This window comes from Mycobacterium sp. NGS51, from assembly GCF_059812525.1.
This window is the reverse complement of record NZ_JCALCV010000001.1, coordinates 1-55,859: the sequence shown is the minus strand read 5'-3', so window position 1 is coordinate 55,859 and position 55,859 is coordinate 1. Positions and strand designations below refer to the sequence as shown.

Annotated in this window: 56 protein-coding genes (1 of these 56 running past the window's edge); 24 read left to right on the top strand and 32 right to left on the bottom strand. The window is 66.4% G+C overall.

The genetic code is table 11. The features are described from left to right. A protein-coding gene (gene ipdF / locus AC5Y5W_RS00280; protein WP_500008568.1) for a (5R,7aS)-5-hydroxy-7a-methyl-1-oxo-2,3,5,6,7,7a-hexahydro-1H-indene-carboxyl-CoA reductase crosses the window boundary here: on the bottom strand, positions 1-662 show its 5' portion. It extends 127 nt beyond the left edge of the window; the window shows 662 of its 789 coding nt (coding positions 1-662); its start codon is at positions 660-662; its stop codon lies beyond the left edge, outside the window. Further along, complete coding sequence (ipdE1, locus tag AC5Y5W_RS00275) at positions 659-1,819, bottom strand: acyl-CoA dehydrogenase IpdE1 (protein ID WP_500008567.1); 1,161 nt, start codon at positions 1,817-1,819, stop codon at positions 659-661. The genes ipdF and ipdE1 overlap by 4 nt, the downstream gene beginning before the upstream one ends. 84 nt (positions 1,820-1,903) lie before the next feature. On the opposite strand from ipdE1, the gene fadD3 reads away from it, so the two are divergent. Genes fadD3 through AC5Y5W_RS00240 form a run of 7 tightly spaced genes read left to right on the top strand, consistent with a single transcriptional unit; the run spans position 1,904 to position 9,335 of the window. Continuing rightward, a complete protein-coding gene (fadD3, locus tag AC5Y5W_RS00270; RefSeq protein WP_500008566.1) occupies positions 1,904-3,424 on the top strand; it encodes a 3-((3aS,4S,7aS)-7a-methyl-1,5-dioxo-octahydro-1H-inden-4-yl)propanoate--CoA ligase FadD3 in 1,521 nt (506 codons plus the stop codon). After that, a complete protein-coding gene (locus AC5Y5W_RS00265) occupies positions 3,425-4,558 on the top strand; it encodes an acyl-CoA dehydrogenase family protein (RefSeq protein WP_500008565.1) in 1,134 nt (377 codons plus the stop codon). Next, a complete protein-coding gene (locus AC5Y5W_RS00260; RefSeq protein ID WP_500008564.1) occupies positions 4,555-5,508 on the top strand; it encodes an acyl-CoA dehydrogenase family protein in 954 nt (317 codons plus the stop codon). Before AC5Y5W_RS00265 ends, AC5Y5W_RS00260 begins: the two co-directional genes overlap by 4 nt. Next, positions 5,505-6,452: an acyl-CoA dehydrogenase IpdE2 gene (gene ipdE2 / locus AC5Y5W_RS00255; RefSeq protein WP_500008563.1), complete on the top strand. Its 948-nt coding sequence runs from the start codon at positions 5,505-5,507 to the stop codon at positions 6,450-6,452. The genes AC5Y5W_RS00260 and ipdE2 overlap by 4 nt, the downstream gene beginning before the upstream one ends. Before the next feature lie 9 nt (positions 6,453-6,461). Further along, complete coding sequence (locus AC5Y5W_RS00250) at positions 6,462-7,625, top strand: pyridoxal phosphate-dependent aminotransferase (protein ID WP_500008562.1); 1,164 nt, start codon at positions 6,462-6,464, stop codon at positions 7,623-7,625. Beyond that, positions 7,622-8,872, top strand: a complete 1,251-nt coding sequence (locus AC5Y5W_RS00245) for a hypothetical protein (protein ID WP_500008841.1) — start codon at positions 7,622-7,624, stop codon at positions 8,870-8,872. Before AC5Y5W_RS00250 ends, AC5Y5W_RS00245 begins: the two co-directional genes overlap by 4 nt. A 19-nt stretch (positions 8,873-8,891) precedes the next feature. Beyond that, positions 8,892-9,335, top strand: coding sequence for a YybH family protein (locus AC5Y5W_RS00240; protein ID WP_500021959.1), 444 nt, complete (start codon positions 8,892-8,894; stop codon positions 9,333-9,335). A 50-nt stretch (positions 9,336-9,385) separates the two neighbouring features. Here the strand turns inward: AC5Y5W_RS00240 and hsaB are convergent, their stop codons facing one another. The 4 genes from hsaB to hsaA are packed head-to-tail and all read right to left on the bottom strand — an operon-like array spanning position 9,386 to position 12,910. Then, complete coding sequence (hsaB, locus tag AC5Y5W_RS00235; protein WP_500021958.1) at positions 9,386-9,952, bottom strand: 3-hydroxy-9,10-secoandrosta-1,3,5(10)-triene-9,17-dione monooxygenase reductase subunit; 567 nt, start codon at positions 9,950-9,952, stop codon at positions 9,386-9,388. After that, positions 9,952-10,857 (bottom strand): iron-dependent extradiol dioxygenase HsaC, encoded by a 906-nt coding sequence (gene hsaC, locus AC5Y5W_RS00230; protein ID WP_500021957.1) that lies wholly within the window; start codon positions 10,855-10,857, stop codon positions 9,952-9,954. The genes hsaB and hsaC overlap by 1 nt, the downstream gene beginning before the upstream one ends. Next, positions 10,857-11,729 carry a 4,5:9,10-diseco-3-hydroxy-5,9,17-trioxoandrosta-1(10),2-diene-4-oate hydrolase gene (gene hsaD / locus AC5Y5W_RS00225; RefSeq protein WP_500021956.1) on the bottom strand — a complete coding sequence of 291 codons (873 nt, stop codon included), beginning with the start codon at positions 11,727-11,729 and terminating at the stop codon, positions 10,857-10,859. The genes hsaC and hsaD overlap by 1 nt, the downstream gene beginning before the upstream one ends. Next, on the bottom strand, positions 11,726-12,910 hold the full coding sequence (gene hsaA / locus AC5Y5W_RS00220) for a 3-hydroxy-9,10-secoandrosta-1,3,5(10)-triene-9,17-dione monooxygenase oxygenase subunit (RefSeq protein ID WP_500021955.1): 1,185 nt from the start codon (positions 12,908-12,910) through the stop codon (positions 11,726-11,728). Before hsaA ends, hsaD begins: the two co-directional genes overlap by 4 nt. 143 nt (positions 12,911-13,053) lie before the next feature. Here hsaA and AC5Y5W_RS00215 point away from each other — a divergent pair, with 143 nt between their 5' ends. Both AC5Y5W_RS00215 and AC5Y5W_RS00210 read left to right on the top strand, forming a co-directional pair. Then, complete coding sequence (locus AC5Y5W_RS00215; RefSeq protein WP_500021954.1) at positions 13,054-14,130, top strand: 2Fe-2S iron-sulfur cluster-binding protein; 1,077 nt, start codon at positions 13,054-13,056, stop codon at positions 14,128-14,130. Positions 14,131-14,152: 22 nt separating this feature from the next. Continuing rightward, positions 14,153-14,683: a hypothetical protein gene (locus tag AC5Y5W_RS00210; RefSeq protein WP_500021953.1), complete on the top strand. Its 531-nt coding sequence runs from the start codon at positions 14,153-14,155 to the stop codon at positions 14,681-14,683. A 75-nt stretch (positions 14,684-14,758) separates the two neighbouring features. On the opposite strand, the gene AC5Y5W_RS00205 is transcribed toward AC5Y5W_RS00210, so the two are convergent. Then, positions 14,759-16,879, bottom strand: coding sequence for an acyl-CoA dehydrogenase family protein (locus AC5Y5W_RS00205; RefSeq protein WP_500021952.1), 2,121 nt, complete (start codon positions 16,877-16,879; stop codon positions 14,759-14,761). A 263-nt stretch (positions 16,880-17,142) separates the two neighbouring features. Here AC5Y5W_RS00205 and kstR point away from each other — a divergent pair, with 263 nt between their 5' ends. Beyond that, a complete protein-coding gene (gene kstR, locus AC5Y5W_RS00200) occupies positions 17,143-17,748 on the top strand; it encodes a cholesterol catabolism transcriptional regulator KstR (protein WP_500022043.1) in 606 nt (201 codons plus the stop codon). On the opposite strand, the gene AC5Y5W_RS00195 is transcribed toward kstR, so the two are convergent. Next, positions 17,745-18,824 (bottom strand): Rv3575c family transcriptional regulator, encoded by a 1,080-nt coding sequence (locus AC5Y5W_RS00195; protein ID WP_500021951.1) that lies wholly within the window; start codon positions 18,822-18,824, stop codon positions 17,745-17,747. The genes kstR and AC5Y5W_RS00195 overlap by 4 nt on opposite strands. A gap of 42 nt (positions 18,825-18,866) precedes the next feature. Here AC5Y5W_RS00195 and AC5Y5W_RS00190 point away from each other — a divergent pair, with 42 nt between their 5' ends. The 3 genes from AC5Y5W_RS00190 to AC5Y5W_RS00180 are packed head-to-tail and all read left to right on the top strand — an operon-like array spanning position 18,867 to position 21,793. Continuing rightward, a complete protein-coding gene (locus AC5Y5W_RS00190) occupies positions 18,867-19,625 on the top strand; it encodes a LamB/YcsF family protein (RefSeq protein WP_500021950.1) in 759 nt (252 codons plus the stop codon). Continuing rightward, positions 19,625-20,545 (top strand): MBL fold metallo-hydrolase, encoded by a 921-nt coding sequence (locus tag AC5Y5W_RS00185; RefSeq protein WP_500021949.1) that lies wholly within the window; start codon positions 19,625-19,627, stop codon positions 20,543-20,545. The genes AC5Y5W_RS00190 and AC5Y5W_RS00185 overlap by 1 nt, the downstream gene beginning before the upstream one ends. 6 nt (positions 20,546-20,551) lie before the next feature. After that, the gene (locus AC5Y5W_RS00180; RefSeq protein WP_500021948.1) at positions 20,552-21,793 is read left to right on the top strand and encodes an SLC13 family permease; all 1,242 of its coding nucleotides are present in this window, start codon (positions 20,552-20,554) and stop codon (positions 21,791-21,793) included. Here the strand turns inward: AC5Y5W_RS00180 and AC5Y5W_RS00175 are convergent. The 6 genes from AC5Y5W_RS00175 to carD all read right to left on the bottom strand — a co-directional run bounded on the left by AC5Y5W_RS00175 (position 21,768) and on the right by carD (position 26,745). Next, positions 21,768-22,673: a glycerophosphodiester phosphodiesterase family protein gene (locus tag AC5Y5W_RS00175; RefSeq protein ID WP_500021947.1), complete on the bottom strand. Its 906-nt coding sequence runs from the start codon at positions 22,671-22,673 to the stop codon at positions 21,768-21,770. The two genes, AC5Y5W_RS00180 and AC5Y5W_RS00175, sit on opposite strands and share 26 nt — an antisense overlap. 6 nt (positions 22,674-22,679) lie before the next feature. Next, on the bottom strand, positions 22,680-23,612 hold the full coding sequence (gene rlmB, locus AC5Y5W_RS00170) for a 23S rRNA (guanosine(2251)-2'-O)-methyltransferase RlmB (RefSeq protein ID WP_500021946.1): 933 nt from the start codon (positions 23,610-23,612) through the stop codon (positions 22,680-22,682). Beyond that, positions 23,613-25,025 (bottom strand): cysteine--tRNA ligase, encoded by a 1,413-nt coding sequence (gene cysS, locus AC5Y5W_RS00165; protein ID WP_500021945.1) that lies wholly within the window; start codon positions 25,023-25,025, stop codon positions 23,613-23,615. A gap of 99 nt (positions 25,026-25,124) precedes the next feature. After that, the gene (ispF, locus tag AC5Y5W_RS00160) at positions 25,125-25,595 is read right to left on the bottom strand and encodes a 2-C-methyl-D-erythritol 2,4-cyclodiphosphate synthase (RefSeq protein ID WP_500021944.1); all 471 of its coding nucleotides are present in this window, start codon (positions 25,593-25,595) and stop codon (positions 25,125-25,127) included. Continuing rightward, entirely contained in the window at positions 25,592-26,254 is a 663-nt protein-coding gene (gene ispD / locus AC5Y5W_RS00155; RefSeq protein ID WP_500021943.1) for a 2-C-methyl-D-erythritol 4-phosphate cytidylyltransferase, read from the bottom strand. Before ispD ends, ispF begins: the two co-directional genes overlap by 4 nt. Before the next feature lie 2 nt (positions 26,255-26,256). Next, the gene (gene carD / locus AC5Y5W_RS00150) at positions 26,257-26,745 is read right to left on the bottom strand and encodes an RNA polymerase-binding transcription factor CarD (protein WP_065015102.1); all 489 of its coding nucleotides are present in this window, start codon (positions 26,743-26,745) and stop codon (positions 26,257-26,259) included. A gap of 319 nt (positions 26,746-27,064) precedes the next feature. Here carD and AC5Y5W_RS00145 point away from each other — a divergent pair, with 319 nt between their 5' ends. From AC5Y5W_RS00145 to disA, 3 genes are read left to right on the top strand one after another with little or no spacing between them, the layout of a single operon-like run. Next, complete coding sequence (locus AC5Y5W_RS00145; protein WP_500021942.1) at positions 27,065-27,634, top strand: copper chaperone PCu(A)C domain-containing protein; 570 nt, start codon at positions 27,065-27,067, stop codon at positions 27,632-27,634. A gap of 36 nt (positions 27,635-27,670) precedes the next feature. Next, positions 27,671-29,110 (top strand): DNA repair protein RadA, encoded by a 1,440-nt coding sequence (radA, locus tag AC5Y5W_RS00140; protein WP_500021941.1) that lies wholly within the window; start codon positions 27,671-27,673, stop codon positions 29,108-29,110. Beyond that, positions 29,110-30,222 carry a DNA integrity scanning diadenylate cyclase DisA gene (disA, locus tag AC5Y5W_RS00135; RefSeq protein ID WP_500021940.1) on the top strand — a complete coding sequence of 371 codons (1,113 nt, stop codon included), beginning with the start codon at positions 29,110-29,112 and terminating at the stop codon, positions 30,220-30,222. Before radA ends, disA begins: the two co-directional genes overlap by 1 nt. 18 nt (positions 30,223-30,240) lie before the next feature. Here disA and AC5Y5W_RS00130 read toward each other — a convergent pair whose 3' ends face one another. Beyond that, positions 30,241-31,047 (bottom strand): hypothetical protein, encoded by an 807-nt coding sequence (locus tag AC5Y5W_RS00130; RefSeq protein WP_500021939.1) that lies wholly within the window; start codon positions 31,045-31,047, stop codon positions 30,241-30,243. A 95-nt stretch (positions 31,048-31,142) separates the two neighbouring features. Then, positions 31,143-31,766, bottom strand: coding sequence for a carbonic anhydrase (locus AC5Y5W_RS00125; RefSeq protein WP_500021938.1), 624 nt, complete (start codon positions 31,764-31,766; stop codon positions 31,143-31,145). Here AC5Y5W_RS00125 and AC5Y5W_RS00120 point away from each other — a divergent pair. Then, positions 31,765-32,667 carry an iron-sulfur binding domain-containing protein gene (locus AC5Y5W_RS00120; protein WP_500021937.1) on the top strand — a complete coding sequence of 301 codons (903 nt, stop codon included), beginning with the start codon at positions 31,765-31,767 and terminating at the stop codon, positions 32,665-32,667. The genes AC5Y5W_RS00125 and AC5Y5W_RS00120 overlap by 2 nt on opposite strands. On the opposite strand, the gene AC5Y5W_RS00115 is transcribed toward AC5Y5W_RS00120, so the two are convergent. After that, positions 32,664-33,422 carry an alpha/beta fold hydrolase gene (locus tag AC5Y5W_RS00115; protein ID WP_500021936.1) on the bottom strand — a complete coding sequence of 253 codons (759 nt, stop codon included), beginning with the start codon at positions 33,420-33,422 and terminating at the stop codon, positions 32,664-32,666. The genes AC5Y5W_RS00120 and AC5Y5W_RS00115 overlap by 4 nt on opposite strands. Before the next feature lie 23 nt (positions 33,423-33,445). On the opposite strand from AC5Y5W_RS00115, the gene mhuD reads away from it, so the two are divergent. After that, positions 33,446-33,763 carry a mycobilin-forming heme oxygenase MhuD gene (gene mhuD, locus AC5Y5W_RS00110; RefSeq protein ID WP_065015132.1) on the top strand — a complete coding sequence of 106 codons (318 nt, stop codon included), beginning with the start codon at positions 33,446-33,448 and terminating at the stop codon, positions 33,761-33,763. Further along, positions 33,738-35,102 carry a serine hydrolase gene (locus AC5Y5W_RS00105; protein WP_500021935.1) on the top strand — a complete coding sequence of 455 codons (1,365 nt, stop codon included), beginning with the start codon at positions 33,738-33,740 and terminating at the stop codon, positions 35,100-35,102. Before mhuD ends, AC5Y5W_RS00105 begins: the two co-directional genes overlap by 26 nt. Here the strand turns inward: AC5Y5W_RS00105 and AC5Y5W_RS00100 are convergent. Beyond that, a complete protein-coding gene (locus AC5Y5W_RS00100; protein WP_500022042.1) occupies positions 35,099-35,677 on the bottom strand; it encodes a histidine phosphatase family protein in 579 nt (192 codons plus the stop codon). The two genes, AC5Y5W_RS00105 and AC5Y5W_RS00100, sit on opposite strands and share 4 nt — an antisense overlap. Positions 35,678-35,939: 262 nt before the next feature. Between AC5Y5W_RS00100 and nicT the strand changes: the two genes are divergently transcribed. Beyond that, entirely contained in the window at positions 35,940-37,061 is a 1,122-nt protein-coding gene (gene nicT, locus AC5Y5W_RS00095) for a Nickel transporter NicT (RefSeq protein ID WP_500021934.1), read from the top strand. Between the two features lie 22 nt (positions 37,062-37,083). Here the strand turns inward: nicT and clpC1 are convergent, their stop codons facing one another. From clpC1 to ftsH, 14 genes are all read right to left on the bottom strand, one after another. After that, positions 37,084-39,633 carry an ATP-dependent protease ATP-binding subunit ClpC gene (clpC1, locus tag AC5Y5W_RS00090; RefSeq protein ID WP_500021933.1) on the bottom strand — a complete coding sequence of 850 codons (2,550 nt, stop codon included), beginning with the start codon at positions 39,631-39,633 and terminating at the stop codon, positions 37,084-37,086. Between the two features lie 199 nt (positions 39,634-39,832). Beyond that, on the bottom strand, positions 39,833-40,171 hold the full coding sequence (gene lsr2 / locus AC5Y5W_RS00085; protein WP_499888951.1) for a histone-like nucleoid-structuring protein Lsr2: 339 nt from the start codon (positions 40,169-40,171) through the stop codon (positions 39,833-39,835). Positions 40,172-40,289: 118 nt separating this feature from the next. Further along, positions 40,290-41,792 (bottom strand): lysine--tRNA ligase, encoded by a 1,503-nt coding sequence (gene lysS / locus AC5Y5W_RS00080; protein WP_500008839.1) that lies wholly within the window; start codon positions 41,790-41,792, stop codon positions 40,290-40,292. 55 nt (positions 41,793-41,847) lie between these two features. Beyond that, a complete protein-coding gene (locus AC5Y5W_RS00075; RefSeq protein ID WP_500008545.1) occupies positions 41,848-42,663 on the bottom strand; it encodes a type III pantothenate kinase in 816 nt (271 codons plus the stop codon). Positions 42,664-42,665: 2 nt separating this feature from the next. Beyond that, the gene (gene panD / locus AC5Y5W_RS00070; RefSeq protein ID WP_499888948.1) at positions 42,666-43,073 is read right to left on the bottom strand and encodes an aspartate 1-decarboxylase; all 408 of its coding nucleotides are present in this window, start codon (positions 43,071-43,073) and stop codon (positions 42,666-42,668) included. Next, the gene (gene panC, locus AC5Y5W_RS00065; RefSeq protein WP_500008544.1) at positions 43,073-44,008 is read right to left on the bottom strand and encodes a pantoate--beta-alanine ligase; all 936 of its coding nucleotides are present in this window, start codon (positions 44,006-44,008) and stop codon (positions 43,073-43,075) included. Before panC ends, panD begins: the two co-directional genes overlap by 1 nt. Beyond that, entirely contained in the window at positions 44,005-44,916 is a 912-nt protein-coding gene (locus tag AC5Y5W_RS00060; protein ID WP_500008543.1) for a Rossmann-like and DUF2520 domain-containing protein, read from the bottom strand. The genes panC and AC5Y5W_RS00060 overlap by 4 nt, the downstream gene beginning before the upstream one ends. A gap of 116 nt (positions 44,917-45,032) precedes the next feature. Then, on the bottom strand, positions 45,033-46,502 hold the full coding sequence (locus AC5Y5W_RS00055) for a DUF6779 domain-containing protein (protein ID WP_500008542.1): 1,470 nt from the start codon (positions 46,500-46,502) through the stop codon (positions 45,033-45,035). 121 nt (positions 46,503-46,623) lie between these two features. Next, positions 46,624-47,100 carry a DUF3180 domain-containing protein gene (locus AC5Y5W_RS00050; protein ID WP_500008541.1) on the bottom strand — a complete coding sequence of 159 codons (477 nt, stop codon included), beginning with the start codon at positions 47,098-47,100 and terminating at the stop codon, positions 46,624-46,626. After that, positions 47,100-47,624 (bottom strand): 2-amino-4-hydroxy-6-hydroxymethyldihydropteridine diphosphokinase, encoded by a 525-nt coding sequence (gene folK / locus AC5Y5W_RS00045; protein WP_500008540.1) that lies wholly within the window; start codon positions 47,622-47,624, stop codon positions 47,100-47,102. The genes AC5Y5W_RS00050 and folK overlap by 1 nt, the downstream gene beginning before the upstream one ends. Next, complete coding sequence (gene folB / locus AC5Y5W_RS00040) at positions 47,621-48,025, bottom strand: dihydroneopterin aldolase (RefSeq protein ID WP_500008539.1); 405 nt, start codon at positions 48,023-48,025, stop codon at positions 47,621-47,623. Before folB ends, folK begins: the two co-directional genes overlap by 4 nt. After that, complete coding sequence (gene folP, locus AC5Y5W_RS00035; RefSeq protein WP_500008538.1) at positions 48,018-48,839, bottom strand: dihydropteroate synthase; 822 nt, start codon at positions 48,837-48,839, stop codon at positions 48,018-48,020. The genes folB and folP overlap by 8 nt, the downstream gene beginning before the upstream one ends. After that, positions 48,836-49,453, bottom strand: a complete 618-nt coding sequence (folE, locus tag AC5Y5W_RS00030) for a GTP cyclohydrolase I FolE (RefSeq protein WP_500008537.1) — start codon at positions 49,451-49,453, stop codon at positions 48,836-48,838. The genes folP and folE overlap by 4 nt, the downstream gene beginning before the upstream one ends. A gap of 13 nt (positions 49,454-49,466) precedes the next feature. Continuing rightward, positions 49,467-51,794, bottom strand: a complete 2,328-nt coding sequence (gene ftsH, locus AC5Y5W_RS00025) for an ATP-dependent zinc metalloprotease FtsH (protein WP_500008536.1) — start codon at positions 51,792-51,794, stop codon at positions 49,467-49,469. 222 nt (positions 51,795-52,016) lie between these two features. On the opposite strand from ftsH, the gene AC5Y5W_RS00020 reads away from it, so the two are divergent. The 4 genes from AC5Y5W_RS00020 to AC5Y5W_RS00005 all read left to right on the top strand — a co-directional run. Next, positions 52,017-52,994 (top strand): alpha/beta fold hydrolase, encoded by a 978-nt coding sequence (locus tag AC5Y5W_RS00020; protein WP_500008535.1) that lies wholly within the window; start codon positions 52,017-52,019, stop codon positions 52,992-52,994. Next, positions 52,991-54,184: an LLM class flavin-dependent oxidoreductase gene (locus AC5Y5W_RS00015; protein ID WP_499888924.1), complete on the top strand. Its 1,194-nt coding sequence runs from the start codon at positions 52,991-52,993 to the stop codon at positions 54,182-54,184. Before AC5Y5W_RS00020 ends, AC5Y5W_RS00015 begins: the two co-directional genes overlap by 4 nt. Beyond that, the gene (locus tag AC5Y5W_RS00010; protein WP_500008533.1) at positions 54,184-55,197 is read left to right on the top strand and encodes a zinc-binding dehydrogenase; all 1,014 of its coding nucleotides are present in this window, start codon (positions 54,184-54,186) and stop codon (positions 55,195-55,197) included. The genes AC5Y5W_RS00015 and AC5Y5W_RS00010 overlap by 1 nt, the downstream gene beginning before the upstream one ends. After that, positions 55,160-55,859, top strand: a 700-nt coding sequence (locus AC5Y5W_RS00005; protein WP_500008838.1) for a class I SAM-dependent methyltransferase, incomplete at its 3' end; no start/stop codon positions are given. The genes AC5Y5W_RS00010 and AC5Y5W_RS00005, both read left to right, overlap by 38 nt.

The window sequence follows — 55,859 nt, the reverse complement described above, 5'->3', positions numbered from 1 at the left end:
GATAGCTGGTCGAGTAGTTCGGCCGAGGTGGTCTTGTCGAGGAATTTGTGCCGGGCGATGCTGGGCGACACCGCGTTGATCCGCACACCGTATTCGACGGCCTCGACGGCGGCGCAGCGTGTCAGCGCCATCACTCCGGCTTTCGCTGCGGCATAGTGCGATTGGGAGTGCTGCGCGCGCCAGCCCAGGACGCTGGCGTTGTTGACGATCGCACCGCCGTGGCCGGCATCGCGGAAGTAACGCAGCGCGGCACGGGTGGCGCGGAATACCGATGTCAGCGTGACGTCGAGCACGCGGTCCCATTCCTCGTCGGTCATGTCGGCCACCGGGGTTTGCCCCCCCAAACCGGCGTTGTTGACCAGGACGTCGACGCGGCCCAACCGTGCGGTGGCAGAAGCGATCAGCGCGTCGATTTGTGCGGTGGAGGTGACATCGCAGAGCACGTGCTCGACGCGGCCCAGTCCCAGTGCGGACAGTTCGCCGGCGGTCTCGCCCAGTCGTCGTTCATGGTGGTCGGAGACGACGACGTCGGCCCCCTCCAGCAGCGCACGCCGCGCGGTCGCCGATCCGATGCCGGTACCCGCGGCGGCGGTGACGACCACGACCTTGCCGGTCAAAAGACCGTGTCCGTCAATCTCTTTCGGTGCGCTGGCAAGCGTCATCCCTTGATCTCCCGGGGCAGGCCGAGCACCCGCTCGGCGATGATGTTGCGCTGGATTTCATTGGAGCCGCCGTAGATGGTGTCGGCCCGGGTGAACAAGTACAGGCGCTGCCATTCGTCGAAGTCACCGTCGGTCAGCGCCATGCCCGCCTTGCCCCGCACGTCCATCGCGATCTCGCCCAGCTCCCGATGCCAGTTGGCCCACAACAGCTTCGATACGTTATCTTTTCCGGCGGCCCGGCCGCCTCCCTCGGCGTCCATGGTGGCCAGGGCATAGCTGCGCATCGCCCGCAGGCCGGCCCAGGACCGGGTCAGTCGTTCCCGGATCAGCGGATCGTCGGCGGCACCGGTGCGCTTGGCCAGCTCGACGACGCCGTCGAGTTCGCGCGCGTAGACGATCTGCTGCCCGAGCGTCGAAACGCCTCGCTCAAATGTCAGCGTTCCCATCGCGACCCGCCAGCCGTCGCCGGACGCGCCGACCACCAGACCGGCGTCGGTGCGGGCGTCGTCGAAGAAGACCTCGTTGAATTCCGAGTCACCGGTGAGCTGGACGATCGGGCGGATCTGCACCCCGGCCTGGTCGAGAGGCACCAGCAGATAAGACAATCCGGCATGGCGCTTGGAGCCCTTTTCGGTGCGCGCGATGACGAAGCACCACTGCGCCCAATGCGCCAGCGACGTCCACACCTTCTGGCCGTTGATCACCCACTCGTCGCCGTCGAGCACCGCGGTGGTGGACACGTTGGCCAAATCGCTACCGGCGCCCGGCTCGGAGTAGCCCTGGCACCACAGTTCAGTGACATCGAGGATCTTGGGCAAAAACCGCTGTTGTTGCTCGGGGGTGCCGAACTCGATCAACGTCGGCCCCAGCAGTTCCTCACCGAAGTGGTTGACCTTGGCGGGCGCGTTGGCGATCGCGTACTCCTCGTAGAACGCCACCCGGTGGGCGACGGACAGACCGCGCCCGCCGTGTTCGACCGGCCATCCCAGGCAGGTCAGCCCCGCCGCCGCCAAATGCCGGTTCCAGGCACGTCGCTCCTCGAAGGCCTCATGCTCACGGCCCGGACCGCCGAGCCCCTTGAGCGCGGCGAACTCACCGGTCAGGTTCGCGGCCAGCCAGTCGCGGACCTCGGCCCGGAACTCCTCGACGTCCTGCACCCCTGTAGGCTAACCTACCAAGCACTTGCTTTGTTAGCCCCTGGGTCATTTCGGTCGGCGTGGGGCGAAGTTAGAGGAGCGTCGATGTCGAGCGATCCGCAGACCATTCCTGCGGTGCTGGATCGCATCGCTCGCGACCTACCCGAGCATGCTGCCCTGGTCACCCCGGACCGCAGCCTCACCTTCGGCGAGTTGCGCGACGAGGTGCGCCAAGCCGCGGCGGCGATGATCAACCTAGGCCTCGGCGCCGGGGATCGGGTAGCGATTTGGTCGCCGAACACCTGGCACTGGGCGGTCGCCTGCCTGGCCACCCACTACGCCGGCGGCACCGTGGTGCCGCTGAATACCCGCTACACCGCGGCCGAGGCCACCGACATCCTGGCCCGGACCGAAGCTCCACTGCTGGTAGCAATGGGTGAGTTCCTCGGCGCGGACAAGGTGGCCGATCTGCGCCGCGAGGCCCTGCCTGCGTTGCGTCATATCGTGCGGGTGCCGATAGAGGCGGACGACGGCACCTGGGACGAATTCCTCGCGCGCGGCACCGACCTGGCTGTCGCCGACGCCCGGGCCGCCGCGGTGCGCCCCGACGACGTTTCCGACGTGCTGTTCACGTCCGGCACCACCGGTCGCAGCAAAGGCGTGTTGTGCGCCCATCGTCAATCGCTGGCCGGGTCGGCGGCGTGGGCGGCCTGCGGCAAGATCACCACCGACGACCGCTACCTGTGCATCAACCCGTTCTTCCACAACTTCGGCTACAAAGCCGGCATTTTGGCCTGCCTGCAAACCGGCGCCACGCTATATCCGCAGCTGACTTTCGACCCGGAGCGGGCGATGCAGGCCGTGGCCGACCACCGGATCACCGTGCTGCCCGGCCCGCCGACCATCTACCAGACGCTGCTGGATCATCCGCGCCGCGGCAGCTATAACCTGAGCTCGTTGCGGTTCGCGGTCACCGGCGCAGCGACGGTGCCGGTGGTGCTGATCGAGCGGATGCAGACCGAGTTGGACATCGACATCGTGCTGACCGCCTACGGTCTGACCGAATCCAACGGATTCGGCACCATGTGCCGCGCCGACGACGACGCCGTCACCGTGGCCACGACCTGTGGTCGCCCGATCGCCGGCTTCGAGCTCCGTATCGGTGAACAGGGTGAGGTGTTGCTACGCGGACCCAACGTGATGCTCGGCTACCTCGACGATTTCGAGGCCACGGCGGCGACGGTGGACGCTGAGGGCTGGCTGCACACCGGCGACATCGGAAAGCTCGATGCCGCAGGGAATTTGCAGATCACCGACCGGCTCAAGGACATGTACATCTGCGGCGGGTTCAACGTCTATCCCGCGGAGGTCGAGCAGGTGCTGGCCCGGCTGGACGGCGTGCTCGACGCCGCGGTTATCGGCGTCCCCGATGAGCGGCTCGGCGAGGTCGGTCGCGCGTTCCTGGTGACGCGACCAGGATGCGGTCTCGACGAGCAGGCGGTGATCGCCCACACCCGTGAACATCTGGCGAATTTCAAAGCCCCCCGTTCGGTGAGGTTTGTCGACACGCTGCCCCGCAATCCCGGCGGCAAGGTGGTCAAACCGCTATTGCGAGAGATGTCGTAGATGGACCTTGATTTCGACGATGCAACGCTGGAGTTCCAGCATGAGGTGCGCGAGTTCCTGGCCGCGAACAAAGCGGCATTCCCGACCAAGTCGTACGATACGGCCGAGGGCTTTGAGCAGCATCGGCGTTGGGACAAGGTACTTTTCGATGCCGGCTTGTCGGTGATCAGCTGGCCGCAGCGCTACGGCGGGCGGGACGCGACGCTGTTGCAGTGGGTGATCTTCGAAGAAGAGTATTTCCGGGCCGGTGCTCCCGGGCGTGCCAGCGCCAACGGCACCTCGATGCTCGCACCCACATTGTTCGCACACGGCACCGAGGAGCAGCTGGACCGCATACTGCCCAAGATGGCCAGCGGCGAGGAGATCTGGGCGCAAGCCTGGTCGGAGCCCGAATCCGGCAGCGACCTGGCGTCGTTAAGATCAACCGCTACCAAGACGGACGGCGGCTGGCTGCTCAATGGTCAGAAAATCTGGAGTTCTCGGGCACCGTTCGGCGAGAAGGGATTCGGACTTTTCCGCTCTGATCCCCAAGCCGAACGCCACCGCGGCCTGACCTATTTCATGTTCGACCTGAAGGCCGACGGGATCACCGTGCGCCCGATCGCCCAACTCGGCGGCGACACCGGCTTCGGTGAGATCTTCCTCGACGACGTCTTCGTGCCGGACGTCGACGTGATCGGCACCGTGCACGACGGCTGGCGGGCCGCGATGAGCACGTCGAGCAACGAACGCGGCATGTCGCTGCGCAGTCCGGCGCGTTTCCTGGCCGCCGCCGAGCGGCTGGCGCAGCTGTGGAAGAACCAGGGCGACAGCGCTTTCGGCGAGCAGGTGGCCGACGCGTGGATCAAGGCGCAAGCGTATCGACTGCACACCTTCGGTACCGTGACCCGATTGACCGAGGGCGGCGAACTCGGCGCCGAATCGTCGGTGACCAAGGTGTTCTGGTCCGATTTGGACGTCGCAATCCACCAGACTGCGCTGGACATCCGCGGCACCGACGGCGAACTCGCCGACCCGTGGACTGACGGGTTATTGTTCGCGTTGGGCGGCCCGATCTACGCAGGCACCAACGAGATTCAGCGCAACATTATCGCCGAGCGGCTGCTGGGCCTGCCCCGGGAGAAAGCCAAATGAGATTCGACCTCGACGCGCAGCAGCGCGACTTTGCGGCCAGCATCGATGCCGCGCTTGCGGCGGCCGACGTGCCAGGTGCGGTCCGCGCCTGGGCCGCCGGCGACACTGCGCCGGGCCGCAAAGTGTGGACACAGTTGGCCGACTTGGGTGTCACCGCGTTGCTGGTGCCCGAACGGTTCGACGGTCTCGACGCGCAACCGGTCGACCTGGTCGTCGCGCTGGAACGGCTCGGACGCTGGTGCGTGCCCGGTCCGGTCACCGAATCCATTGCGGTAGCGCCGCTTCTGCTGGGTGACGACGAGCGCTGCACAGCGCTGGCGGCCGGAGAGCTGATCGCCACGGTCGCCCTGCCGCCACAGGTGCCGCGCGCCGTGGACGCCGATACTGCCGGGCTGGTGTTGCTGGCAGACACCCGGGTGAGCGCGGCCGAAGTCGGGCAGTGCCACGAGTGCGTCGATCCCAGCCGTCACCTGTTCGACGTCACCGCCACCGGCACGGCGTGGGATGCCGACGTCGCGCGGGCCGACGAATTCGGCGCACTGGCCACCGCTGCGCAACTGGTCGGCGCCGGGCAGGCCCTCCTGGACGCCGCCGTCGACTACGCCAAGCAACGCGCCCAGTTCGGCCGGGTGATCGGCTCTTACCAGGCGATCAAGCACAAGCTGGCCGACGCGCATATCGCCATCGAGCTGGCCCGGCCGCTGGTGTACGGTGCCGCGCTGTCGCTGGCCACCGACTCCCCCGACACCGTCCGCGATGTCAGCGCCGCCAAGGCCGCGTCATCCGACGCCGCGCTGCTGGCGGCGCGCGCCGCGCTGCAGACTCACGGCGCCATCGGCTTCACCGCCGAACACGACCTGTCGTTGTGGCTACTGCGGGTGCAGGCGCTGCGGCCCGCCTGGGGTGGCCCCGCTGCGCATCGCCGACGGGTACTGGAGGCGCTGACATGACAGCAACTGACGAACGTGAACTGCTGCGCGAAACCGTCGCCGCGCTGGTGAACAAGCACGCCTCGCCCGAGGCGGTGCGCGTGGCGATGGAATCGGACCGCGGCTACGACGAATCACTGTGGCGGCTGCTGTGCGAGCAAGTCGGCGCGGCGGCCCTGCTGGTGCCCGAGGAATACGGCGGTGCCGGCGGCAGTTTGGGTGACGCTGCCGTCGTCCTGGAGGAGCTCGGCAAGGGTTTGGTGCCCACTCCGCTGCTGGGAACCACACTGGCTGAGCGGGCGCTGCTCGCTGCCGACGAGCCGGACGCCGAAACTTTGGAGCAACTGGCCGAGGGCGCGACAATCGGGGCGGTGGTGTTCGACCCCGATTATGTGGTCAACGGTGATATCGCCGACGTCGTGGTCAGCGCGGCGGACGGCAAGCTCAACCGGTGGACCGAGGTCACCGCCGAGCCCGTCGCCGCGATGGATCCCACCCGCCGGCTTGCCCGCGTCGCGGCGCAGAGCAGCACACCACTGGGCGCCGACCCCGGCATCGCCGACACCGCGGCCATCCTGCTGGCCGTCGAGCAGATCGGTGCAGCAGCGCGCTGCCTGGACCTGACCGTCGACTACACCAAGGAGCGGGTGCAGTTCGGCCGGCCGATCGGCAGCTTCCAGGCGCTCAAGCACCGGATGGCCGACCTGTACGTCGCAGTGCAATCGGCCCGTGCGGTCGTCAACGACGCTGTGGCCGAGCCGTCGCCGACAACGGCCGCGCTGGCCCGCATCGCGGCAAGCGAAGCGTTCAGCGCGGTGGCCGCCGAAGGCATTCAGCTGCATGGCGGTATCGCGATCACTTGGGAACACGACATGCAGCTGTACTTCAAACGCGCGCATGGCAGTTCACAGTTGCTCGGCCCGCCTCGCGAGCACTTGCGGCGGCTCGAGTCACAGGTGCTCTAACCTGGGCGCATGACCGATCGCGTCGCGCTGCGCGCCGGCGTCCCGCCGTTCTACGTGATGGACGTGTGGCTGGCGGCCGCCGAGCGGCAACGCACCCATGGCGATTTGGTCAACCTGTCGGCGGGGCAGCCCAGTGCCGGAGCCCCCGAGCCGGTGCGCGCCGCCGCGGCCGAGGCGCTACACCGCAACCAGTTGGGCTACACGGTGGCACTCGGTATTCCGGAGCTGCGCGCGGCGATCGCCGCCGCGTACTTGAGGCGGCACGGACTGGAAGTCGACGCCGATGACGTGGTGGTGACGACCGGATCGTCGGGCGGGTTTCTGCTCACCTTTCTGGCCTGCTTCGACGTCGGCGATCGGGTGGCGGTCAGCAGCCCCGGCTACCCCTGCTACCGCAACATTCTCGCGGCGCTCGGTTGCGAGGTCGTCGAGATCCCATGCGGACCGGATACCCGATTTCAGCCCACCGCGCAGATGCTCGCCGAGATCGACCCGCCGCTGGCCGGCGTGATCGTGGCAAGCCCGGCCAATCCGACCGGGACGGTCATCCCGCCGGCCGAGTTGGCGGCGATCGCGTCCTGGTGCGACGCCGCCGGGGTGCGACTGATCAGCGACGAGGTCTACCACGGGCTGGTCTACGCGGGCGCACCGCAGACCAGCTGCGCTTGGCAGACGTCACGGAATGCGGTGGTGGTCAACAGCTTTTCCAAGTATTTCGCGATGACGGGCTGGCGGCTGGGCTGGCTGCTGGTACCGACCGAGTTGCGCCGGGCAGTGGACCGCCTGACCGGCAACTTCACCATCTGCCCGCCGGTGCTGTCGCAGTACGCCGCCGTCGCCGCGTTCAGCCCGGAATCCGCCGCCGAAGCCGACGGGCATCTGTATCAGTACGCGGTCAACCGCAGGCGGTTACTTGACGGCCTGCGCGACATCGGGATCGATCGATTGGCACCGACCGACGGTGCGTTCTACGTTTATGCCGACGTCTCGGACTTCACCACCGACTCGATGAAGTTCTGCTCGAAACTCTTGGCGGACACCGGTGTAGCGATCGCACCTGGTATCGACTTCGACACCGCAGCGGGCGGCTCATTCGTCCGGCTGTCGTTCGCCGGGCCCGCGTCGGATATCGAGGAGGCGCTGAGCCGCATCGAGCCGTGGCTGCGGCGGTGAGCCTCGTCATCTCCGAGCTCGAGCGGGCTGCGCTGGCCGAGGTGTCGCAGTTCTCGCTGTTTGCCGCCATCACCGGGCGGCGGTCACGACGGTTCCCGGTCGGCGGCGCGATCCCCGCCGGTGCATTGGCTTTCACCAGTAGCCGACCGGTCCAACCGCTATCCGAAGTCGAACGGGCGCTGGTGCTTTCGATGGCAGCCGGTGTCACCGGCTGGCACAGCGGCATCACACACCACCCCGGCTACGCGCCATCGCTACCGAATTACTCGGGCAGCGCGACCGGTCGCACTTTCCCGTCGGCGGCAGGCTTCCACACCAGCCAACTGTTCTTCACCGACGACACCGGCTGCTATCTGTTGCCGACCCGTGACGAGCAACCACGCGAGTTCCACAGCATCGAGGAATGGATCAGCCATACCGCGGCGTCCTACGTGCGGACTTCAGCCACGCGCCTCGAACTGCCGCGCGTGGAGCCACATATGGAAGGCCACAACATCTGGATCGGCAACCATCCGGGCAGTCTGCTCGCGTTCCCGGCGGCCGACCTCGCCGAACACTTGATGGAAAACCTGTGGTTCTTCGCCGCCAACGGCTACCCGATTTTCGACGACATCACCGGGCGCACAATCCCCGGCATCGAACAGTTTTCGTCCCTCGGGCATGCCGACGACCCGGTTCCGCTGTCATTCGTCGAGCATTACACGCTCACCGAGGCCAGCGCGGAACTCGCCATCGCCGCCAATAACGGGATGCTGGCGCTGCAGGCGATGGGACTCGGTGGCTGGATCTACGACGGACTGAATCGACTGTCGGTGCTCGACGGGTTGGGCTTTGCCGCCGACGATGATCAGCGGTGGCCATTCCCGAATGTCACCGGGCTACCCGGATACTTCGAGACCCTCAGCCCACCGCATGTCTCCTCGGTGGCGGCGGGCGTCGAGAAACTCGTTGCGCGAAAGTTCGGCCCGGGCGGCCCTTTCGACCCCGAGACGCCAGGGCCGTGGTCGGATTCTCCGAAGGTGCGCGGGTCCGCGTTACCGCCGGCGGGCATCCAGGAAATCGTCACCGTTGAGGCGTCCCACATCTACGACACCTTCGGCAAGCTGCCCGGCACCGTGCCGACCGTGCACGTGTTGATGTATCTGCAGGCGCAACATCTCGACACCGAGTTCTACGACGAGTTCTTTCTGCCGGGCGCCTACCTGCAGACCCATGCCGACCACCAGGATCGCTGGCACAAGCAGTAGTCGGCTTACGATCCGAAGCATGATGGACTTCTCGGACCTGGCACAGCAGGATCAGCAGGCGATCGGCAAGACGCTGCTGGCATTGCTGCGCGGGTTCGATGATCGCGACGCCGACGCGCTAGGCGCGGTGTACTCCGACGACGCCGACTGGGTCAACGCCTTCGGCACAGTCAAACGGGGACGCGATGAAATCGTCGGCTACCTGAGCGGCCTGTTTCAGGATGAGAACTTCAACCGGGGTGAACTTGTCGATGCACCGGAGACGACGTTCCGCGTGTTGACAGCAGACGTCGTTCTGGTATCTGCGCATCTCAAAATCCGAGGACAGGGTCTGGTGGGCGGCGGGACCTTGGACCGAGACAACTTCTCGTTGCGAGCCCTGCAGCGTCAAGATGATGGATCTTGGCTCATCGTGTCGGAGATGTTTCAGGACGCCAACACCGAAACCACTTACGAGCACTGATACCACGACGAGCGTCGACAGCCTGTGCGCCTGACTGCACGAACCCGCGCCTACAGCCAGGTGTCCTGGGTGGTGGTCGTCAGGAAGGCCTCGAGGTCGTCGCGCCACTGGGCCGGTGTGGTCTTGTCCGGTTCGATGCCGGTGTAGTCGCCGCGGTAGAACAGCAGCGGCCTGGGCTTGATCTTGGGGACTTCGGAGAGCGACTGGACCGCGCCGAACACCACAAAATGGTCGCCGCCGTCGTGCACCGACGCGACCGTGCAATCGATGTAAGCCAGCGAGCCGTCGATGACGGGCGAACCGAGTTCTGATGGGTTCCAGTCGATTCCGGCGAACTTGTCCGGCTCCTTGGATCCGAACCGCGCGCAGACGTCCTTCTGGGATTCGGTCAGCACGTTGACGCAGAACTTTCCGCTGGCTTCGATGGCCTGCCAGGAGCGCGACACCTTGGTCGGGCAGAACAGCACCAACGGCGGCTCCAAGGACAGCGCCGCGAACGACTGACAGGCGAATCCGACCGGGACGTCGTCGTGCACGGTGGTGATGATGGTGATCCCCGTGCAGAACTGGCCCAGCGCCTGCCGGAAGGCGCGCGGGTCAATCGGCGCAGCAGCCATTACTGCCCGCGAGCGCCGACCGTGAAGTCATGGCCCCACAGGCTCACCGCGGTGCTTTCCCGCGCGATCCAATCGTGGTCGTCGACTTGTCGTCCCTCGCAACCGAATTCGACGTCGAATCCGCCCGGCGTCTTCATGTAGAACGACAGCATCAGATCGTTGACGTGCCGGCCCAGGGTTGCCGACATCGGCACCTTGCGGCGCAGCGCGCGGTCCAGGCACAGCCCTACGTCGTCGGCGTTCTCCACCTCGACCATCAGGTGGACGATGCCGCTCGGGGTGGGCAGCGGCAGGAAAGCCAGGCTGTGGTGGCGCGGATTGCAGCCGAAGAACCGCAGCCATGCCGGCGCTCCGTCGGCGGGGCGGCCGACCAATTGCGGCGGCATCCGCATGGAGTCGCGCAGTTTGAAACCGAGCACGTCGCGGTAGAAGTGCAGCGCCTCGGCATCGTCGCGGGTGGAAAGCACCACGTGGCCCAGTCCCTGCTCACCGGTGACGAACTTGTGCCCGTACGGGCTGACCACCCGGCGGTGCTCCAGCGCGGCGCCGTGGAAGACCTCCAGGCAGTTACCCGACGGGTCCTGGAACTGGATCATCTCGTCAACACGCCGATCCGCCAATTCGGCGGCGGTGGCTTCCTTGTACGGGGTGCCCTCCACGTCGAGCCGACCCCGGATTTCCTGCAGACCTTCGGCATTCGCGCATTCCCAGCCGGCCACCGAGAGCCGGTCATGTTCACCTGGGACGATCACCAACCGCGCCGGGAAATCGTCCATCCGCAGGTACAGCGCACCTTCGACAGCGCCGCTGCCCTCGACCATGCCGAGCACCTTGAGCCCGTATTCACGCCAGGCGGCCATGTCGGTGGCCTCGATGCGCAAATAACCCAGTGAGCGGATGCTCATCACGCACCTCCCAGGAAATCAACCGTCAACTTGTTGAACTCGTCGAACTTCTCCACTTGTGCCCAGTGTCCACATTGCCCGAAGATGTGCAGTTGCACACGCGGAATCGTCTTCACCGCCACCAGCGCCCCGTCCAGCGGGTTGACCCGGTCCTCACGCCCCCAGATCAGCAGCACCGGCTGGCGCAACCGGTAGGCCTCACGCCACATCATGCCCAGCTCGAAGTCACCCGAGGAGAACGATTTCCCCATCGCCTGGGTGGCCGCCAGCGACTCCGGAGTGCTCGCCAGTTCGAACCGCTGGTCGATCAGCTCGTCGGTGATCAGCTTCTGGTTGTAGACCATCACCCGCAGGAATGACTCGAGGTTTTCTCGGGTCGGCGCCATCGAGAACTTCGACAGCCGCTTTACACCCTCGGTGGGATCCGGGGCGAACAGGTTGACGCTCAGCCCGCCCGGACCCATCAGCACCAGTCGGCCGGCGCGATCCGGGTAGTCCAGTGCGAACCGAACCGCGGTGCCGCCGCCCAGCGAATTTCCCACCAGCGGAACACGTTCCAGGCCGAGCTGGTCGAAGAGGCCCTTGAGAGCCCTGGCCGCATACCGGTTGAACTGCCCATGCTCTGGCCGTTTGTCGGAGTGACCGTAGCCGGGCTGATCGACGGCGAGGATGTGAAACCGCTCGGCGAGCACCGCGATGTTGGCCGACCAGTTGGTCCAACTCGACGCACCCGGACCGCCGCCGTGCAGCAGCACCACCGTCTGCGGATTGCCCACGCCGGCCTCGTGGTAGTGCAGTTTCAGCGGGCCGTCGACGTCGACGTCGACGAAACGCGACGTGGATTCGAACGTCAGCTCTTCGGTGGCGGTCATACCATCGTGTCGCCGGGGGGCAGCCCGAATTCGTGGTTTCCGAAGATGACGTACGCGCGCTCGGGGTCATTGGCCGCATGCACTCGCCCGGCGTGCGCGTCACGCCAGAAGCGTTGAACCGGAGCGTCATTGGCCAGCGCAGTTGCGCCCGAGGCCTCGAACAGCCGGTCGATCGAGGCGATCGCCCGGCCGGTGGCGCGCACCTGGTCGCGACGGGCCCGGGCACGCAACTCGAACGGGATCTCCTTGCCGGCGACCAAGCACGCGTACTCGTCGCTGACGTTGCCGATCAACTGGCGCCACGCCGCGTCGATGTCGCTGGCGGCCTCGGCGATCCGCACCTTGGCGAACGGATCGTCTTTGGCCTTCTCGCCGGCGAACGCCGCACGTACCCGCTTGCCCTGGTGCTCGACGTGCGCGTCGTAAGCACCGTAGGCCATGCCGACGATGGGAGCCGAGATTGTAGTGGGATGCACTGTGCCCCAAGGCATCTTGTAGACCGGTGCGGTGTTGGTCTCATACCCGCCGGCACTGCCGTCGTTCATCGACTTGTAGGACAGGAACCGGTGCCGTGGCACGAACACGTCCTTGGCGACCACGGTGTTGCTGCCGGTGCCGCGCAGGCCGACCACGTGCCAGACGTCGTTGATCTCGTAGTCGGTGCGGGGGATCAGGAAGCTGCCGAAGTCGACGGGCCGGCCGTCTTTGATGACCGGGCCGCCCAGGAAGGCCCAGGTGGCGTGGTCACAGCCCGACGACCAGTTCCACGAGCCGCTGACCAGATAGCCGCCGTCGACCACGGTGCCCGCCCCCATCGGAGCGTATGAGGACGAAATCCGCACCGTCGGGTCCTCGCCCCAGACCTCCTCCTGGGCTTTCTGGTCGAACAGCGCCAGATGCCAGTTGTGCACGCCGATGATCGAGCCCACCCAACCGGTCGAGCCGCACGCGCTGGCCAGCCGCCGCGCCGCCTCGTAGAACAACGCCGGGTCGCACTGCAGGCCGCCCCACTGCTCGGGTTGCAGCAGCGTGAAGAAGCCGACGTCGTCGAGCGCCTTGACGGTCTCCTCGGGCAACCGGCGCAGATCCTCGGTCGCCTGGGCACGCTCCCGCAGCTGCGGAAGCAAGTCGTCGATGCCGGCTAGGACCGACTGCGCGTCACGCTGTTGAATGGACGTCACTGCTGATGCCTCCTGGGAGTGCTGACTTACAACAGAGACTAGAACACGTTCCGATTTGTGTCGAGCAGGGTATTCCTGCGGCTGGTAGCGATAGGTGGCCAGGTTTCTGTAACCTGTTCTAGTTACGATGGAAGGAGGGCCGGGTGACGACGACGGACACCGTTCCCGACGAGCCGCTCGGCAGCCACGTCCTCGAACTGCAGATCGCTGACGTCGTCGCCGAGACCGACGATGCGCGATCGCTGGTGTTCGCGGCATCCGACGATATTCCGGCTGACCGGCTGCGCTACGCGCCCGGCCAGTTCCTGACGCTGCGGATTCCCAGCGAGCGCACCGGCTCGGTGGCACGCTGCTACTCGCTGTGTAGTTCGCCGTTCACCGACGAAGCGCTCACCGTGACCGTCAAGCGCGACAAAAACGGCTACGCGTCAAACTGGCTGTGCGACCACGCTCACGCCGGGATGCGGATCCATGTGCTGGCTCCGTCGGGCAACTTCGTGCCCAAGACGCTCGACGCCGACTTCCTGCTGCTGGCCGCCGGCAGCGGGATCACCCCGATCATGTCGATCTGCAAGTCAGCGCTGTCCGAAGGCAGCGGGCAGGTGGTGCTGTTCTACGCCAATCGCGACGACCGCTCGGTGATCTTCAGCGATGCGCTGCGAGAGCTGGCCGCGAAATACCCCGACCGGCTGACCGTCGTGCACTGGCTGGAGTCGCTGCAAGGGCTGCCCAGCACGACGGCGCTGGCGCAGTTGGCTGCGCCCTACACCGACCGGCAGGCATTCATTTGCGGGCCCGGCCCGTTCATGCAGGCCGCCCGCGAGGCGCTGCAGTCTCTGGACGTGCCCGGCGGCCAGGTGCATCTCGAGGTGTTCAAGTCCCTGGACTCCGATCCGTTCGTTGCGGTGAAGGTCGAGGACGCGGGCTCTGAAGGTGGGGAGCCGCCGGCCACCGCCGTCGTCGAGCTCGACGGTGAAACGCACACCGTGTCGTGGCCGCGCGGCGCCAAGCTGCTCGACGTGTTGTTGGACGCCGGCCTCGACGCGCCGTTCTCCTGCCGGGAGGGCCACTGCGGGGCGTGTGCCTGCAGTCTGCGCAAGGGCAAGGTGAACATGGAGGTCAACGATGTCCTGGAGCAGCAGGACCTCGACGAGGGGCTGATCCTGGCCTGTCAGTCCCGTCCGGAGACCGATTCGGTCGAAGTCACCTACGACGAGTGATCGCGGGCGTTAGGTTCTGCTCATGAGCAAACATCTGGTGGCGGCAGTGACGGGCGTTGCACTGGCTTTGGTGATGGCGCCGCCGTCGTCGGCGGCAAGCAACACGGCCACCACGCTCATGCCGGTCGACGAGGGCACCCAGCTGGAAACCCGCGCTCTGCTCGACTGCCATGGCGCTACGGGCAGCTGCGACTTCACCGTCGGCGCCAACCTCCGCACTCCGGAGGGAGCGACCGGATTTCCGTCGGGCCTATGGGCCCGGCAGAGCACCGAATTCCGCACGATGAACCGGATGGTCTACCTCGACGTCCATGCCGACGGTCAGAACGAGCGGATCCAGAAGCAGGGCGGGACCGACGTGATGACCGACATCTACACGGGTGAGGGCCCGCCGGAGAAATACCAAAGCACCGGCCGGATCGACGCAACGGATTGGCATACCGGGCAACCGAAGACCGACATAAACGTCATCATGTGTACACACATTCAGGTGGTCTACAGCGGAGTGAATCTCACCTCGCCGAGCACCTGCGTACAGACCGGCTTTTCCTAAGCGCCGAGCGTCGAGTTGTTGGGCGAAATCTGGCAATTGAGCCCAACAAGTCGACGTTGGGCGGATGTGGACGGGTCAGCGCGGCAGGCCCAACAGCCGCTCGGCGGCCACGGTCAGCAGGATTTGTTCGGTGCCGCCGGCGATGGTCAGGCAGCGGGTGTTGAGGAAGTCGTGCACCGTCTTGTTCTCCACCACCCCCCGGCCGTCGGATAACTCCATCCGGAATTCGGACAGCGCCTGACGGTAGCGGACTCCGATCAGCTTGCGGGCGCTGGACTCCGCGCCGGGATCCTGACCGCCCACGGCCAACTGCGCAATTCGCTGATCCAGCAGCGAACCCACCTGGGCCGAGAGAATCAGCGCACCAAGCCGGTCTTGCTCGCTGACGTCAAGATCAAGCGCGGCGACGGTGCGCAGTACCTCTTCCATGGGATTGTCCAGCGCGGTGCCCGCCGCCATCGCCACTCGTTCGTTGGCCAGCGTGGTGCGGGCCAGCCGCCAGCCGTCATTGACCGTTCCGACCACCATGGCGTCGGGCACGAACACGTCTTCCAGAAAAACCTCGTTGAACAAGTCGTCGCCGGTGATCTCGCGCAACGGCCGGATATCGACTCCGGGCGAGGACATCTCGACCAGGAAATAGGTGATGCCTTTGTGTTTCGGCGCGTCGGGGTCGGTGCGTGCCAGGCACACCCCCCACTGCGCCTTGTGCGCCGCCGACGTCCACACCTTCTGCCCGGTCAGCCGCCAGCCGCCGTCGGCGCGGACGGCTTTGGTTCGCAGCGACGCCAGGTCCGAGCCGGCGCCCGGCTCGGAAAACAGTTGGCACCAGAAGATTTCACCGTTCAGGGTGGCCGGAATGAAGCGCTCGATCTGCTGCGGTGTGCCGTGTTCGAGAATGGTCGGCGCAGCCCACCAGCCGATCACCAGGTCTGGCCGCTCCACGCCGGCCGCCGCCATCTCCTGGTCGATCAGCAGCTGCTCGGCCGGTGAAGCGTTGCGCCCGTAGGGCGTCGGCCAGTGCGGTGCCTGCAGTCCGGCCTCCGCCAGCGCCCGTCGGCGCTTCTCGACAGGCAGCGCGGCGACTTCTCCGACCGCGGCGCTGATGTCGGGGCGCAGGTGCGCCACCGAGTCCAAGTCGATGTGCAGCTCGCGCCGAATGCCCTGCTGCGTCAATGTTGCCACCCGACGTAGCCAGCGTGCCCGGCCGCCGAGGAACTGGCCGATCCCGTAGGCGCGGCGCAGGTACAGATGGGCGTCGTGCTCCCAGGTGATGCCGATGCCGCCGAGCACCTGGATGCAGTCTTTGACGTTGGCCTGGGCGGCCTCGATGCCCGTCGCGGCGGCGACCGCGGCGGCAATGGACAGCTGCTGATCACTGGCATCGGTGGCGGCGGCCGTCGCTGCATCACTGGCGGCGATCGATGCCTGCTCGGCCCGCAGCAACATTTCCGCGCACAGGTGCTTGATCGCCTGAAAGCTGCCGATCGGCTTGCCGAATTGCTCGCGCACCTTTGCGTACTCGGTGGCGGTGTCCAGCGCCCACCGCGCGACGCCGGCGGCCTCGGCTGCCAGCACGGTGGCGGCGAGGTCTTCGGCGCGCTGTACCGGTGCCGGAACGACCGCCACAGCCGCGGAGTCCAGCGTGACGCGGGCCAGCGACCGGGAGAAGTCCGTGGCACCCAGCGGTTCGACCGTGACGCCGTCGGCCGCGGCGGCGTCGATGACCAGCCAGCCATCGGCGGCCGGCACCAGCAGCACACCGGCCTGGTCGGCGCCCAGCACGTAGTCGGCGCTGCCCGACGCCCGGTCGTCGTCCAACCGGACATCGGCCGACAGCGCGACACCCGCGGTGCGCTCCCCCGACGCCAACGACTCGAGCAGCCCAGCATCGGTGACGAGCAGCGTGGCCAGCGCGGTAGTCGCCACCGGACCCGGGACCAGGGCTTTCGCAGCCTCGTCGACCATGGCGCAGAGGTCACCGGTGCTGCCGCCGGCGCCACCGCAGTCCTCGGAAATCGCGACCCCGAACAGCCCCAGACCGGCCAGGCGAGAGAAAACCGGCCGCCAGGCCTCGGGCTTGCCCTGCTCGATGTCGCGGATCGCCGCCTTGGAACTAGCCCCGACGCCGGATCCGGCCCAATCGCGCACCAACTGACGCGCCGCGAACTGTTCGTCAGTGGTGGTCGCTGGCACGGTCGGCTCCTAATTCGGTGTAACAAGGGCGCTAAGCAACACTAGAACGTGTTCTAATAGTGCCAGCGATCGACCGTCAAGTCGAACGCCATCGCAGCAGGACACCTTGGTGTCCCGGCCGCACGGAGGTGGGAAATTCACGCTCGGCATGCGTATCGTTTGACAGCGAAACGCGCGAAGAAGGAGCTGCCCGTCAGATGTCGTCGCCAGCGAACAGCGGCTCGAGCCGCGCGTCGGACGCGCAGCCTCGTGAGGTCATGAACGTGGCGGTACTGGCCGAATCCGAGCTCGGGTCCGAGGCGCAGCGGGAGCGTCGCAAGCGCATCCTGGACGCGACGATGGCGATCGCCTCCAAGGGCGGTTACGAGGCAGTTCAGATGCGGGCGGTGGCTGACCGCGCCGACGTGGCGGTGGGCACACTGTACCGGTATTTCCCGTCCAAAGTGCATCTGCTGGTGTCGGCGCTGGGCCGGGAATTCGAACGCATCGACGCCAAGACCGACCGGTCCACGTTGACCGGCGGGACGCCGCACCAGCGGCTGAACTTCATGATCAGCAGACTCAACCGGGCCATGCAGCGCAACCCGCTGCTGACCGAGGCGATGACCCGCGCGTACGTGTTCGCCGACGCCTCGGCGGCCAGCGAGGTCGATCAGGTGGAGAAGCTCATCGACTCGATGTTCGCCCGCGCGATGAGCGACGGCGAACCGACCGAAGAGCAGTACCACATTGCCCGGGTGATCTCGGATGTATGGACGAACAACCTGCTGGCCTGGCTCACCCGGCGCGCCTCGGCCACCGACGTCAGCAAGCGGCTCGACCTGGCCGTGCGGTTGCTGATCGGCGATCAAGAGCCGCAAACCACCTAGCTCGGCGGCCCCGCTGTGCGGCCGCGGATCAGCTCGGTGTCCAGTATTTCCACGGCCGGCTGAATGTCGTTGCGGTGCAACAGTTCGCCGGCGCGACGGCCTTTCTGCAGGCTCGGCTGGGCTACCGTGGTCAATCCGCGCCGCCGCGCCTCCGGCACGCCGTCGAAGCCGGTGACGGTCATCTGGCCCGGGACGTAGATGCCGCGCCCGCGCAGGTAATCCATGGCCGACAACGCCAGCACATCAGCGGTACACATCAGTGCGGTGATCCGCGGGTTGGCCGCCAATGCGACCTCGGCGGCGATACCGCCCGCCGTCGGCGTGTGGTCGTAGCTTTCCACCACCGTCAGCGCGTCTGGGTTCAATCCGGCCGCGGCCATTGCTTCGCGGATACCAGTTACGCGTTCGCCCTGCACCTGAAACATCGCTGACTGCAGGCGTTCGGCGCCGACCAGGCCCTGGCGACGCTCACGGTGCAGCCGCATCGTCAGCACACCGATTTCGCGGTGGCCCAGATTCAGCACGTGGTCGGCAAGCTGACGCATCGCAGCCCGGTCGTCGATACCCACCTGAAACGCGCCGGCGACGTTCTTGGGCTGGTCGACCACGACGACGGGCAACCGCCGCTGCAACGCGACCTGCAGATAGGGGTCGTTCACCGCCACCGAATACACCACGAAGCCGTCGACTCCGGCGGCCAGCACCGACGCCGTCCCCTCGGCAACCGTCCGGCTCGGACCGACCGCCACCAACATCAGCCCCTGCCCCAGCTCTTCGCACGACTGTGCCAGTCCCGCAACGAAATCCAGCGCTGCGGGATCACGAAAGGAATAAGTCAGCGGTTCGGTGCTCACCAAACCGACCGCCCCGGCCTTGCGGGTACGCAACGACCTTGCCACCGGGTCCGGTCCGGGATATCCCAGCCGTTTCGCCGCGGCGAGCACCCGCTCACGCAGCTCGGCAGAGAGTTGGTCGGGCCGGTTATAGGCGTTCGAGACGGTGGTCCGCGACACCTTGAGATCAGCGGCCACCGACGCCAGGGTCGCCCGCCGGCGCGGCGTGGGACTCCTGGACATGCTCACTGACGGTACAACGATCCCGGCCTTAAGCTAGCGACCGTGGCCTGTGTGGATCTCAACGCCGACTTGGGCGAGGGGTTCGGTGTTTGGCGACTCGGCGACGACGACGCCATGCTCGATATCGTCACCAGCGCCAACGTGGCCTGCGGTTTCCACGCCGGCGACCCGGCCGGGCTGTTGCGGGTCTGCCGGGCTGCTGCCGCACGGGGCGTGCGCATCGGCGCCCAGGTCGGCTACCGCGACCTGGCCGGATTCGGCCGCCGTTACATCGACGAGACACCCGAGGACTTGCTCGCCGACGTCGTCTATCAGATCGGCGCGCTACAGGGGCTTGCAGGAGCCGCCGGTTCATCGGTCTCGTACGTCAAACCCCATGGCGCGCTGTACAACACGATCATGACCGACCGCATACAGGCGGCCGCCGTCGCCGAGGCGGTACGCATTGTGGACGCTGGTTTGCCGGTGCTGGGCCTGGCGGAGTCGGTGTTTTTCGACGAGGCCGGCCGACGAGGTGTGCGTACCGTCCCGGAGGTATTCGCCGATCGCGCTTACCGGCCGGACGGCCAGTTGGTCTCCCGACGCGAACCCGGCGCCGTGTTGCACGACCCGACGGCCATCGCCGAGCGGGTGGTGACGATGGTGACCACCGGACAAGTTGTCGCGGTCGACGGGACAGTGGTCACCCTGCAGGCCGAATCGGTCTGTGTCCATGGCGATTCCCCGAACGCGGTGCAAATCGCCGCCGCGGTGCGGGAACGGTTGACAGCGGACGGTATCGACGTGAAAGCGTTCAGCTGATGCGACTACGCCCCGGTCGACCGGACATCGCACGGTATTCGCACCGGTTCACCGTCCCGCCCGCCAAAACCGATGCGCCGCTGACAGTGACGTGGATGGGTGTGTCGACGCTGCTGATCGACGACGGGTCTTCGGCGCTGATGACCGACGGCTACTTCTCCCGGCCCAGGTTGGCGCGGGTGGCACTGCGCAAGGTGTCGTCGTCGCCGGCCCGCGTGGAGGGATGCTTGGCCCGGGCCAACGTGGCACGACTGGCGGCAGTGGTCGCTGTGCATACGCATATCGACCACGCATTGGACTCTCCGCTGGTAGCCGACCGCAGCGGCGCGCAACTGGTGGGCGGCGAGTCGGCGGCCAACGTCGGCCGCGGCTACGGCTTTGCCGAGGACCGCCTGGTGGTGGCCACACCGGGTAAGCCAATTGTGCTGGATCCCTTCGAGATCACGCTCGTCGAGTCGCACCACTGCCCGCCGGACCGGTTTCCCGGCGCGATCACCGCACCGGTGGTTCCCCCGGTGAAGGCGTCGGCCTATCGCTGCGGGGAGGCGTGGTCGACTTTTATCCAACACCGCCCCTCGGGTCGGCGAGTCTTGGTCCAGGGCAGTGCCGGATTCGTGAAGGGCGCCCTGGCCGGGCAGCGCGCCGACGTGGTCTACCTCGGCGTCGGTCAGCTCGGCTTGCAGCCAAAGACCTACCTCGTCGACTATTGGACGGAAACGGTGCGCGCGGTCGGCGCACGCCGAGTGGTGCTGATCCATTGGGATGATTTCTTCCGCCCGCTCTCAAAGCCTTTGCGGGCGTTTCCATATGCGGTTGACGACTTGGATGCTTCCATGCGCATCCTCGACGGGCTGGCCGCGGCGGACGGTGTCCCGCTGGATATGCCGACCGCCTGGCAGCGCGAAGATCCCTGGGCCTGAAATCCGTTGCCGCTATTCCTCGCGCTGCTGCTGCTTGCCGTCGTGCTCGGCTTTGCCGTCGCACGCCCGCGGGGCTGGCCCGAGGCGTTCGCGGCGATACCAGCCGTCGCGGTGCTGATCGGGGCCGGCACGATATCGCTGCACCAGGCCGCCGCCGAAGCGGCCAGCCTGGCCCGGGTGGTCGCGTTTCTGGGCGCGGTGCTGGTGCTGGCCAAACTGTGTGACGACGAAGGCCTGTTCGAGGCGGCCGGAGCGGCGATGGCCCGGGCCCGATTCGGTTCGCAACGGCTGCTGCGCCAGGTGTTCGTCATCGCCGCCGTCATCACCGCCGTACTGAGCCTGGACGCGACGGTGGTGCTGTTGACCCCGGTCGCACTGGCCACGGTCCGCTGGCTACGGGCGCCGGTCCGGCCGCATGCTTATGCCAGCGCGCACTTGGCCAACGCCGCCTCACTGTTGCTGCCGGTGTCGAATCTGACCAATCTGCTCGCCTTCCACATCGCCGATCTGTCGTTCATCAAATTCACTGCGGTGATGACGTTGCCATGGCTGGCCGCGGTCGGCACCGTATACCTGGTCTTCCGTTGGTTCTTCGCACGCGATCTGGACGTGTCGCCGGAACGACAGGAAATCGGGCCCCCACCGCGCCCACCGGTATTCGTGCTGGCGGTGGTGGCTTTGACGCTGGCTGGGTTCGCCATCACCGAGGCACTGGGTGTGGCACCGGCCTGGGCAGCAATTGCCGGCGCTTCGGTGCTGGGTATCCGCAGTCTTCGGCACCGCCACACCACAGTGGTGGAGCTGGTGCGCGCCGTCAACGTGCCGTTCTTGGTGTTCGTGTTGGCGTTGGGCATTGTGGTAGAGGCCGTGATGCTCAACGGCGTGGCCGACGGCATGCGGGCGGTGTTGCCGTCGGGCTCGAGCTTGCTTGCGCTGCTGGGTATTGCGGCGGTTGCCGCCGTACTGGCCAATCTCGTCAACAACCTGCCCGCGACACTGGTGCTGCTGCCGCTGGCCGCAAGTAGTGGGTCGGCGGCGATTTTAGCGGTGTTGATCGGAGTGAACATCGGACCCAACTTGACCTACGTCGGGTCGCTCTCAAACCTGCTGTGGCGGCGGGTCCTGCGTCGGCACAACGTGCCGGCGAGTATCGGCGAATACACCCGGCTGGGGTTGTGCACCGTGCCCACCGCATTGGTGGCGGCGGTGCTGGCGTTGTGGATCAGCGTGCGGCTGCTGGGGGTTTGACACAGCGAGGAGGCAACGGCATGCCGAGATCAGCCATCACCGCCCGCAATTGGGCGGGCTGGTCGGTGATGATGCCGTCGACGCCGGCAGCAATCAGGGCGCGCATGGCCTCGGCGTCGTTGACAGTCCACGGAAGGACCTTGATACCCAACGCATGTGCCCTGTCGACCAAAGCGCTGTCGACCAACGAATAGGCCGGCGAGACGATGCTGGCGCCGACCATCGCGGCAGCAACGACCGGATCACCGACGACGATCGGGTCGATCCCCGCCAGCCACGAAGACCCGGGGCGCCATGTCATCTGATTCCACAACGCCACCACGGGAATCGACGGCTCGACTTGCCGCACCATCGGCAGTATTCGCCAATCGAAGCTCTGAATCTCGACGCGGTCGATCTTGCCCGCCGACCGAACGGCGGCGAGGATCACCTCGACGAACTCCTGCGGAGTGGCTGTCGCGGACGGCGCCTCGGGATCCACCTTGGTCTCGATGTCGTAGCGCACGTCGGCCCGATAGGAGTCGGTGAGCGCAAAGATCTCCGGTAGCGTCGCGATCCGGTCGCCGCAGTCGAGCGTGCGGAGCTGCGCCAGCGTGAGCTCGTGTACGAGCTTCCCAACGTACGGATACTGCGGGTCGGTGGCCGACGCGGGTGCGGTGTCGGCGCACTTTTCCAGCCGGATGTCCTGGTCGTGCCATACCACGGGCTGGCGGTCCTTGGTTATGCCGATGTCGAACTCCAGTGTGCTGACGCCTATTTCGAGTGCAGCCGCGCCACCACGGTGCGCCACCACGTCGAAGCTGGATGGTTGTGCGCTGGCCGGCGGCGGACCGGGAACGACGAGAACCGCCAGAACCAGTGCGGCCAGGCGAAAACGCATGCCTGGTTAACGCCTGCGTTGACGCGCGATGTCGGCGAGCACCACCCCGGCAGCCACCGAGGCGTTCAACGATTCGGCGGAACCGGCCATCGGGATCGACACCACCGCATCGCAGCTCTGCCGCACCAACCGCGAGAGTCCCTTGCCCTCGGATCCGACCACCACCACTACCGGCCCGGTTGCGTCCAAGTCGTCGAGCGTGGTGTCACCCTCGGCATCCAACCCGACCAGCTGGACACCGCGGCCGGCCCAATCTTTCAGGGTGCGGGTCAGATTCGTGGCCCGGGCGATCGGCACCCGGGCCGCCGCGCCGGCGCTGGTCCGCCAGGCCACAGCAGTCACCGAGGCCGAGCGCCGCTGCGGGATCAACACCCCGTGGCCGCCGAAGGCTGCCACCGATCGCACGATCGCACCCAGGTTGCGCGGGTCGGAGATGTTGTCCAAGGCGACCAGCAGCGCCGGCGGAGTGTCCAGAGCGGCCGAAATTAGATCGTCGGGATGGGCGTAGTCGTACGGGGGAACCTGCAGCGCGATGCCCTGGTGCAGGCCGTTGGTGGTCATCCGGTCCAGATCGCTACGCGGAACCTCCAGAATCGCGATACCGGAATCGGCCGCCCGGGTAACGGATTCGGTGAGCCGCTCGTCGGCCGCAGCACCGAGGGCAACATATAGCGCGGTGGCCGGAACACCGGCACGCAGGCATTCCAGCACCGGATTGCGGCCCAGCACCGTCTCGGTCTCATCCTCGGTGCGCTTAACCGGCCGACGCGGCTGCGACCGCAGCCGCTTGGACGCGGGATGGTTGGGCCGCATATGGGCGGGCGGCGTGGCGCCGCGGCCCTCCAGACCCCGGCGACGGACACCGCCCGACCCGACGGTGGGACCCTTCTTGCTGCCGGGCTTGCGTATCGCCCCGCGCCGGCGCGAGTTGCCGGCCATCTACTTGGCTTCCAGCGACCACTGGGGTCCGTCGGCGGTATCGGTGACCTCGATGCCGGCGTCCTTGAGGCGGTCGCGGATCTGGTCGGCCAGCGCCCAGTCGCGCTGTTCGCGGGCCTGCTCGCGTCGCTCCAACTCGGCGCGCACCAGCACATCAACAGCGGCCAATGCAGCCGAGGTCTCGTCGTGGGATTCCCAGCTCTCGTCGAGCGGATCGCAGCCGAGGATGCCCATCATCGCCCGGATCGCGCCGGCGCTGGCCAATGCGCCGTCGTGGTCGCCGGCATCCAGCGCCCGGTTGCCCTCCGCGCGGGTGTGGTGCACCTCGGCCAGCGCGATCGGCACCGCCAGGTCGTCGTCGAGCGCCTCGGCGAACCGCGCCGTCCATTCTCCGGGAATGACGGCGCCGACCCGATTGCGCACCCGATGCAAGAAGTCCTCGATGCCGAGATAGGCGTTGACTGCGTCCTGCAACGCACTCTCGGAGAACTCCAGCATCGAGCGGTAATGGGCGCTGCCCAGGTAATAGCGCAACTCGGCAGGCCGGACCCGTTGCAGCACAGCGGGAATCGCCAGCACGTTGCCCAGCGACTTGCTCATCTTTTCGCCACCCATGGTCACCCAGCCGTTGTGCAACCAATAACGGGCGAAGCCGTCTCCGGCCGCACGGCTCTGAGCGATCTCGTTCTCATGGTGCGGGAAAACCAAATCCATGCCGCCGCAATGGATATCGAACTCGGGTCCCAGATAGGTGCGGGCCATCGCCGAGCATTCCAGGTGCCAGCCTGGACGCCCGCGACCCCACGGGGTCGGCCACGACGGTTCGCCGGGCTTGGCGCCCTTCCACAACGTGAAGTCGCGCTGATCACGCTTGCCGGTGGCTACTCCCTCGCCCTGGTGCACGTCGTCGACCCGGTGTCCGGACAGCTGCCCGTACTCCGGGTAACTCAGGACGTCGAAGTACACATCGCCGTTGCCTTGCCGAACAGATGGGTAGGCGTGTCCTTTTTCCACCAGCCGCTCGATCAACTCGATCATCTGGGTGATATGCCCAGTGGCGCGCGGTTCGGCCGACGGCGGCAACACACCCAGCGCGTCGTAGGCGGCGGTGAACGCGCGCTCGTAGGTAGCCGCCCATTCCCACCAGGGCCGGTCGGCCGCCGCGGCCTTGTTGAGGATCTTGTCGTCGATGTCGGTGACGTTGCGGACAAACGCCACGTCATAACTGCGCGCCATCAGCCAGCGCCGCAGGATGTCGAAGGCCACGCCGCTGCGCACGTGCCCGATGTGCGGCAGGCCCTGCACGGTGGCGCCGCACAGGTAGATGGAGACGTGCCCGGGCCGCAGCGGGACGAAATCACGCACGGCACCGCTCGCCGTGTCGTGTAGCCGCAGTTGGGCGCGATCGGTCACGACGTGCCAGCTTACCGGGGCGACTCGTCCCGTCTCACCGCGAGCGTGCGCAGATCCGGGAATTTGCGCGCGTGTCGGCCGGGGACACGCACTATCACGCTATAAAGCGACCACCAGCGCCGTTGCTATGGCCGCCAGCCCTTCCCCGCGACCGGTCAAGCCCAGACCGTCAGTTGTAGTGGCCGACACCGCCACCGGCGCGTCGAGTAGCCCGGACAGCAACTCTTGCGCCTCGGCGCGTCGTGGTCCGATCTTGGGTCGGTTACCGACGACCTGCACAGCCGCATTGCCGACGCGGTAGCCATGTTCTGAAATCAGTTCGACGACGACGCGCAGCATGTCGGCTCCGCTGGCGTCTGCCCAGCGGGGATCGTCGACGCCGAACACGCTGCCGACATCGCCAAGCCCGGTAGCCGACAGCAGCGCGTCGCACAATGCGTGCGCGGCGACGTCGCCGTCGGAGTGGCCGGCGCAGCCGTCGGCGTCCGGAAACAACAGGCCCAGCAGCCAGCACGGCCGCCCCGGCTCAATGGCATGCACATCGGTGCCCAGACCGACCCGAACGTTCATTGCTTAACGATGGCCTGGGCCAGCAACAAGTCCAACGGGGTGGTGATCTTGAAGGCCAGCGGATCGCCCTCGACCACCTGCACCTGGCCGCCGAGGTGCTCGACCATCGACGCGTCGTCGGTGAACTCGACGTTCGACGCGCGCTGGTAGGCGCGATGCAGTAGTTCGGTCGCAAAGCCCTGCGGGGTTTGCACCGCGCGCAGGCCGGAGCGCTCGGGTGTCCCCAGCACGACCCCGTTGGCGTCGACGGCCTTGATGGTGTCCGGTACCGGCAACGCAGGCACGACCGCCGGATGTCCCGCCTGCAGCGCCTCGACGACGCGGACCACCAAACCCGGCGGCGTCAGGGGCCGCGCTGCATCGTGCACCAATACGAAGTCCGGTTCTCCGGCGGCGGTCAACGCTCGAGCGACCGACTCCGTGCGGTTGGCGCCGCCGGCCACAACCGCGGCGTCGCGTCCGAGTATCAGCTTGGCTTGGTCGGTGCGGTCGGGGGGCACTGCCACCACCACGCGATCGATGACTTCGGACTCCAGCAGAGCGGCTACGACGCGTTCGACCAGCGTGCGTCCGTCGAGATGAAAAAACGCTTTGGGAACACCGGCCGCCAGCCGTTCACCCGACCCCGCGGCCGGGACGACCGCGACCGTGCCCGTCACAGTCAGGACGCGGCGGCCAAAACCTCGTCGAGGATTGTCTCGGCCTTGGCGTCGTCGGTGCTTTCAGCCAGCGCCAACTCACCCACCAGGATCTGGCGTGCCTTGGCCAGCATCCGCTTCTCCCCGGCCGACAGGCCGCGTTCCTGGTCGCGACGCCACAGGTCACGCACCACCTCGGCCACCTTGTTCACATCACCGGAGGCAAGTTTCTCGAGGTTGGCCTTGTAGCGGCGCGACCAGTTGGTCGGTTCCTCGGTGTGCGGGGCACGCAACACCTGAAAGACTTTGTCCAGACCTTCTTGCCCGACCACATCACGCACGCCCACATACTCAGCGTTGTCGGCAGGCACTCGAACTGTCAGGTCCCCCTGCGCCACCTTCAAGACGAGATACTCTTTTTGTTCCCCTTTGATGGTCCGGGTTTCGATCGCCTCGATTAACGCAGCACCGTGGTGTGGATAGACAACGGTGTCTCCGACCTTGAAGATCATCTGGTTCGAGCCCCTTTCGTTACTGCAATTCTAGCACGGTGCGTCGACAGGCGTGGTCCAACGGTGCAGGTCAGGGGCATCGCACAGGAAGCGTAGGGGTTGACAGACTGGTGAATTCGTGCATGGCACCGACCTTTTGATAACCCGGCTGGGGACCCTCGAGGCCCCGCCGACAGCTTGCGCCGGACCCCTGAACAAGGGCATTGAAGATCGTACTGCGCTGCCCTGTGTACGCTGCCGGCGCCCTCGACTACCAGCCGTCGGATCTGACCTACTACTGTGCATAGTCGAACCGTCACGGGCGAGCAGGAGGCTTTGAGTGAAACGCTTGGACAATCGCCGCTCGGCCACCCTCGCCGCACTGGCCGCCGGGAGCGTTCTCGGCGCCCTCGCCCTCGCCGGCTGCGGCAGCGGTCAGCTCTCGCAGACCGCCGCCCAGGTACCTGCCGTCAACGGCACCGAGACGGTGATCAACAACGTGGCGCTGCGCAACGTTCACATTCAGGCCACGCAGACCGGCGACTTCCTGGAGCCGGGCAAAACGGTGAATCTGGTCCTGGTGGCGGTCAACGACTCCGTGGATGTCGCCGACAGACTTCTCGGCATCACCTCGGACATCGGCCCGGTCACGGTGTCCGGCGATACCGCATTGGCGCCGGGTGGAACGTTGTTCGTCGGCACCGCCGACGGCCAGAGCAAGAAAGCCGTCGAGGCCATTGAGCCCGCAGGGACCGCGAAGGCGATCGTGGCGTTGAACAAGCCGATCACCAACGGCCTCCTCTACAACTTCACCTTCGACTTCGAAAAGGCCGGGCACACCAGCTTGACCGTGCCGATTTCCGCGGGGCTGGCCCCCCGCCAGGAAGAAACGCCGGCCCCGGCCGGATAGCCCTGAGCTGTCATACCGGCCCGATACCGTTCCGGTGTGGCCAAGACACGCTCGCAATACCGCTGTTCGGAATGCCGGCACGTCACCGCTAAGTGGGTAGGACGCTGCCTCGAGTGCGCCACCTGGGGAACGGTCGAGGAAGTGGCGGTGCTGTCCGCCGTCAACGGCCGGAGCCCACGCTCAATAGCCTCGGCGGCCCCAACCTCCCCGGCGGTGCCCATCAGTTCTATCGAGCCGCATAGCGCGCGTCACTGCCCCACTGGTGTCGACGAACTCGACCGAGTGCTGGGCGGCGGTGTGGTGCCCGGCTCGGTGACGCTGCTCGCCGGCGAGCCGGGGGTCGGTAAGTCGACACTGCTCCTCCGGGTCGCCCATCAATGGGCCCGGTCCGGTCGACGCGCGTTGTACGTCTCCGGTGAGGAGTCCCTCGGCCAGATCCGGCTGCGCGCCGACCGGACCGACTGCAGCCACGACGAGGTGTTCCTGGCGGCCGAATCCGACCTGGGCGCGGTGCTCGGTCATATCGAGGCCGTGCGGCCCACGCTGGTCGTGGTCGATTCCGTACAGACGATGTCCACCACCGAGGCCGACGGTGTCACCGGCGGGGTCACCCAGGTGCGGGCGGTGACCACCGCGCTGACGGCCGCGGCGAAAGCGGGCGACGTGGCGATGATCCTCGTTGGCCATGTCACCAAGGACGGCGCCATCGCCGGACCGCGTTCCCTTGAGCATCTCGTGGACGTGGTGCTGCATTTCGAGGGCGACCGCAACTGCACCTTGCGCATGGTCCGTGGCGTCAAGAACCGATTCGGGGCCGCCGACGAGGTCGGCTGTTTCCAGCTGCATGAGGGCGGCATCGAAGGTGTCGCCGACCCGTCCGGGCTGTTCCTGGACCAGCGGCCGCGGCCGGTCCCCGGAACCGCGATCACGGTGACGTTGGACGGTAAGCGACCCCTGGTCGGCGAGGTTCAGGCGCTGCTGGCCAGCCCGTCGGACGGGCGGCCGCGCCGCGCCGTCAGCGGCATCGACCACGCCCGCGCCGCGATGATCACCGCCGTACTGGAAAAGCATGCCGGGCTGGCACTTTCGCCCGTCGACATCTTCCTATCCACCGTCGGAGGCATGCGGTTAGCCGATCCGTCGTCGGATCTGACGGTGGCGATTGCTTTGGCGTCCGCCTACGCGAATCTTCCGCTGCCCACTACCGCCGTGATGATCGGTGAAGTCGGATTGGCCGGCGATCTGCGGCGGGTCAGCGGAATGGAGCGCCGGCTGGCCGAAGCCGCCCGGCAGGGCTTCACCACCGCCCTGGTTCCAGCCGGATGCGACGCGTCACCGACAGGCTTGCGGGTCTGCCAAGCTGCCACCATCGTCGCGGCGTTGCAGCACATGCTCGACATTGCCCAGCACTGCAGCAACACGCCAGCGCCACCACACCGGCTCGACCCGCCTAGGGCGGAGCAGAATGGCGGGTAATGACTGCGAGCAAAGCCAGGAGAATCGGCCCGGTGCCGGCGCCGCGGCCCACCCTGCGTGAGTCCGTCGGGCGGCTGGCGCCGGGAACTGCGCTGCGCGATGGTCTGGAGCGCATCCTGCGCGGCCGTACCGGTGCGCTGATCGTGCTGGGCTACGACGACAGCGTGGAAACCATCTGCGACGGCGGCTTCTCCCTGGACGTGCGGTACGCGCCGACGAGGTTACGTGAGCTGTGCAAGATGGACGGGGCAGTAGTGCTGTCCACCGACGGGAGCCGCATCCTGCGCGCCAACGTCCAGCTGGTTCCCGACCCGTCCATCCCCACCGATGAATCCGGCACTCGGCACCGCTCAGCCGAGCGGGCCGCCATCCAGACCGGTTACCCGGTGATCTCGGTCAGCCACTCGATGAACATCGTGACCGTCTATGTGGCGGGGGACCGCCACGTGCTCGCCGACTCGGCGACCATCTTGTCCCGGGCCAACCAGGCCATCGCCACGTTGGAGCGCTACAAGATCAGGCTCGACGAGGTCAGCAGACAACTCTCGCGGGCCGAGATTGAAGACTTCGTCATACTGCGCGACGTCTTGACAGTGGTGCAGCGGCTGGAATTGGTTCGCCGGATCGGTCTGGTGATCGACTACGACGCTGTCGAATTGGGCACCGACGGGCGCCAACTGCGGCTGCAGCTGGAGGAGTTGCTCGGTGGCAACGACCTCGCCCGAGAACTGATCGTGCGCGACTATCACGCCAATCCCGAGCCGCTGACCAAAACCGAAGTCACCGCCACTCTCGACGAGCTGGATGCCCTGTCGGACGCCGAGTTGCTCGATTTCACCGTGCTGGCAAAGGTTTTCGGATACCCGTCGACGACCGAAGCCCAGGACAGTGCGATGAGCTCGCGCGGCTACCGCGCGATGTCGGGTATCCCGCGACTGCAGTTCGCCCATGTCGACCGGCTGGTTCGCGAATTCGGCTCACTGCAGGGTCTACTGGCCGCCAGCGCCGGTGACCTGCAGTCGGTGGAGGGTATCGGCGAGATGTGGGCTCGGCACGTGCGCGAAGGACTCTCGCAGCTGGCCGAGTCGACGATCGCCGACTCAGTCAGCTGAGGCGCCGGGCGATCCTGCTCAGTTACCGCCGGGAGCCTGCGCCGGACCGGGCGGTGGTCCGAGTTCGCCGGGCGCTGGCAGCCCGGGCTGGGGCGCACCCGGCCCTGCTGGCGGTGGGGCACCCGGCGGTGCGGCATCAGCCAAGATGAACGGGACCGGCGCCGAGCGCAGGTTGCCCAGTTGCACGACGAGGTTGTACGTGCCCGCGCCAATCGGCTGTCGCGGCAGTGGGCACTGCGGCGCCGATCCCATACCGGTCCACGTCACTGCCGTGGTCACCTGCTCGCCGGGCGTGAACGTCTTGACCAGGGTTTCGTTGGACGGCGCGCAATCCAAGTTGGACCACAACCGCTTGTTGTCCAGTGAGTAGACGTAGGCCGCCAGCACCGCTGCTCCGACATTGCGTTTGCAGGCCACCAGCCCGATATTGGTGACGACCATGGTGAATTTCGGCTGGTCACCGATCACGTACTGGGGTGCGTTGGTCAGGCCTTTGACGGCCAGTGTCGAATCCGGACAGTCGTCGCCTTCCTTGAGCACCGGTGGCGGCTGCACAGCTGCGGTCGGGGTCTCGGTCGGGAGTTGGTTCTCCCCGGCGGGCGGCACTACCGGCGTCTTGACTTCGGGCTGCGCGCCGGAGGCCGCGGCCGGGGGATTCGACGGCTTGTCGGCCGCGGCAGGTTTGGCGTCGGCGTTTCCGCTCAGCAGGGCGACAACGGTCGCGACCACGATTCCGACCACGACAACCGCGATACCGATCGCCAGTCCCCTGCGTCGCCAGTAAATCTCCGGCGGTAGCGGGCCATGCGGTTCCAGATCCAGCACATTCACACGGTAAGCCCAGGTCACTGCAACCTGTCCGACCGCTCTCGGCGTGTCGCGATGCTGGTCCCGCGCGGTCGCACACCGCGCTGCTCGAGTTAGGGCTCGTCGCCGACGTTGCCGATGTGGTGGCGCAGCACCGCCCGCCCGTCGGCGAGGTGGTAGGTGACGCCCACGATCGCCAGGTCGCCCGAACCGACCCGCTCAGCGATGGCTGTCGAACGGGCCATCAGCTGCGTGCCGGTCTCGGCCACATGGCGCGCTTCGAACTCGTCGACCCGAGTCAAGCCCTCGCGGCGACCGAGCAGGATCGACGGCGTAACCCGCTCGACCAGGTCGCGCACATACCCTCCGGGTAGCACGCCGTCGTCCAGTGCGGACAATGTGGCCTTCACCGCGCCGCAGCTGTCATGGCCCAAGACCACGATCAGCGGCACATCAAGGACCGACACCCCGAATTCGATCGAGCCCAGCACCGCCGAGTCGATCACGTGGCCGGCGGTGCGGACCACGAACATGTCGCCCAAACCCTGATCGAAGATGATCTCGGCGGCCACCCGACTGTCACCGCACCCGAACAGCACCGCGGTGGGTTTTTGTCCCTCGGTGAGGCTCGCTCGGTGATCGATGCTCTGGCTGGGATGTTGGGGCTTGCCGGCGACGAAGCGCTCGTTACCCTCTTTGAGTGCCTTCCATGCGGAGATCGGATTGGTATTGGGCATGGCCGACATTCTGCCGCACCCGCCGATGAGCCTGTCGGCGGAGGAGCTTCTCGACTGGTACGACCGTTCGCGGCGCGATCTGCCGTGGCGCAAGCCCAGTGTCACGCCGTGGCAGATCCTGGTCAGCGAGTTCATGCTGCAGCAGACTCCGGTGGCGCGGGTGCTGCCGATTTGGCAGGAGTGGGTCGCCCGGTGGCCGTCGGCGTCGGCGACCGCAGCGGCGAGTGTGGCCGATGTGCTGCGGGCATGGGGCAAGTTAGGTTATCCGCGGCGAGCCAAGCGCCTGCACGAATGCGCCACGGTGATCGCGCGTGAGTACGCTGACGTGGTCCCCTGCGACGTCGACACGCTGGTCACGCTGCCCGGGGTTGGCAGCTACACCGCGCGCGCAGTGGCCTGCTTCGCTTACCGTCAGCCGGTTCCGGTGGTGGACACCAACGTGCGCCGGGTGGTTGCCCGGGTCGTCCATGGACGCGCCGAAGCGGGCGCGCCCTCGGCTGTCCGCGACCACGCCGACGTATCCGCGCTGTTGCCGAGCGACGATAGCGCGCACCGGTTTTCAGCTGCGTTGATGGAATTGGGCGCTACGGTGTGCACCGCCCGCAGTCCACAATGCGGCCTGTGTCCGCTCAGTCGGTGTAGCTGGCGGCAGGCCGGATACCCGGCGGCGGAGGCGCCCGCTCGGCGTCCGCAGCGCTACGCCGGAACCGACCGCCAGGTCCGCGGATTGCTATTGGATGTGTTGCGCCTCAGCGACTTCCCGGTCAGCCGAGCCGAGCTCGATGTGGCCTGGCTGACCGATACAGAGCAACGGGACCGGGCGCTGAATTCTCTGCTTGCCGACGGCTTGGTGAAACAGACGGTCGACGGGATGTACGCCCTGGCGGGCGAAGAAGTCTAAAGTGCGTCCAAGAATGACTCCACCGCATTGCGGTACGTCCGCGGCGCGTCGTCGTGAATCAGGTGGCCAGCGTCAGCAACACGCAAGTAGCTTGCCTGGCATCCGGTTTCATTCATCATCTGCATTTGGCCGGCTGGCGTGACCGAGTTGCCGGCTTCGATGAGCAACGCCGGTGACCGCACCGCCCGCCACTGCTCCCAGTAATCACGGGTCCCCCATTCGGCAGCAATCTCGATCCACCGCGCGGTGTGGCCATGCAGCCGCCAACCGGTCGCCGTGCGATCAAATGCATCCAGGAAGTACTGCCCGGCAATCTGTCCGAATTCGTCGAATACCTGCTTCTCAGACGAGAATTCGACCGGCAGGTTATGCAGCCACGGCTCCCAGGGGCCGGTTGTGCGGCCACGAAAGTCCGGCGCCATATCCTCGATCACCAACGCCGACACCAAGTCTGGGCGCTCGGCGGCCAGGCACCACGCGTGCAGCCCACCCATCGAATGCCCGACCAGCCGCACCGGTTCGCCCAGGACGTCCACCGCGTCTCCCAGGTCGGCGACGAAGCGTTCGGTGCTGATCGGGTATGGGTCGGCGACGTCGCGACCGCGGTGCCACGGCGCATCGTAGGTGTACACGGCGCCCAGTCGGGTGAGCCACGGCAACTGGCGCGACCACGTGCTTCCCCGCCCCATCAGGCCGTGCACCAGTACCACCGGCTGCCCGCGTCCGCCACGGGGAGTCAGCAGCTCGGCGGTCACGTCGGGCACGGTAGCCTAGGCCCATGCCAGTGGTGAAGATCAACGCAATCGAGGTGCCTGCAGATGCCGGCCCCGAGCTGGAGAAGCGGTTCGCCCATCGCGCGCACGCGGTCGAGAATTCGCCGGGCTTTTTGGGCTTTCAGCTGCTCCGCCCGGTCAAGGGGGAGGACCGCTACTTCGTGGTGACGCAGTGGGAGTCCGAGGAAGCCTTCCAGGCATGGGCGACCGGCCCGGCCATCGAAGCCCACGCCGGCCACCGGGCCAACCCCGTGGCGACCGGCGCGTCGCTGCTGGAATTCGAGGTTGTGTTAGACGTTGCCGGTAGCGGCTCGACGGCGTAGCCCACACCGGGCGCGACACCGCGCGCTGGCAGTGGCTGCGGTCGCCGCCTTGGTGGCCGCGTCGGCGCCCGGCTGTGCTTCACCACCCACACCGGCTGCGCACGCGGCCGATACCGGTGTGCGGATCGACATCAGGACGCCGCCGGGGCTGCGGGCTCAGCAGACGCTGGACATGCTCAACTCGGATTGGCCGATCGGTCCGATCGGTGTCGGCACCCTGGCGTCGCCCGAGGCGGCCAAGCAGGTCGAGAACACCATGGAAGCCCTGTGGTGGGACCGCCCGTTCCGCCTCGACGCGATCGACATCAGCGCGGGCGCGGCCACCCTCAAACTCATCACCTCCTACGGCGCACGACAGTCCATCCGCATTCACACCAATGACGACACCCTGGTGGACAGCTTCGACCTCACCACGCAGCCACCAACCATCTCCTCGTGGCGTGACGTCGATGACGCGTTGACCAAGACCGGCGCGCGGTATTCCTGGCAGGTCGCCAAAGTCGATAACGGCCACTGTGATCCGGTGGCAGGCACCAACACCGCGCTATCCCTGCCGTTGGCATCCATTTTCAAACTCTACGTGCTGTATGCCGTCGCGGCAGGGGTCAAGGACGGCACGGTGTCCTGGAATGACCAGCTGACCATCACCGACAAGGGCAAGGCCGTCGGTTCTGGTTTGGAACTGCCTGTCGGAGCTCATGTTTCTGTCCGTACCGCCGCCGAGAAGATGATTGCCACCAGCGACAACATGGCGACCGACCTGCTGATCGGGCGGGTGGGGCCGCAGGCCGTTGTGAACGCGCTCATCGCGGCCGACCACCACGACCCGGCCAGCATGACACCGTTCCCGACAATGTACGAGCTGTTCTCGGTCGCCTGGGGTGAGCCGGACCTGCGAACACAGTGGAAGCAGGCCGATCCGCAAATCCGCGCACAGCTATTGCAGCAGGCCAATTCCCGCCCATACGAACCGGATCCGACCCGGGCCCACACTCCAGCATCTGAATACGGTGCGGAATGGTATGGCAGCGCCGAGGACATCTGCCGGATACATGCCGCGCTACAGGAAGGTGCCGTCGGCAAGGCGGCACCAGTGAAACAGATTATGTCCGCGGTCCCCGGCGTCGACCTGAACCGACGCGAGTGGCCCTACATCGGGGCCAAAGCCGGCGGGCTGCCGGGTGACCTCACGTTCAGCTGGTATGCCGTCGACAACACGGGTCAGCCGTGGGTGGTCAGCTTCCAGTTGAATTGGACACGCGATCACGGGCCGAGCATTACCGGCTGGATGCTTCAAATCGCCAAGCAGGTATTCGCGCTGCTGCCCTCGCCGCGCTAGTTCGTCAGCAGCGTCCACGCGTGTCCGCGGAAACGCATCACGGTCACGCTTGCCGGTGCAATATCCATGCGCCAGAACGACTTTGCCGGTGCATTCAACGTCACTAGGATCGCGGCGCGGATCACCGACGGATGGGTGACGGCGATCAGCCGCGACCGGGTGGTGGTCAACGAGTCCAGCCACGCGCGCACCCGCTCAACCAGGTCGACCACCGACTCACCGCCGTGCGGGGCGCGGGTGGGATCGGTGAGCCAGACCGCCAGTTCAGCCGGCCGCACTCCGCCGAGCACGTGGCCGCGCCACCGGCCACAGTCCAAGTCGGCCAGTTGCGGTTCGATCCTGGGCGCCAGGCCGAGCAATTCCGCCGTTTGCCTTGTTCGCTTCTCGGGCCCGGCGAGTGCGACGTCGGCGACGCCCAGATCGATCGACGCATCGACTTGCCGGTGCCCGGCGCCGTTGAGCGGCTCATCGGTAGGGAAACGTCCGGCCGCCAGCGCCTCGGTCATTGCATGCGATACCAGCGTCAGCCGGATGACTTCGCCCCTGGCGCTCCGACCGTCGACCCGACCCAACATCATGATCATTATCGCGGTCACCCCAAAGCCCGGTCACCGCGGGTTTGAAAAGCGTTGTCACTGCGCTGTGCTCACACCGGCACGGTCGGTTGCCAGGCCGATGCAGGCGGTATAGCGTCTTTCGCGATAGTCATGTGACGGCGAGGAAACCGGTGCATATTCCGGTGCGGTCGCGCCACTGTGACCAGCGTTTCGACGCTGGGAGCCAGACCTTCCCGGCACATCTCGGATGGGGACGCGAAAATTCCCGGGAGGCGGTCTTATGTCAGTTCCGGCATCCGCTGCTCGATCAGCCGGTCTCGGTGCGAGCATCCGCAGGCTGACATCGACGTGGGATCGCCGCGATCGCATCGAAATCGGTGCCCTGCTGGGTGTGATCGCGCTGATGCACGTCCTCGGATTCGCGACGCTGATTCTGTTCATCGCACCACACCGGTATCAGGCCGGAACCCAGATCTTCGGTGTCGGGCTCGGTGTCACCGCCTACTTGTTCGGGCTCCGGCATGCGTTCGACGCCGACCATATCGCCGCCATCGACAACACCACGCGCAAGCTGATGAGCGACGGGCAGAAACCGAAGTCGGTCGGATTCTGGTTCGCGATGGGCCATTCCACGATCGTGCTGGCAATGGCGGTCCTGGTCGTCCTCGGCGCCCATGCGGTGGGCGCTCTGGTAGACGACGGCTCGCCGGCCCGGCATGCACTCGGCTTCGCCGGCACGCTGGCATCCGGGCTGTTCCTGTATCTCATCGCAATCATGAACATCATCGCGCTGAGCGGAATAGTCCGCGCTTTCACCAAACTTCGGGGCGGGACGTACTCCGACGAAGAACTCGAAGTAGCCCTCAACGACCGCGGTTTCCTGGCGCGGCTGTTGCGTCCGATCATGAACCGCATCAAACGGCCGGTGCAGCTTTATCCCGTCGGTGTACTGTTCGGCCTTGGGTTCGACACCGCAACTGAAGTCGCGCTGCTGGCGTTGGCGGGCACCGGCGCGGCGGCCGGCCTGCCGTGGTACGCGGTGTTGGTCCTGCCCTTGCTGTTCGCCGCCGGCATGAGCCTGATGGACACGTTGGACGGCCTGCTAATGACCGCGGCCTACGACTGGGCGTTCATGCAGCCGGCCCGCAAGATCTACTACAACCTGACGGTCACCGGACTGTCGATCGCGGTCGCGCTACTGATCGGGTCGATCGAGCTCGTGTCGATCCTGCACGACGACCTCGGCTGGGTCGACCCCGTCACCAGTTGGATCGCCGGCATCAACCTGAACAATGCCGGTCTGGCGATTGTCGTGCTGTTCGCGGCGACGTGGATCGGCGCGATCGGCTATTGGAAGCTGGCCAACGTCGAAGCGCGCTGGCAGCCGGTCAAGCCGGACTGAGACCGGCTGCCTCGCGCTGTCGCTACTCGGCGCTGTGCGCACCACCGGCGCTGTGGGCTCCGGCCTTGGCCAGATCTTCCTCGGCCGGTTCGGCCGGCTTGCGGGTTCCGGTGAACGTGAACACCGCATCCTCGCCGGCGCCTTCGCCGTCCCAGTTGTCCACGTCGACGGTGACGACCTGTCCCGGACCGATCTCCTCGAACAGAATCTTCTCCGAGAGTTGGTCCTCGATCTCGCGCTGAATGGTCCGGCGCAGCGGACGCGCACCCAGCACCGGATCGAAGCCCCGCTTGGCCAGCAGCGACTTGGCCTTCTCGGTCAGCTCCAGCGCCATGTCCTTGGTCTTGAGCTGCTTCTCGACCCGGGTGGCCATCAGATCGACCATCCGGATGATCTCGTCGCGAGTCAACTGGTGGAAGACGATGATGTCGTCGATGCGGTTGAGGAACTCCGGGCGGAAGTGCTTCTTCAGCTCGTCGTTGACCTTCTGCTTCATCCGCTCGTAGTCGTTCTCGCCGCCGCCCTGGGTGAAGCCCAGGCCGACCGCTTTGGAGATGTCGGCGGTGCCGAGGTTGGACGTGAAGATCAGCACGGTGTTCTTGAAGTCGACCGTGCGGCCCTGCCCGTCGGTGAGCCGGCCGTCCTCGAGGACCTGCAACAGGCTGTTGTAGATCTCCTGGTGCGCCTTTTCGATCTCGTCGAACAGCACCACGGAGAACGGCTTGCGCCGGACCTTCTCGGTGAGCTGACCGCCCTCCTCGTAGCCGACGTATCCAGGCGGTGCGCCGAACAACCGCGACGCGGTGAACCGGTCGTGGAACTCACCCATGTCGATCTGGATGAGCGCGTCGTCGTCACCGAACAGGAAGTTGGCCAGCGCCTTGGACAGCTCGGTCTTACCCACCCCGGACGGGCCGGCGAAGATGAACGAACCGGACGGGCGCTTGGGGTCCTTCAGCCCCGCGCGGGTACGGCGGATCGCCTTCGAAACCGCCTTGACCGCGTCCTCCTGGCCGATGATGCGCTTGTGGATCTCGTCCTCCATGCGCAGCAGCCGGGTGGTCTCGGCCTCGGTGAGCTTGAACACCGGGATACCGGTCCAGTTGCCCAGCACCTCGGCGATCTGCTCGTCGTCGACCTCGGCAACCACGTCGAGATCACCTGAACGCCACTGCTTTTCGCGCTCGGCCCGCTGGGCAACCAGTTGCTTCTCCCGGTCGCGCAGGCTGGCCGCCTTCTCGAAGTCCTGCGCATCGATCGCCGACTCCTTCTCGCGGCGCGCGTCGGCGATCTTCTCGTCGAACTCACGCAGGTCTGGCGGCGCGGTCATCCGGCGGATCCGCATTCGGGCACCCGCCTCGTCGATCAGGTCGATGGCCTTGTCGGGCAGGAACCGGTCGTTGATGTAACGGTCGGCCAAGGTGGCGGCGGCCACGATCGCGGAGTCGGAGATCGACACCCGGTGGTGCGCTTCGTAGCGGTCCCGCAGACCCTTGAGGATCTCGATGGTGTGTTCCACCGTCGGCTCCCCGACCTGTACCGGCTGGAAGCGGCGTTCCAGGGCGGCATCCTTCTCGATGTACTTGCGGTATTCGTCGAGCGTGGTGGCGCCGATGGTCTGTAGCTCACCGCGGGCCAGTTTGGGTTTCAGGATCGACGCGGCATCGATCGCCCCCTCTGCGGCCCCGGCACCGACCAGGGTGTGCAACTCGTCGATGAACAAGATGATGTCGCCGCGAGTGTTGATTTCCTTGAGCACCTTCTTCAGGCGCTCCTCGAAGTCACCGCGGTAGCGGCTGCCGGCGACCAGCGAACCCAGATCCAGGGTGTAGAGCTGCTTGTCCTTCAGCGTCTCGGGGACGTCGCCGTGCACGATGTTCTGGGCCAGGCCCTCGACGACTGCGGTCTTGCCGACGCCGGGCTCGCCGATCAGCACCGGATTGTTCTTGGTACGACGGGAGAGCACCTGCATCACCCGCTCGATTTCCTTCTCGCGGCCGATGACGGGGTCGAGCTTGCCTTCCATCGCCGCGGCGGTCAGGTTGCGACCGAACTGGTCGAGCACCAACGACGTCGAAGGGGAGCCGGACTCTCCGCCTCGGCCACCGGTGCCGGCCTCGGCGGTCTCCTTGCCCTGGTAACCCGACAGCAGCTGGATGACCTGCTGACGCACCCGCGTCAATTCGGCGCCGAGCTTCACCAGCACCTGGGCGGCCACACCCTCGCCCTCACGGATCAGCCCGAGCAGAATGTGCTCGGTGCCGATGTAGTTGTGGCCCAGCTGCAGGGCTTCCCGCAAGGAAAGCTCCAGCACCTTCTTGGCGCGCGGGGTGAACGGAATGTGCCCCGATGGCGCCTGCTGGCCCTGGCCGATGATCTCCTCGACTTGGCTGCGAACGCCTTCCAGCGAGATCCCCAATGACTCCAACGACTTAGCGGCGACACCTTCGCCTTCGTGAATCAGTCCCAGCAGGATGTGCTCGGTGCCGATGTAGTTGTGGTTGAGCATCCGGGCCTCTTCTTGCGCCAGGACGACGACCCTGCGGGCACGGTCGGTAAATCTCTCGAACATTGGTGGTTACCTGCTCTCCCTCACCATCGGTACAACGACGGGCATTAGGTCGGTCCCTGCGTACCTGGCATCCACTGTAGTGGTCGACTGGCCGGGGTTCCTACCTCACGGTCAGCACAACAAGGCAACGCCGAGAATGCCCGAAACGTTTCCCGTATTAACGGGTGATCAGTTCGCCACCAGCGAAAGTGCTCCGATATCAGGTGGCGGCGTGGAATGCGTCGATGACGTCGGCCGGGATACGGCCCCGCGTCGACACGTTGTGTCCGTTCCGACGAGCCCATTCCCGGATAGCCGCGCTCTGCTCGCGGTCGATGGCGCCACGGCCACGACCCGAACCGGAACGTCCACGGCGCCGACCACCGACGCGACGGCCGGCTTCCACCCATTGCTTCAGGTCGTTGCGCAGTTTTGTTGCATTTTTGGTTGAAAGATCAATCTCATAGGTCACGCCGTCGAGGCCGAATTCGACTGTTTCATCGGCGGCACCCTCACCGTCGAAATCATCGACCAAGGTGACGGTAACTTTCTTCGCCATTAGCTCCCACCCTCGACTTTCCTGTGCACTTGGTGTGCAAGTTTTCGTTGAACACCCCTTGGCATCAATCTGCCATACAAAGGTACGGTATTCAATACCGACGCCGCGGCGAGACAGTTCAGTTGCTGTGTGGACGAACAATCGGGAACAAAACAGTCTCCCTAATTGACAGGCCGGTCAAAGCCATCAACAACCGATCGATACCCATTCCGGTTCCGGTGCACGGCGGCATACCATACTCGAGTGCAGTAAGAAAATCTTCGTCGAGCGCCATCGCCTCGTCGTCGCCGGCTGCCGCCGCACGCGCTTGGGCCGCGAATCTTTCCCGCTGTATCACTGGGTCGATCAATTCGGAATAGCCGGTGGCCAGTTCGACACCGCGCACGTAGAGGTCCCACTTCTCGGTGACACCCGCAATGCTGCGGTGCTGGCGCGTCAATGGTGTTGTCTCAACCGGGAAGTCCCGCACGAAGGTCGGTGCGGACAAGTCGGCGCCGACGGTATGCTCCCACAGTTCCTCGACCAGTTTGCCGTGTCCGTAACCGCGGTCGGCGGGAATTTCGACGCCGAGGGCCTCGGCGAGGCGCAGTAAGCGATCGACGCTCGTATCCGGCGTGATCTCTTCACCGACCGCAGCGGATAGGGACGGATACATTTGTATCGAGGTCCATTCTCCGTCGATATCATAGGCACTGCCGTCGGGCAGTGGCAGTTGACGAGTGCCTATCGCCTCGTCGGCCACCTGCTGAATGAGTTCGCGAGTGACAACCGCCGAATCATCGTAGGTTCCATAGGCTTGATAGGTCTCCAGCATGGAAAACTCAGGGGAATGTGTGGAATCGGCCCCTTCGTTTCGGAACACCCGATTAAGTTCAAAGACCTTGTCAAACCCGCCCACCACACAGCGCTTCAGGAACAGTTCCGGCGCGATCCGAAGGTACAGATCCATGTCAAGTGCATTGGAGTGTGTGACAAACGGCCGGGCCGCCGCACCGCCGGCCAAAGTTTGCAACATCGGCGTCTCGACCTCAAAAAACCCGCGCTGTTCCAGCGCCGTCCTTATCGCACGGATGACGGCGATTCGCTGACGGGCAACGTCGCGGGCCTGCGGGCGAACGATCAAGTCGACGTAGCGCTGACGTACCCGCGACTCTTCGTTCATCTCTTTGTGCGCGACCGGCAGCGGCCGCAGCGCCTTCGACGCGATCTGCCAGGAGTCGCCAAGCACCGACAGCTCGCCACGACGTGAGCTGATCACCTCGCCGTGCACGTAGACGATGTCGCCGATGTCGACGTCGGCCTTCCACGCGTCGAGCGCGTCCTGCCCGACGCCGGCGAGGCTGATCATCACCTGCAGTTGGGCGCCGTCGCCCTCCTGCAGCGTCGCAAAGCACAATTTTCCGGAATTGCGAATGAATATCACTCGACCTGCGACGCCCACGAAGTCACCGGTCGCTGAGTCCGTCGCAAGATCGGGATATGCGGCACGGACCTGGGCCAGACTGTGGGTCCGATCGAGAACGACCGGGTAGGGATCGCGGCCTTCCGCCAACAGCCGAGCACGCTTGTCCCGGCGGATCCGATACTGCTCGGGGATGTCCTCGGCGGAGCTCACGACCAGCCAGCTTAGAGGAGCGTGTGACTGGGGCGTCGAAGCGTGCTGAGGCCGCGAAAAATCAGCGCGCGGTCTTGAGCCGGCCGCGCTGGCTGTCGCGGTTGCGTTCGAACACCAGGTGCAGGCCCTGCAAGGTCAGGTGCTGGTCGTAATGGTCGACGGAGTCCAGTTCGGCTAACAGCAGCGGCGCGGTGTGCCCGGTGGCCACCACCGTGACGTCGTCACCGTCGAACCCGTCCACATCGTCGCGGATGCGCTGCACTAGGCCGTCGACCAGCCCGGCGAAGCCGAACACCGCGCCGGACTGCATGCATTCGACGGTGTTCTTGCCGACCACCGAGCGGGGCCGGGCCAGTTCGACGCGTCGCAACGCCGCCGATCGCGCGGCCGCGGCATCCGAGGACACCTGCACCCCGGGCGCGATGGCGCCACCGAGGAATTCACCCTTCGCCGACACCACATCCACACAGATCGACGAACCGAAGTCGATGACGATGGCCGCGGTCTTGTACTTGTGAAAAGCCGCCAGGCAGTTGACGATCCGGTCGGCTCCGACTTCTTTAGGGTTGTCGACCAGCAGCGGGATGCCGGTGCGTACACCGGGCTCGATCAGTACGTGCGGCACCGACGGCCAGTACTGCTCGAGCATGATCCGCACCTCGTGCAGCACCGACGGAACGGTGGACAGCGCCGACGCGCCGGTGAGCCGTTCAGAATCGTCGCCGATCAGCCCGTCGATGGTCAGCGCCAACTCGTCGGCGGTGACTTCGGATTCGGTGCGTATCCGCCACTGCTGCACCACCTTCGTGTGCTCTTTGGACCCGGAAAGCAGCCCAACGACGGTGTGCGTGTTGCGGACGTCGATCGCGAGCAGCACGGCTATCGCGGGGAAAGCAGGTCGGAGGCATCGTCGGGCACGAATGCCGGGTCGTGCCCGAGGTCGATCGGACGGTTGTCGGCGTCGACGAAAACGATCCGCGGCCGGTAGGCGCGGGCCTCTGCGTCATCCATGGTCGCGTAGGCAATCAGGATTACCAGGTCACCGGGATGAACCAGATGCGCGGCGGCGCCGTTGATTCCGATCACACCGCTGCCGCGTTCGCCGGTGATGGCGTAGGTGACGAGTCGGGCGCCGTTGTCGATGTCGACGATCGTCACTTGTTCGCCTTCGAGCAAGTCGGCCGCGTCCATCAGATCGGCGTCGATGGTCACCGAGCCGACATAATGCAGATCCGCCTGGGTGACGGTGGCCCGGTGAATCTTTGACTTGAGCATTGTCCGTAACATCAGTTCCTCCAAGATGTTTGGTGATGCATAGTGGGCTCTCGCCCGTCGATGCCGACGGTGGTTCCGATTTCGATAGCGATGTTGTCCAAGAGTCGGGTCGTACCGAGTCTGGCGGCGACCAGCAGTCGACCGGGGCCGTGGGCCGGCGCCGCTCCGAGTGCGGGGTCGCGGACCTCTAGGTAGTCGACCTCGATCGCCGGTAGCTCCGAGAGCACGGCGCCTGCCGCCGCCAGTGCGGCGTCCGCTCCGGCCGGCGCCGCGTGCATTCCGGCCACCAGCGCCGCCGACAGTGCGACGGCCAGCTCGCGCTGGTCCGGATCGAGGTAGCGGTTACGCGATGACATTGCCAGCCCGTCGGTTTCACGCACGATCGGTACGCCCACCACCGCTACCCCGACGTTGAGATCGGCGATCATTTGCCGTACCAGCACCAGCTGCTGATAGTCCTTCTCGCCGAATAACACCCGATCGGGCCGCACGATCTGCAGCAGTTTCAGCACGACGGTCAGCATGCCAGCGAAATGCGTTGGCCGCGAAGCGCCTTCGAGTTCCGCCGCCAACGGTCCCGGATGTACGGCAGTGCGGGGGCCGTCGGGATACATCGCCGCGGCACTGGGCGTGAACGCGACTTCGACACCTTCGCCGCGCAGCAGCGCCAGATCGTCCTCGAGATTGCGCGGGTACGCCTGGAGATCTTCGCCGGCGCCGAACTGCAACGGGTTGACGAAGATCGACACCACGACCACCGCCCCGGGCACCCGCTTGGCGGCACGGACCAGGGCCAGGTGCCCGTCGTGCAGCGCCCCCATGGTCGGCACCAGCATCACCCGCCGCCCGGTGTGGCGCAGCGCGCGGGTGACGTCGCTGACATCACCGGGCGTCGAATACACGTTGAGCTCATCGGGCCGAAACGCCGGCATCTTGCGGTTGATCATTGAGCCAGCGCCTCGAATACGTGGTCGGGCGCATACGCCCGCTCGGCGGTGCGCAGTGCGTTCACCCGGTAGGCCTGCGCCAGTCGCGGATCAAGCGCACTCAGAGCGGACAGATGGCCGGCAAGTGCGTCGGCGTCACCCCGGGCGACCGGCCCGGTCAGCGCGGCCTGACCGCGTTGCAGAGTGTTCTCCAGCGCTGCCCGGGCCAGCGGGCCAAGGATGCGTTCGGAAAGTCCACCGGGCTGGTCGTCGATCAGCTGTTGCCCGAGGAGTTCCTGCCCGGACAACGAGGACCGCAAAGCGTCCAGGGCATCGCCGAGCACCGTCACGATGTGGTTGCCGGCATGGGCCAGCGCGGCGTGATAGAGCGTCCGCGCTTCCTCGCGAACCCGGAACGGCTCACCGCCGATTTCCAGGACCAGCGACTGCGCGATCGCATAGCCGATGTCGTCTGCGGCGGTGATCCCGAAACAGGTGTCCGCCAGCCGGCCGATGTCCTCGTCGGATCCGGTGAACGTCATCGCCGGGTGAATGGCCAGCGGAATGCAGTCCTGCTCGGCTAGTGGTGTCAGCACGCTGATGCCGTTCGCGCCGGAGGTGTGCGCCACGATGGTGCCCGGTCGTACCGCCGAGGTAGCGGCCAGGCCGGCCGCCAGCCCGGGCAACTCGGTATCCGGGACGGCCAACAGCAGCAGCTCAGCGGAGCCGGCGACTTCGGGCACTGGTGATACCGGGGTGTCCGGCAACCAGCGCTCGGCTCGCTGCCGGGATGCCCGGGAGACTGCGCTGCATGCCACCACGACATGGTCGACGCGCTCCAGCGCGACTCCTAACGCGGTGCCAACCCGGCCCGCGGAGATGATTCCCACTTTGAGCCGGGCCGGGCGCAATCCGTCGAACTGCACCATCGCAGACGACCCTCACAAGTTCGTTAGTTCGTTCCAGTCCCGCGATGCAGGTACCGGACGGTCAGCAAAACTCTACCGTGATGCGGACCGGTGACGCGACGTGGCGTGCGCCACGCTCAGTCTTCGCGGCGACGACGCCGGCCACCTCCACTGGGGCTGGCCTGTAGCCGCGCCAGTAGTTCGGCGACCGACTGGCCGCCGGTGTGCAAGCCGTCGGTATCCGACGACGAGTCGGCGCCGCGGTGCCGAGCGGCGGGCTGCGGTGGCGGCGACATAGCCGGCGCCGGTTGGCCATGCGGTGGGGTCGGGCCGATATCTCCGGCGACTTCCACAGAATGGCGCGCTCTGGCTCGACGATCCGATTCACCGAATTCCCAACCGCTTTCGGCCTCGCCGGGTTGGGTGGTCCCCGGCTGGCCCGGGCTGGAATGCCGTCCTTGACGCTCAGCCGGCGGCGGTGCTGCCAGTGTGGGCTCGCGGACCGTGCTGTCCTCGGTCACCGCGCTACTGCCAGGCGCGGAACCGGATGCCCAATTGATGCCGGGCGCCCCCGGCGGCAGCCACTGACCCTCCGCACCCACGGGCTGCCAGTCGCTGGCCGCAGCGGGCGGCGCAGGCTCCTCGACCGGAGGCGACCAGGCCGGCCGCGGCTCTTCCGGTTGCGGCGGTTGCGGCGGTTGCGGCATCGGCGGGGGTTCGAACCGCGGCTCGCCGGGCGGCGGCTGGAACGCGTATCGCCGGCGGGCACGCTGCCGCGGTTGCGGTTCGTCGTGTTCCTCGGCATCTGACCAGCCGCCTCGCGACCGTGGTTCTGACGGTGCCCAGCCGGCGCCCGACGGCTGCTGGCCGTGTGGCGGCTGGCTCCGGGACTCGCGCTGTTGCCAGTGCGAACCGCGGTACCCCGGCGGCTCGAAATGTTCGGCGTCTTGGTACGCGTCGGGCGTCTGGTAGGCGTAGGTACTCTGTCGCGGCGGGGGCGCCAACGGCTCCTCGGGGACGTCGATGATCGAATTGTCCTCGGCCCGTTGCGCGGCCTGTTCCGCGCGGACCGAGGTCACTCGGTTGATCCGATCCCGTGGGCTCTCGTCTTCCCGCTCCCAGTCGCTGTAGCCGCGCACGGTTTTGCGTTCAGTCTCCAACGCCGGCCGGTTGTCGAGCTCGGCGTCGAAGAGGATCTCGAGGTTGGTGCGCAACGCCGACAGCTCGGCCCGCAGCGCAGCGACCTCATCGGCTGCCTGGGCACGCAATTCAGAGGCCAGCTCGCGTCGCAGCTGGGACTCCACTGTCAGCTCGTACTCGCGGCGCGCCGAAATCTCTCGATCCAACTGCAGGTCGTAAACGAGTTTCAAGTCGCGCGCCCGGGCCTGATCCACATCGCTTTGCCGCCGGTAGATCACCGACACGAACGCGGCGACCACGGCAGCCCACAGCGCCAGGATCACCGCTAGTTTGAGAAGCTCGACCCGATTGGTGAAAACCAGTGCGGAACTGGCCCCGATCGCGAGAACCAGCAACGCCGTCAACAACGGCCAACCCGGCCTGCGGCCGCCGCGCCGGACCCGGGCGCCGCGGGACAGAACGGTCATGGCCCCGACTGTACCGGGCCGAGGTCACTCCGCGTGTCGCCGCACTCCGGCGATTCTCACCTGGACTAATTGCCCGGCTCCTGCTCACCCCGCTCCGCGGGCCCCATGGTCGCCGGGCCCGTTAATTTTGCGCGCCCTCGCCGTGTTCGGTCGGGTCGTGAGGTGACTTGCAGCAATGTTGTAGCCACAGCGCGGCAACCATCAGCGCCAGCGCGCTGAGGGCCGCCACCGCGGTGCCCGCAGTGTCGTCGCCGGCCACTCGAAGCCACGATCGCTTCGGCACCAGGTACACCAGGACCCCGACCCACCCACCCAGCATCAAGGCGCCGACCCACGCCGAGGCCTTGGCGATCACCAGGCTGCGGGCCACCGCCAGCGGATGCAGCCGCCCCGACCCGTCGCCGATCTCGCCGTCGCTGATCTTGGCCCGCACATAACGTCCCCACAGCGCTTCGGCGACGGCGACGGCCAGCAGCGACAGCCCAGTCCACACCGTGATCGGCGGAAACCACCGGTATAGCAGCACCACCACCAGGTATCCGGCTACCGCCGCGCCGATCACCGCGGCCGTCAGGTCACGTTTACGGGTAGGTCCCATCAGGCTCCCGGAGGCGTCAGCGCGAAATCGGTCAGTTGCACGCCGGCGCGGTCGGCAGGATCCAGCTCAGCGAGCAACTTGGCGATCGGCCGCTTATCGCCGGCCACGGTCAGCTCCGCGTCCGGTTCGACCGCCAGCCAGGGAACCATCACGAATGCGCGCAGATGCGCCAACGGATGCGGCAGCGTCAGGCCGTTATCCCGGGAGAACAGCTCGGTGCCGTCGTCGTAGCAGGCGATCAGATCCACGTCGAGGGTGCGTGGTCCCCACCGCTGGCCGCGTACTCGCTCAGCGGCCTGCTCCATTTCCTGAGCACAGCGCAACCAGCCCTGACCGTCGAGCGTCGGGTCGTCGGCGATCAGCACCGCGTTGAGGAAAGGTCCCTGTTCGACACCACCCCAGGCCGCGGTCTCGTACACCGGTGAAATGGCCTGCACGTTCTCGCCGAGTCGGTCGAGCACCGACTGCAACCGGGCCAGCCGGTCACCGAGATTGGAACCGATCGACAGCACCACGCGCGTCACGGGCGTCGCCCGCCAGCCGGAATCACGGCGCCACGGCCATTGCGTCGTGAGCGCCGAGCCACCACCGCCACATCGTCGAAGGTCTGCGGGATCGGGGCCTGCGGCTTGTGCACGGTCACCTCGACAGCGTGCACTCGCTTGTCGTTCATCACGTCCTCGGCGATCTCAGCGGCGACAGTTTCGATCAGATTGCGGGCCGGCCCGCCGACGATGTCGGCCGCGCGCCGGGCCAGTGCGCCGTAGTCATAGGTGTCGGTCAAGTCGTCGCTGGCCGCCGCGTCGACAAGGTCGATCCACACGATGATATCGACGACGAAGTCCTGACCGTCGGTTCGTTCGTGTTCGAAGACACCGTGGTGGCCGCGAACGGTCAAGCCGCGCAACTCGATCCGATCAGCCATTGGTCCCAGCCTGTTCCCAAGCCGCCAGCACCTTGAGCGCGTCGACCGACGCTTGCACGTTGTGCACCCGCACCCCCCACGCGCCGTGCAGTGCGGCAAGCGCCGACACCACCGCGGTCGCCGTCTCACGCCCGTCGGGTGGCCGCGCCGCACCGACCGGGTCGGCCAACAAGGTGCCGAGAAATCGTTTGCGCGAAGCTCCCACCAAAACCGGCACCCCGGTCGCCACCAACTGCGGCAGCGCGTGAAGCAGCGCCCAATTGTGTTGCCCGGTCTTGGCGAATCCCAGCCCTGGGTCGATGATCAGTTTCGCCGGGTCGACGCCGGCGGTCACCGCGTTGTCGACACTGGCAAGCAGTTCCGCGCGCACGTCGGCCACCACGTCGTCGTAGCGCGGCACCTGATGCGAGACCGATCGCCAGTGCATCAAGACCCACGGCACGCCGGCTTCCACCAACAGCGGCGCCATCGCAGGATCGGCGCGCCCACCGGACACGTCGTTGACGATCCGCGCGCCATTGTCCAGCGCCGCCTGCGCCACACCGGCGTGCATGGTGTCAATGCTGACCGCAACTCCTTCTGCTGCAAGTGCTTTCACTACCGGCACCACCCTGGCCGCCTCGACTGCCGCGTCCAGCCTGATCGAGCCGGGACGGGTCGACTCTCCGCCGACATCGATGATCGACGCACCTTGGGCGGCCATGGCCAGGCCGTGCTCGACGGCGCGGTCAGCGTCGAGGAAGCGGCCGCCATCGGAGAACGAGTCGTCGGTGACGTTCACCACTCCCATGACTTGGACGCGTGTTGTGCTCACTTGCGCAAGATGAGCTCGAGCGCTTCGGCTCGAGATGCCTGGTTGGTCTTGAACAGACCACGCACGGCCGACGTGGTGGTGATCGCGCCGGGCTTACGCACCCCGCGCATCGACATACACAGGTGCTCGGCCTCGATCACCACGATTGCGCCGCGCGGATCGAGCTTTCGCATTAGCGCGTCGGCGATCTGGGCGGTGAGCCGCTCCTGCACCTGCGGCCGCTTGGCGTACAGGTCGACCAGCCGGGCGATCTTGGACAGCCCGGTCACCCGCCCGTCGGACCCAGGGATGTAGCCCACGTGCGCCACCCCGTGAAATGCCACCAGGTGGTGCTCGCAGGTCGAGTACAGCGGAATTTCCTTGACCATCACCAACTCGTCGTGCTGTTCGTCGAAGGTGGTGTCCAGCACCGAATCGGGGTCGGTGTAGAGCCCGGCGAACATCTCTTGGTAGCTGCGGGCCACCCGGGCAGGGGTGTCCTCCAAGCCGTGGCGATCCGGATCCTCGCCGATCGCACAGAGCAATTCGCGGACCGCGGCCTCGGCACGCGCCTGGTCGAACTTCGGTGTGTGCAGGTTGGCGATACGGGAATTCGGCTGCGCTGCAAAAGCCATCGGACCCCCTTTGTCAGCCGCGCGCCGGCGGATTGGACCGACTCGGGTCCCCGCCCTGCTGCTCGGGGGGCGGCCCGGTCTCCGGAGTTGGTTTACCAGGCGGCGGATACGGAGGGTAGGGCGGATACGGCTGACCTTGGTTGCCCGCGTAGTGCTGCGGTGGCGACCAATGCGGCGGCGGCGACGGCGGCGACGGGTATCGGTAGCCCGGCGGCTGCTGCGGGGGCGGCCAGCCGGGCGCGTGCCAACCCGCCGGCGCGCCGTAATCGGGTTGGGTCGGGCGCGCAGCAACGGCGTCGTCCGGGCCGTGCGAACCATTGGTTCCGTTGGTGCCTCGATCGGTCTCGGCCTGCGCGGCTTCCCGGGTCGCTTGTGCGATCGCGGCTTTGAATGCCGGCTCGGGTGCGGGCTGGGGCCACGGCTCGCCACGCTCGATGGCCAACTCACCCGGTGTTTTGATCGGCGGTTTGTCCGACGGAATACGGCCGCCGAAGTCGTCGAACATGGTCAGTCGCGGGCGCTTTTCGACGTCGGCGAAGATCGCCTCGAGTTCGGCGCGGTGCAGGGTCTCCTTCTCCAGCAGCTCGCCGGCCAAGGTGTCGAGCACGTCCCGGTATTCGGTGAGGATCTCCCACGCCTCGGTGTGCGCGGCCTCGATGAGTTTGCGGATCTCCTCGTCGATTTCGCGGGCCACTTCATGCGAGTAGTCCGGCTGGGTGCCCATGGTCCGGCCCAGGAACGGGTCGCCGTGTTCGGTGCCATATTTGACCGCGCCCAGCCGCGAGCTCATCCCGAACTCGGTGACCATCGCGCGGGCGACCTGGGTGGCCTTTTCGATGTCGGACACCGCGCCCGTCGTCGGCTCGCGGAACACCAGCTCCTCGGCGGCGCGACCGCCCATCGCGAACACCAACTGCGCGATCATCTCCGAGCGGGTCCGCAGCCCCTTGTCGTCCTCGGGCACTGCCACCGCATGCCCGCCGGTGCGCCCGCGGGCCAGGATCGTCACCTTGTAGACCGGGTCGATGTCCGGCATCGCCCAGGCCGCCAACGTGTGCCCGCCCTCGTGATAGGCGGTGATCTTCTTCTCCTGCTCACTGATGATCCGGCCCTTGCGGCGCGGCCCACCGATCACCCGGTCGACCGCCTCCTCCAGAGCGGCGGCGGTGATCACGGTGCCGTTCTCCCGGGCGGTCAACAGCGCCGCCTCGTTGATGACGTTGGCCAGATCGGCGCCGGTCATACCCACGGTCCGCTTGGCCAGCCCGTCGAGGTCGGCGTCGGGCCCGATCGGCTTGCCCTTGGAATGCACCCTTAAGACCGCCCGGCGCCCGGCAAGGTCGGGGTTGGATACCGGGATCTGGCGGTCGAAGCGGCCGGGGCGCAGCAACGCCGGGTCCAGGATGTCGGGCCGGTTGGTGGCCGCGATCAGGATGACGCCGGCGCGCTCGCCGAAACCGTCCATCTCGACCAGCAGCTGGTTCAGCGTCTGCTCGCGTTCGTCGTGGCCGCCGCCAAGTCCGGCGCCGCGCTGGCGGCCCACCGCGTCGATCTCGTCGACGAAAATGATGCACGGGTTGTTCTGCTTGGCCTGCTCGAACAGATCACGGACCCGGGATGCACCCACCCCGACGAACATCTCGACGAAGTCCGACCCGGAGATGGTGAAAAACGGGACGCCGGCCTCGCCCGCGACGGCGCGCGCCAGCAGCGTCTTACCAGTCCCCGGCGGTCCGTAGAGCAGCACGCCCTTGGGGATCTTGGCGCCCAGCGCCTGGTAGCGCGCCGGGTTCTGAAGGAAGTCCTTGATCTCGTAGAGCTCCTCGACCGCCTCGTCGACACCGGCCACGTCGGCGAAGGTGGTCTTGGGCATGTCCTTGGAGAGCTGCTTGGCCCGCGACTTGCCGAAGCCGAAGCCCATCCGCGCCCCGCCCTGCATGCGGGAAAACATCACGAACAAGCCGACCAGCAGCAGCAGCGGCAGCACATATATCAGTAGTGAGCCCAGGATGTTGCCCTGGTTGACCACGGTGCTGACCTTGGTGTTTTTGCTGCTCAGTGAATCGAACAGCGGGACGGCGTAGCCGGTGGGGTACTTGGTGATGACCTTGTCGGAGCCCTCGGTGTCACTGTCGGCCTTTTTCAAGGTCAACCGCAGCTGCTGCTCGCGGTCGTCGATCTGGGCGCTCTTGACGTTGTCGGCCTTGATCTGGGCCACCGCCACCGACGTGTCGACGGGCTGGTAGCCGCGGGTGTCGTCACTGAAATAGAAGAATGACCAGCCCAGCAGCAGCACGACAGCGATCGCCGTGAGGGTGCGGATCACGTTTTTTCGGTTCATCAATCATCGGCCGTGCCGGCCAGGTCCTTCCCCGATACACGCAGCTCGAATAGTCCAGGCTACCGCCCCGGCCCTACGCCAGCGCCGCGGAGGCGGGCGCGGCAGGTCGCCGCCAGCCTGCCTTGGAATTCAACGAACGACAGTTCCCAAGGCCTCCGAAGGCCGTCGCGGCCGCTGGTCGGACCCTTCCGGGCAGGCCGGGCGTGTGCTTTGGTGAGACACGTGCCTGATACCGCCCACTCGACTGAACGGCTCATCGAAACCAATGGTGTGCGATTGCACACCGTCGAAGCGGGCGAGCGCGGCGCGCCCGTCGTGCTGCTGGCCCACGGATTTCCCGAACTGGCCTACTCCTGGCGGCACCAAATCCCCGCGCTGGCCGCCGCCGGCTACCACGTACTGGCCCCTGATCAGCGCGGCTACGGCCGGTCCAGTCAGCCCCCGAACGTCGCCGACTACAACGTCGCCGAGCTGTCCGCCGACCTGATCGGTCTGCTCGACGACGTCGGGGCCGAGCGGGCCGTGTTCATCGGTCACGACTGGGGTGCCCCGGTGGCCTGGAGTTCCGCACAGCTACACCCCGACCGGGTGGCGGCCGTCGTCGGGTTGAGCGTCCCGGCGGTGCCCCGTGCCCAGGTTCCGCCGACCCAGGCGTTCCGCAAGCTCTTCGGCGACAACTTCTTTTACATGCTCTACTTTCAGGAGCCCGGGGTAGCCGACGCTGACCTTGGGGCTGACCCGGCAAAATTCTTGCACCGGATGATGGGTGGTTTGCAGCCCCGGGGCGACCAGGCGGCCGCGGCACGGATGATCCGGCCGGGTCCGGAAGGCTTCGTCGAGCGGCTGCCCGATCCCGATGGCCTGCCGAGCTGGATCAGCGCCGCCGAACTCGACCATTACATCTCCGAGTTCACCCGCACCGGGTTCACCGGCGGCCTGAACTGGTACCGCAACCTGGACCGTAACTGGGAGATTCTGGCCAACCCGGTGGCCGCCACCATCGCGGTGCCGGCGATGTTCGTCGCGGGCGCCGACGACCCGGTGTTGGGATTCACCCGCCGCGACCGCGCCGCCGAGGTTGTGACCGGGCCCTACCGCGAGGTGCTGATCGAGGGCGCCGGGCACTGGCTGCAACAGGAACGCCCCGACGAGGTCAACGAGGTGCTGCTGGATTTTCTCACCGGATTGGAGCTGTCATGAACCGTCCACTGAACTTCGGTGTCTTCATCACGCCGTTTCACCCGACCGGCCAATCGCCCACGACAGCACTCGAATATGACATGGAACGGGTCGTCGCGCTGGATCGGCTGGGGTTCGACGAGGCCTGGTTCGGTGAGCATCACTCCGGCGGCTACGAGTTGATCGCCTGCCCCGAGGTGTTTATCGCCGCGGCAGCCGAGCGGACCAAGCACCTTCGACTGGGCACCGGAGTGGTGTCACTGCCCTACCACCATCCGCTGATGGTCGCCGACCGCTGGGTGCTGCTGGATCATCTGACCCGCGGCCGGGTGATGTTCGGTACCGGTCCGGGCGCGCTGCCGTCGGACGCCTACATGATGGGCATCGACCCAGTCGAGCAGCGCCGGATGATGCAGGAATCCCTGGAGGCGATCTTGGCGCTGTTCCGCGCCGCACCCGGGGAGCGGATCGACCGGCACTCCGACTGGTTCACCCTGCGCGATGCACAGTTGCACATCCGCCCCTACAGCTGGCCATATCCGGAAATCTCCACCGCCGCAATGATTTCACCGTCCGGGCCACGCCTGGCAGGTGCGTTGGGGACGTCGTTGCTTTCACTGTCGATGTCGGTGCCGGGAGGCTATGCGGCGCTGGAAAACACCTGGGAGGTGGTCCGAGAGCAGGCGGACAAAGCCGGGCGCGACGAGCCCGACCGCACCGGCTGGCGGGTACTGGGCATCGTGCATCTGGCCGACAGCCGCGACCAGGCGATCGATGACTGTACTTACGGACTACAGGATTTCGCCAAGTACTTCGGTGCTGCCGGGTTTGTGCCGCTGGCGAATCTGGTCGATGGCGCGCAGTCACCGCGCGAGTTCGTCGAAGACTATGCCGCCAAAGGTAATTGCTGTATCGGCACACCAGAAGATTGCATCGGCTATATCGAGGATCTGATGGACCGGTCGGGCGGCTTCGGCACCTTCCTGATGCTCGGACATGACTGGGCATCGCCCCAGGCGACGTATCACTCCTATGAGTTGTTCGCGCGCAAGGTGATTCCGCATTTCAAGGGACAACTGGAAGCGCCGCGAGCTTCTCATGAATGGGCTCGCGGTATGCGGGAACAGCTGTTGGGCCGCGCCGGCGAGGCGGTGGTTAAGGCGATAAGTCAGCACACCGATGAACTCAAGTTGGAAAGCGAGCAGAACTAGTGCGGGCTGCGGTGCTGCGCGACGGCCGCATGGTGTATCGCGACGATGTTCCGGAACCGGTGCCCGGACCGGGCCAGGTGCTGGTCGCCGTGCGAACGTGCGGGATCTGCGGCTCCGACTTGCATTTCGCTGCGCACGGCGCCGAGATGTTGGCGCTGACCGAGCAAATGGGCGCGGGTGCCGGCGGCATGCAGGTCGACCTGGACCGCGACGTTTTCATGGGCCACGAGTTCAGCGCGGAGGTGCTCGAAGCCGGGCCCGACACCGACACGCATCCGCCCGGAACGCTCGTTACGTCGCTACCGGTACTGCTATCCACTAACGGAGTCGAACCGATCTTTCAGTCCAACAACACGATCGGCGGCTATGCGGAACGCATGCTGCTGTCCGCGCCGCTGCTGCTGCCGATTGGCAACGGGTTGGATCCGCGACATGCCGCGCTGACGGAGCCGATGGCCGTCGGGCTGCACGCGGTCAACAAGTCGGGCGTCCAGCTCGACGAGCCGGTACTGGTACTCGGCTGCGGCCCGATAGGCATCGCAATCATTGCGGCACTGCACATGCGGGGCGTCGAAACCATTGTCGCATCTGACTTCTCACCACGACGGCGCGAGCTCGCCACCACGATGGGCGCACATCAGACGATCGACCCTGCGGCGGGTTCACCGTTCGATTCGGTCAAGCCGAAAGTGGTGTTCGAGGCGGTCGGGGTGCCCGGCATCATCGATGACGTCATGCGGCGGGCCCAGCCGGGTACCCGTCTGGTCGTCGCCGGTGTGTGCATGGAAACCGACGCCGTGCATCCGGTCTTCGGGATTGCCAAAGAGATCAACGTGCAGTTCGTTCTCGCTTACGATCCGACAGAATTCGCCGAGTCGCTGCGGGCAATTTCCGAAGGTGACATCGACGTGAGCCCACTGATCACCGGCGAGGTCGGCTTGGACGGAGTCGGGGCGGCGTTCGACGACCTGGCCGATCCCGAGCGGCACTGCAAGATTCTCGTCACGCCGTAGCGTGGCGGCAGTGGACACTGCCATCCCTGACGGCGACCGGTGGAACTCGAACATTCATTACCACGATTTCTTGGTCGACTTGTTGGACAGCGGCGCCCGGGATGTTCTCGACGTCGGTTGCGGCGAGGGCATGCTATGCCGTCGGTTACACGCGACGGGACGCCGCGTCACCGGCATCGATTCGGATCCAGCCAGCATCGAACTGGCGCGTTCGCAATCACCTGCGCCATCCGATGGCGTGACCTATGTGTGCGGCGACTTCCTCACCAACGCCTTTCCACCGTCGTCATTCGACGCGGTGTTGTCTGTGGCCGCCCTCCACCACATGGATCCGGGTGCGGCGCTGAACAAGATGAAGCAGCTACTGCGCCCGGGAGGAACGCTCGCTATCGTCGGCCTGGCCCGCAGTCGGTTCCCACATGACCTGCCCTTCGAAGGGCTTTCCGCCGCGGTGTTCACCTATTACCGGCTCGTCAAGAAGCGCTGGGAGCATCCATCGCCGACGGTGTGGCCCCCGCCGCAGACCTACACCGATATGCGTCGGATCGCTGCGACGATCCTGCCCGGTGCCGTCTACCGTCGGCGCCTGCAGTGGCGCTACTCCCTCGTCTGGCGAGAAGGGTTCGGCCGCTTGGGCCGGCGGCGCCGTGAGCCTGTGAATA

Excerpts from the sequence above, each read along its gene's own strand:
- AC5Y5W_RS00055 (WP_500008542.1), bottom strand. The coding sequence starts at position 46,502 with ATGACCGTTCTGTCCCGCGGCGCCCGGGTCCGGCGCGGCGGCCGCAGG.
- AC5Y5W_RS00210 (WP_500021953.1), top strand. The coding sequence starts at position 14,153 with ATGAGCAAACATCTGGTGGCGGCAGTGACGGGCGTTGCACTGGCTTTG.
- AC5Y5W_RS00250 (WP_500008562.1), top strand. The coding sequence starts at position 6,462 with ATGACCGATCGCGTCGCGCTGCGCGCCGGCGTCCCGCCGTTCTACGTG.
- fadD3 (WP_500008566.1), top strand. The coding sequence starts at position 1,904 with ATGTCGAGCGATCCGCAGACCATTCCTGCGGTGCTGGATCGCATCGCT.
- AC5Y5W_RS00185 (WP_500021949.1), top strand. The coding sequence starts at position 19,625 with ATGCGACTACGCCCCGGTCGACCGGACATCGCACGGTATTCGCACCGG.
- hsaB (WP_500021958.1), bottom strand. The coding sequence starts at position 9,952 with ATGGCTGCTGCGCCGATTGACCCGCGCGCCTTCCGGCAGGCGCTGGGC.
- AC5Y5W_RS00175 (WP_500021947.1), bottom strand. The coding sequence starts at position 22,673 with ATGCGTTTTCGCCTGGCCGCACTGGTTCTGGCGGTTCTCGTCGTTCCC.
- AC5Y5W_RS00240 (WP_500021959.1), top strand. The coding sequence starts at position 8,892 with ATGATGGACTTCTCGGACCTGGCACAGCAGGATCAGCAGGCGATCGGC.
- AC5Y5W_RS00050 (WP_500008541.1), bottom strand. The coding sequence starts at position 47,100 with ATGGGACCTACCCGTAAACGTGACCTGACGGCCGCGGTGATCGGCGCG.
- carD (WP_065015102.1), bottom strand. The coding sequence starts at position 26,745 with ATGATCTTCAAGGTCGGAGACACCGTTGTCTATCCACACCACGGTGCT.
- hsaC (WP_500021957.1), bottom strand. The coding sequence starts at position 10,857 with ATGAGCATCCGCTCACTGGGTTATTTGCGCATCGAGGCCACCGACATG.
- AC5Y5W_RS00060 (WP_500008543.1), bottom strand. The coding sequence starts at position 44,916 with ATGGTGCAGTTCGACGGATTGCGCCCGGCCCGGCTCAAAGTGGGAATC.
- folB (WP_500008539.1), bottom strand. The coding sequence starts at position 48,025 with ATGGCTGATCGGATCGAGTTGCGCGGCTTGACCGTTCGCGGCCACCAC.
- ftsH (WP_500008536.1), bottom strand. The coding sequence starts at position 51,794 with ATGAACCGAAAAAACGTGATCCGCACCCTCACGGCGATCGCTGTCGTG.
- lsr2 (WP_499888951.1), bottom strand. The coding sequence starts at position 40,171 with ATGGCGAAGAAAGTTACCGTCACCTTGGTCGATGATTTCGACGGTGAG.
- panD (WP_499888948.1), bottom strand. The coding sequence starts at position 43,073 with ATGTTACGGACAATGCTCAAGTCAAAGATTCACCGGGCCACCGTCACC.
- rlmB (WP_500021946.1), bottom strand. The coding sequence starts at position 23,612 with ATGGCCGGCAACTCGCGCCGGCGCGGGGCGATACGCAAGCCCGGCAGC.
- ipdE2 (WP_500008563.1), top strand. The coding sequence starts at position 5,505 with ATGACAGCAACTGACGAACGTGAACTGCTGCGCGAAACCGTCGCCGCG.
- AC5Y5W_RS00100 (WP_500022042.1), bottom strand. The coding sequence starts at position 35,677 with ATGTTGGGTCGGGTCGACGGTCGGAGCGCCAGGGGCGAAGTCATCCGG.
- clpC1 (WP_500021933.1), bottom strand. The coding sequence starts at position 39,633 with ATGTTCGAGAGATTTACCGACCGTGCCCGCAGGGTCGTCGTCCTGGCG.
- panC (WP_500008544.1), bottom strand. The coding sequence starts at position 44,008 with ATGATCAACCGCAAGATGCCGGCGTTTCGGCCCGATGAGCTCAACGTG.
- hsaD (WP_500021956.1), bottom strand. The coding sequence starts at position 11,729 with ATGACCGCCACCGAAGAGCTGACGTTCGAATCCACGTCGCGTTTCGTC.
- mhuD (WP_065015132.1), top strand. The coding sequence starts at position 33,446 with ATGCCAGTGGTGAAGATCAACGCAATCGAGGTGCCTGCAGATGCCGGC.
- AC5Y5W_RS00120 (WP_500021937.1), top strand. The coding sequence starts at position 31,765 with ATGGCCGACATTCTGCCGCACCCGCCGATGAGCCTGTCGGCGGAGGAG.
- folE (WP_500008537.1), bottom strand. The coding sequence starts at position 49,453 with ATGGCTTTTGCAGCGCAGCCGAATTCCCGTATCGCCAACCTGCACACA.
- ispF (WP_500021944.1), bottom strand. The coding sequence starts at position 25,595 with ATGAACGTTCGGGTCGGTCTGGGCACCGATGTGCATGCCATTGAGCCG.
- AC5Y5W_RS00195 (WP_500021951.1), bottom strand. The coding sequence starts at position 18,824 with ATGTCCAGGAGTCCCACGCCGCGCCGGCGGGCGACCCTGGCGTCGGTG.
- AC5Y5W_RS00015 (WP_499888924.1), top strand. The coding sequence starts at position 52,991 with ATGAACCGTCCACTGAACTTCGGTGTCTTCATCACGCCGTTTCACCCG.
- nicT (WP_500021934.1), top strand. The coding sequence starts at position 35,940 with ATGTCAGTTCCGGCATCCGCTGCTCGATCAGCCGGTCTCGGTGCGAGC.
- AC5Y5W_RS00260 (WP_500008564.1), top strand. The coding sequence starts at position 4,555 with ATGAGATTCGACCTCGACGCGCAGCAGCGCGACTTTGCGGCCAGCATC.
- AC5Y5W_RS00125 (WP_500021938.1), bottom strand. The coding sequence starts at position 31,766 with ATGCCCAATACCAATCCGATCTCCGCATGGAAGGCACTCAAAGAGGGT.
- AC5Y5W_RS00265 (WP_500008565.1), top strand. The coding sequence starts at position 3,425 with ATGGACCTTGATTTCGACGATGCAACGCTGGAGTTCCAGCATGAGGTG.
- disA (WP_500021940.1), top strand. The coding sequence starts at position 29,110 with ATGACTGCGAGCAAAGCCAGGAGAATCGGCCCGGTGCCGGCGCCGCGG.